55 protein-coding genes, 1 tRNA gene and 1 pseudogene (2 of these 57 running past the window's edge) are annotated in these 57671 nt (G+C 59.5%); 15 read left to right on the plus strand and 42 right to left on the minus strand.

What is annotated here, in order from left to right; all coding sequences use genetic code 11:
* On the minus strand, positions 1-2575 hold the 5' portion of the coding sequence (gene purL / locus AD668_RS22295; protein ID WP_053162281.1) for a phosphoribosylformylglycinamidine synthase. It extends 1322 nt beyond the left edge of the window; only the first 2575 of its 3897 coding nucleotides appear in the window; its start codon is at positions 2573-2575; the stop codon falls past the left edge of the window.
* 285 nt (positions 2576-2860) lie between these two features.
* Between purL and mltF the strand changes: the two genes are divergently transcribed.
* Positions 2861-4321: a membrane-bound lytic murein transglycosylase MltF gene (mltF, locus tag AD668_RS22300; RefSeq protein WP_082344546.1), complete on the plus strand. Its 1461-nt coding sequence runs from the start codon at positions 2861-2863 to the stop codon at positions 4319-4321.
* A gap of 90 nt (positions 4322-4411) precedes the next feature.
* Here mltF and pdxJ read toward each other — a convergent pair whose 3' ends face one another.
* From pdxJ to lptF, 8 genes are all read right to left on the minus strand, one after another.
* Positions 4412-5152: a pyridoxine 5'-phosphate synthase gene (pdxJ, locus tag AD668_RS22305; RefSeq protein WP_053162283.1), complete on the minus strand. Its 741-nt coding sequence runs from the start codon at positions 5150-5152 to the stop codon at positions 4412-4414.
* Positions 5153-5202: 50 nt separating this feature from the next.
* A complete protein-coding gene (recO, locus tag AD668_RS22310) occupies positions 5203-5892 on the minus strand; it encodes a DNA repair protein RecO (RefSeq protein WP_053162284.1) in 690 nt (229 codons plus the stop codon).
* 131 nt (positions 5893-6023) lie between these two features.
* On the minus strand, positions 6024-6926 hold the full coding sequence (era, locus tag AD668_RS22315; protein ID WP_053162286.1) for a GTPase Era: 903 nt from the start codon (positions 6924-6926) through the stop codon (positions 6024-6026).
* Entirely contained in the window at positions 6919-7608 is a 690-nt protein-coding gene (rnc, locus tag AD668_RS22320; RefSeq protein WP_053162288.1) for a ribonuclease III, read from the minus strand. Before rnc ends, era begins: the two co-directional genes overlap by 8 nt.
* A 185-nt stretch (positions 7609-7793) precedes the next feature.
* A complete protein-coding gene (gene lepB, locus AD668_RS22325; protein ID WP_053162290.1) occupies positions 7794-8648 on the minus strand; it encodes a signal peptidase I in 855 nt (284 codons plus the stop codon).
* 5 nt (positions 8649-8653) lie between these two features.
* On the minus strand, positions 8654-10453 hold the full coding sequence (gene lepA, locus AD668_RS22330; RefSeq protein ID WP_053162292.1) for a translation elongation factor 4: 1800 nt from the start codon (positions 10451-10453) through the stop codon (positions 8654-8656).
* 171 nt (positions 10454-10624) lie between these two features.
* On the minus strand, positions 10625-11686 hold the full coding sequence (lptG, locus tag AD668_RS22335) for an LPS export ABC transporter permease LptG (protein WP_053162294.1): 1062 nt from the start codon (positions 11684-11686) through the stop codon (positions 10625-10627).
* Entirely contained in the window at positions 11679-12797 is a 1119-nt protein-coding gene (gene lptF, locus AD668_RS22340) for an LPS export ABC transporter permease LptF (protein ID WP_053162296.1), read from the minus strand. Before lptF ends, lptG begins: the two co-directional genes overlap by 8 nt.
* A gap of 413 nt (positions 12798-13210) precedes the next feature.
* On the opposite strand from lptF, the gene AD668_RS22345 reads away from it, so the two are divergent.
* From AD668_RS22345 to AD668_RS22355, 3 genes are read left to right on the plus strand one after another with little or no spacing between them, the layout of a single operon-like run.
* Complete coding sequence (locus AD668_RS22345; protein ID WP_053162298.1) at positions 13211-14701, plus strand: leucyl aminopeptidase; 1491 nt, start codon at positions 13211-13213, stop codon at positions 14699-14701.
* Positions 14702-14761: 60 nt separating this feature from the next.
* Complete coding sequence (locus tag AD668_RS22350; protein ID WP_053162300.1) at positions 14762-15190, plus strand: DNA polymerase III subunit chi; 429 nt, start codon at positions 14762-14764, stop codon at positions 15188-15190.
* Between the two features lie 8 nt (positions 15191-15198).
* Positions 15199-15600 (plus strand): hypothetical protein, encoded by a 402-nt coding sequence (locus tag AD668_RS22355; RefSeq protein WP_053162302.1) that lies wholly within the window; start codon positions 15199-15201, stop codon positions 15598-15600.
* A 120-nt stretch (positions 15601-15720) separates the two neighbouring features.
* Here AD668_RS22355 and AD668_RS22360 read toward each other — a convergent pair whose 3' ends face one another.
* Complete coding sequence (locus AD668_RS22360) at positions 15721-16488, minus strand: sulfite exporter TauE/SafE family protein (protein WP_053162304.1); 768 nt, start codon at positions 16486-16488, stop codon at positions 15721-15723.
* A gap of 99 nt (positions 16489-16587) precedes the next feature.
* Here AD668_RS22360 and AD668_RS22365 point away from each other — a divergent pair, with 99 nt between their 5' ends.
* Genes AD668_RS22365 through AD668_RS22375 form a run of 3 tightly spaced genes read left to right on the plus strand, consistent with a single transcriptional unit; the run spans position 16588 to position 19725 of the window.
* Positions 16588-17478 (plus strand): LysR family transcriptional regulator, encoded by an 891-nt coding sequence (locus tag AD668_RS22365; RefSeq protein ID WP_053162305.1) that lies wholly within the window; start codon positions 16588-16590, stop codon positions 17476-17478.
* A gap of 42 nt (positions 17479-17520) precedes the next feature.
* On the plus strand, positions 17521-18900 hold the full coding sequence (xseA, locus tag AD668_RS22370; protein ID WP_053162306.1) for an exodeoxyribonuclease VII large subunit: 1380 nt from the start codon (positions 17521-17523) through the stop codon (positions 18898-18900).
* 3 nt (positions 18901-18903) lie between these two features.
* Entirely contained in the window at positions 18904-19725 is an 822-nt protein-coding gene (locus AD668_RS22375; RefSeq protein WP_053162308.1) for a M23 family metallopeptidase, read from the plus strand.
* Between the two features lie 81 nt (positions 19726-19806).
* Here AD668_RS22375 and AD668_RS22380 read toward each other — a convergent pair whose 3' ends face one another.
* Positions 19807-20163 (minus strand): hypothetical protein, encoded by a 357-nt coding sequence (locus tag AD668_RS22380; RefSeq protein WP_053162310.1) that lies wholly within the window; start codon positions 20161-20163, stop codon positions 19807-19809.
* Between the two features lie 387 nt (positions 20164-20550).
* Between AD668_RS22380 and leuA the strand changes: the two genes are divergently transcribed.
* A complete protein-coding gene (leuA, locus tag AD668_RS22385) occupies positions 20551-22230 on the plus strand; it encodes a 2-isopropylmalate synthase (RefSeq protein ID WP_053162311.1) in 1680 nt (559 codons plus the stop codon).
* Positions 22231-22375: 145 nt separating this feature from the next.
* On the opposite strand, the gene AD668_RS22390 is transcribed toward leuA, so the two are convergent.
* The 21 genes from AD668_RS22390 to trmJ form a co-directional block, all read right to left on the minus strand.
* Positions 22376-23167: an amidohydrolase gene (locus AD668_RS22390; protein ID WP_053162313.1), complete on the minus strand. Its 792-nt coding sequence runs from the start codon at positions 23165-23167 to the stop codon at positions 22376-22378.
* Entirely contained in the window at positions 23155-24303 is a 1149-nt protein-coding gene (locus tag AD668_RS22395) for a pyridoxal phosphate-dependent aminotransferase (RefSeq protein WP_053162315.1), read from the minus strand. Before AD668_RS22395 ends, AD668_RS22390 begins: the two co-directional genes overlap by 13 nt.
* A gap of 210 nt (positions 24304-24513) precedes the next feature.
* Entirely contained in the window at positions 24514-25983 is a 1470-nt protein-coding gene (gene der, locus AD668_RS22400; RefSeq protein ID WP_017340309.1) for a ribosome biogenesis GTPase Der, read from the minus strand.
* Positions 25984-26219: 236 nt separating this feature from the next.
* Positions 26220-27371, minus strand: a complete 1152-nt coding sequence (gene bamB / locus AD668_RS22405) for an outer membrane protein assembly factor BamB (protein WP_053162317.1) — start codon at positions 27369-27371, stop codon at positions 26220-26222.
* Complete coding sequence (locus AD668_RS22410; RefSeq protein ID WP_053162318.1) at positions 27364-28005, minus strand: tetratricopeptide repeat protein; 642 nt, start codon at positions 28003-28005, stop codon at positions 27364-27366. The genes bamB and AD668_RS22410 overlap by 8 nt, the downstream gene beginning before the upstream one ends.
* Before the next feature lie 42 nt (positions 28006-28047).
* Positions 28048-29337 carry a histidine--tRNA ligase gene (gene hisS / locus AD668_RS22415; protein ID WP_053162320.1) on the minus strand — a complete coding sequence of 430 codons (1290 nt, stop codon included), beginning with the start codon at positions 29335-29337 and terminating at the stop codon, positions 28048-28050.
* A 37-nt stretch (positions 29338-29374) separates the two neighbouring features.
* Positions 29375-30484: a flavodoxin-dependent (E)-4-hydroxy-3-methylbut-2-enyl-diphosphate synthase gene (ispG, locus tag AD668_RS22420; protein ID WP_007944259.1), complete on the minus strand. Its 1110-nt coding sequence runs from the start codon at positions 30482-30484 to the stop codon at positions 29375-29377.
* Between the two features lie 3 nt (positions 30485-30487).
* A complete protein-coding gene (locus AD668_RS22425; protein ID WP_053162322.1) occupies positions 30488-31510 on the minus strand; it encodes a RodZ domain-containing protein in 1023 nt (340 codons plus the stop codon).
* Positions 31510-32268: a type IV pilus biogenesis/stability protein PilW gene (gene pilW / locus AD668_RS22430; RefSeq protein ID WP_053162323.1), complete on the minus strand. Its 759-nt coding sequence runs from the start codon at positions 32266-32268 to the stop codon at positions 31510-31512. Before pilW ends, AD668_RS22425 begins: the two co-directional genes overlap by 1 nt.
* A 16-nt stretch (positions 32269-32284) precedes the next feature.
* Positions 32285-33430, minus strand: coding sequence for a 23S rRNA (adenine(2503)-C(2))-methyltransferase RlmN (rlmN, locus tag AD668_RS22435; protein WP_053162325.1), 1146 nt, complete (start codon positions 33428-33430; stop codon positions 32285-32287).
* Positions 33431-33458: 28 nt separating this feature from the next.
* Positions 33459-33884 (minus strand): nucleoside-diphosphate kinase, encoded by a 426-nt coding sequence (gene ndk / locus AD668_RS22440; RefSeq protein WP_007916882.1) that lies wholly within the window; start codon positions 33882-33884, stop codon positions 33459-33461.
* Between the two features lie 194 nt (positions 33885-34078).
* Positions 34079-34279 carry a Fe-S cluster assembly protein IscX gene (gene iscX, locus AD668_RS22445; RefSeq protein WP_053162327.1) on the minus strand — a complete coding sequence of 67 codons (201 nt, stop codon included), beginning with the start codon at positions 34277-34279 and terminating at the stop codon, positions 34079-34081.
* 14 nt (positions 34280-34293) lie between these two features.
* On the minus strand, positions 34294-34635 hold the full coding sequence (fdx, locus tag AD668_RS22450; RefSeq protein WP_007998670.1) for an ISC system 2Fe-2S type ferredoxin: 342 nt from the start codon (positions 34633-34635) through the stop codon (positions 34294-34296).
* On the minus strand, positions 34635-36500 hold the full coding sequence (gene hscA / locus AD668_RS22455; protein WP_053162329.1) for a Fe-S protein assembly chaperone HscA: 1866 nt from the start codon (positions 36498-36500) through the stop codon (positions 34635-34637). The genes fdx and hscA overlap by 1 nt, the downstream gene beginning before the upstream one ends.
* Before the next feature lie 51 nt (positions 36501-36551).
* Complete coding sequence (gene hscB, locus AD668_RS22460) at positions 36552-37073, minus strand: co-chaperone HscB (RefSeq protein ID WP_053162331.1); 522 nt, start codon at positions 37071-37073, stop codon at positions 36552-36554.
* 8 nt (positions 37074-37081) lie between these two features.
* Complete coding sequence (gene iscA, locus AD668_RS22465) at positions 37082-37405, minus strand: iron-sulfur cluster assembly protein IscA (RefSeq protein WP_003227904.1); 324 nt, start codon at positions 37403-37405, stop codon at positions 37082-37084.
* A 34-nt stretch (positions 37406-37439) separates the two neighbouring features.
* Complete coding sequence (gene iscU, locus AD668_RS22470; RefSeq protein WP_007974006.1) at positions 37440-37826, minus strand: Fe-S cluster assembly scaffold IscU; 387 nt, start codon at positions 37824-37826, stop codon at positions 37440-37442.
* 102 nt (positions 37827-37928) lie between these two features.
* Complete coding sequence (locus AD668_RS22475) at positions 37929-39143, minus strand: IscS subfamily cysteine desulfurase (RefSeq protein WP_053162334.1); 1215 nt, start codon at positions 39141-39143, stop codon at positions 37929-37931.
* Between the two features lie 50 nt (positions 39144-39193).
* Positions 39194-39685 (minus strand): Fe-S cluster assembly transcriptional regulator IscR, encoded by a 492-nt coding sequence (gene iscR / locus AD668_RS22480; protein ID WP_003227911.1) that lies wholly within the window; start codon positions 39683-39685, stop codon positions 39194-39196.
* A gap of 271 nt (positions 39686-39956) precedes the next feature.
* Positions 39957-40733 carry a serine O-acetyltransferase gene (cysE, locus tag AD668_RS22485; protein WP_053162336.1) on the minus strand — a complete coding sequence of 259 codons (777 nt, stop codon included), beginning with the start codon at positions 40731-40733 and terminating at the stop codon, positions 39957-39959.
* Between the two features lie 2 nt (positions 40734-40735).
* Complete coding sequence (gene trmJ, locus AD668_RS22490; protein WP_008025492.1) at positions 40736-41506, minus strand: tRNA (cytosine(32)/uridine(32)-2'-O)-methyltransferase TrmJ; 771 nt, start codon at positions 41504-41506, stop codon at positions 40736-40738.
* A 146-nt stretch (positions 41507-41652) separates the two neighbouring features.
* Here trmJ and suhB point away from each other — a divergent pair, with 146 nt between their 5' ends.
* Positions 41653-42471: an inositol-phosphate phosphatase gene (suhB, locus tag AD668_RS22495; protein WP_016984379.1), complete on the plus strand. Its 819-nt coding sequence runs from the start codon at positions 41653-41655 to the stop codon at positions 42469-42471.
* A gap of 304 nt (positions 42472-42775) precedes the next feature.
* On the opposite strand, the gene AD668_RS22500 is transcribed toward suhB, so the two are convergent.
* From AD668_RS22500 to queA, 6 genes are all read right to left on the minus strand, one after another.
* Positions 42776-43324, minus strand: a complete 549-nt coding sequence (locus AD668_RS22500) for a glycine zipper 2TM domain-containing protein (RefSeq protein ID WP_053162339.1) — start codon at positions 43322-43324, stop codon at positions 42776-42778.
* A gap of 119 nt (positions 43325-43443) precedes the next feature.
* Entirely contained in the window at positions 43444-44358 is a 915-nt protein-coding gene (gene secF / locus AD668_RS22505) for a protein translocase subunit SecF (protein ID WP_053162341.1), read from the minus strand.
* Between the two features lie 9 nt (positions 44359-44367).
* Complete coding sequence (gene secD, locus AD668_RS22510; RefSeq protein ID WP_053162343.1) at positions 44368-46236, minus strand: protein translocase subunit SecD; 1869 nt, start codon at positions 46234-46236, stop codon at positions 44368-44370.
* Between the two features lie 64 nt (positions 46237-46300).
* On the minus strand, positions 46301-46639 hold the full coding sequence (gene yajC / locus AD668_RS22515; protein ID WP_003185175.1) for a preprotein translocase subunit YajC: 339 nt from the start codon (positions 46637-46639) through the stop codon (positions 46301-46303).
* A 43-nt stretch (positions 46640-46682) separates the two neighbouring features.
* Positions 46683-47798, minus strand: a complete 1116-nt coding sequence (tgt, locus tag AD668_RS22520) for a tRNA guanosine(34) transglycosylase Tgt (RefSeq protein ID WP_162488928.1) — start codon at positions 47796-47798, stop codon at positions 46683-46685.
* Between the two features lie 14 nt (positions 47799-47812).
* A complete protein-coding gene (gene queA / locus AD668_RS22525; RefSeq protein WP_053162346.1) occupies positions 47813-48877 on the minus strand; it encodes a tRNA preQ1(34) S-adenosylmethionine ribosyltransferase-isomerase QueA in 1065 nt (354 codons plus the stop codon).
* A 105-nt stretch (positions 48878-48982) separates the two neighbouring features.
* On the opposite strand from queA, the gene AD668_RS22530 reads away from it, so the two are divergent.
* Both AD668_RS22530 and AD668_RS22535 read left to right on the plus strand, forming a co-directional pair.
* A tRNA-Leu gene (locus AD668_RS22530) sits at positions 48983-49067 on the plus strand.
* A 159-nt stretch (positions 49068-49226) separates the two neighbouring features.
* The gene (locus tag AD668_RS22535; protein WP_053162348.1) at positions 49227-49556 is read left to right on the plus strand and encodes a hypothetical protein; all 330 of its coding nucleotides are present in this window, start codon (positions 49227-49229) and stop codon (positions 49554-49556) included.
* A 246-nt stretch (positions 49557-49802) separates the two neighbouring features.
* Here the strand turns inward: AD668_RS22535 and AD668_RS30080 are convergent.
* The 4 genes and pseudogenes from AD668_RS30080 to AD668_RS22550 all read right to left on the minus strand — a co-directional run.
* Positions 49803-49892 (minus strand): annotated as a pseudogene (locus tag AD668_RS30080) (N-acetyltransferase); the annotation flags it as partial.
* A 91-nt stretch (positions 49893-49983) separates the two neighbouring features.
* Positions 49984-51711 (minus strand): diguanylate cyclase, encoded by a 1728-nt coding sequence (locus AD668_RS22540; protein WP_082344547.1) that lies wholly within the window; start codon positions 51709-51711, stop codon positions 49984-49986.
* Positions 51712-51928: 217 nt separating this feature from the next.
* Positions 51929-52258: an antibiotic biosynthesis monooxygenase gene (locus AD668_RS22545; RefSeq protein ID WP_053162352.1), complete on the minus strand. Its 330-nt coding sequence runs from the start codon at positions 52256-52258 to the stop codon at positions 51929-51931.
* Between the two features lie 386 nt (positions 52259-52644).
* Positions 52645-53460: an outer membrane protein OmpK gene (locus AD668_RS22550; protein WP_053162355.1), complete on the minus strand. Its 816-nt coding sequence runs from the start codon at positions 53458-53460 to the stop codon at positions 52645-52647.
* Positions 53461-54128: 668 nt separating this feature from the next.
* Between AD668_RS22550 and AD668_RS22555 the strand changes: the two genes are divergently transcribed.
* The 4 genes from AD668_RS22555 to AD668_RS22570 all read left to right on the plus strand — a co-directional run.
* Positions 54129-55151 (plus strand): ABC transporter substrate-binding protein, encoded by a 1023-nt coding sequence (locus tag AD668_RS22555; RefSeq protein ID WP_053162356.1) that lies wholly within the window; start codon positions 54129-54131, stop codon positions 55149-55151.
* Between the two features lie 75 nt (positions 55152-55226).
* Positions 55227-56252, plus strand: a complete 1026-nt coding sequence (locus AD668_RS22560) for an aromatic ring-hydroxylating dioxygenase subunit alpha (RefSeq protein WP_016774747.1) — start codon at positions 55227-55229, stop codon at positions 56250-56252.
* Between the two features lie 60 nt (positions 56253-56312).
* The gene (locus AD668_RS22565; RefSeq protein WP_053162358.1) at positions 56313-57155 is read left to right on the plus strand and encodes an ABC transporter ATP-binding protein; all 843 of its coding nucleotides are present in this window, start codon (positions 56313-56315) and stop codon (positions 57153-57155) included.
* Between the two features lie 96 nt (positions 57156-57251).
* Positions 57252-57671, plus strand: the 5' portion of a protein-coding gene (locus AD668_RS22570) for an ABC transporter permease (RefSeq protein ID WP_172681856.1). Its footprint extends 309 nt past the window's final position; the window shows 420 of its 729 coding nt (coding positions 1-420); its start codon is at positions 57252-57254; its stop codon lies off the right edge, out of view.

The following is a 57671-nucleotide window of genomic DNA, read 5'->3' on the forward strand; positions in this document are numbered from 1 at the left end:
CATCGACGTCCGGAGCCTGATTGCCGAGCTTGCCGTGAACCTGCGCGAGGATCGAGGCGCCCATGCGGTTCTGGCCATGGCCCAGGTCGATCAGGATCAGGTCGGTGGTGCCCTTGTCCATGCGCAGTTGCGGGGTCAGGGTCTGACGGATGTCCGTCACTGGCGCGAAGCCGGTCACGATCAGCGACATCGGCGAAGTCACGGACTTGTCCACGCCTTCATCGTTCCAGCGGGTGGCCATGGACATCGAGTCCTTGCCCACCGGAATGGTGATGCCCAGCTCAGGACACAGCTCCATGCCGACCGCTTTCACGGTGTCGTACAGACGTGCGTCTTCGCCCGGGTGACCGGCCGCCGACATCCAGTTCGCCGACAACTTGATATCGGAGATCTTGCCGATGCGCGAAGCCGCGATGTTGGTCAGGGTTTCGCCGATCGCCATGCGGCCCGACGCCGGAGCGTCCAGCAGTGCCAGCGGAGTACGCTCGCCCATGGCCATGGCTTCACCGGTGTAGACGTCGAAGCTGGTGGCGGTGACGGCAACGTCGGCTACTGGAACTTGCCACGGGCCGACCATTTGGTCACGGGCCACGAGGCCGGTGATGGTGCGGTCGCCGATGGTGATCAGGAAGCTCTTGCTCGCCACGGCCGGGTGATGCAGGACGCGCTCGACGCATTCGGCGATGTTCAGGGTCGACGGATCGAAATCGTCGCCCAGTTCGCTTTCACGAACCACCGAACGGTGCATGCGTGGAGCCTTGCCCAGCAAGACTTCCAGTGGCATGTCCACCGGGCTGTTACCGAAGTGGCTGTCGGTGACGGTCAACTGTGGTTCGGCAGTGGCTTCGCCGACCACGGCAAACGGGCAACGCTCGCGTTCGCAGATTGCCTTGAAGCGCTCGAAGTCAGCCGGGCCGACGGCCAGGACGTAGCGTTCCTGGGATTCGTTGGACCAGATTTCGTGCGGGGCCATGCCCGGCTCGTCGTTTGGAATATTGCGCAGTTCGAAACGGCCACCGCGGTCGCCGTCGTTGACCAGTTCCGGGAAGGCGTTGGACAGACCGCCCGCACCCACGTCGTGGATGAAGCTGATCGGGTTCTTGTCGCCCAGTTGCCAGCAACGGTCGATGACTTCCTGGCAGCGACGCTCCATCTCAGGGTTTTCGCGCTGTACCGAAGCGAAGTCCAGGTCTGCCGAGCTGGTGCCGGTGGCCATGGAGGAAGCCGCGCCGCCGCCCAGGCCGATCAGCATTGCCGGGCCGCCAAGCACGATCAGCTTGGAACCAACCAGAATCTCGCCTTTCTTGACGTGTTCTTCACGGATGTTGCCCATGCCGCCAGCCAGCATGATCGGCTTGTGGTAACCGCGAACTTCGTCACCGTGCGGGGTGGTGATCGACTGTTCGAAGGTACGGAAGTAGCCGGTCAGTGCCGGACGACCGAACTCGTTGTTGAACGCAGCGCCGCCCAGCGGGCCTTCGATCATGATATCCAGCGCAGTGACGATGCGCTCAGGCTTGCCGTACGGCACTTCCCACGGCTGTTCGAAGCCCGGGATCTGCAGGTTCGACACGGTGAAACCGGTCAGGCCAGCCTTCGGCTTGGCACCGCGACCGGTGGCGCCTTCGTCGCGGATTTCGCCACCGGAACCGGTGGACGCGCCCGGGAATGGGGCAATCGCGGTCGGGTGGTTGTGGGTTTCAACCTTCATCAGGATGTGTACCGGCTCCTGCACCGCGCCGTACTGGCGGGTTTCAGGGTCCGGGAAGAAACGCCCGGCCACGGAGCCGACGATCACCGAAGCGTTGTCCTTATAAGCCGACAGAACGCCTTCGCTGTGCATCACGTAGGTGTTCTTGATCATGCCGAACAGGCTTTTTTCCTGGCTCTGGCCGTCGATGTCCCAACTGGCGTTGAAGATCTTGTGACGGCAGTGCTCGGAGTTCGCCTGGGCGAACATCATCAGCTCGATGTCGTGCGGGTTGCGCTTCAAGCCGACGAAGGCGTTGACCAGGTAGTCGATCTCGTCTTCGGCCAGGGCCAGGCCCAGCTCGGTGTTGGCTTTTTCCAGCGCGGCGCGACCACCACCCAGCACGTCGATGGCGGTCAGTGGCTTGGGTTCGGCGTGGCTGAACAGGCCGGCAGCCTGTTCGAGGTTGCCCAGGACGATCTGGGTCATGCGGTCGTGCAGGCCATCAGCAATCAGCTGGGCTTCAGCGTCGCTGAACTGGCCGGCCACGTAGAACGCGATACCGCGCTCAAGCCGCTGGATTTTCGCCAGGCCGCAGTTGCGAGCGATGTCGCTGGCCTTGCTCGACCACGGCGAGATGGTGCCGAAACGCGGCAACACCAGGAACAGACGACCGGTCGGCTCTTGTACCGGAACGCTAGGGCCGTACTTCAGAAGGCGCGCAAGCACCTGCTGTTCGTCGCCGGTCAGGACGCCGGTGACTTCGGCGAAGTGAGCGAATTCAGCATACAAGCCACTGACAGCCGGAACCTTCTGGCTCAGTTGCTCAAGGAGTTTGCTGTGGCGAAAGGCAGAAAGGGCAGGAGCGCCGCGCAGGATCAACATCTTCGGGACAGCCTCGGGAAGGGGTGTGCTTTGAGGCCGTGCATTCTAGCCTAAACCGCCCGCGACATCACCCGAAACGCTACGCACGGTTGCACCCGGACGTCGATCTGTGTTTCTGCCTCGAAAGTCAGGTTAATTTCGGGTGTAACAACCGCTTATTTTTACAGTAACAAAATGCAGGAAAGGCCCATTCCTGCTGGGTTTTGCTCGGTTTTGTGATCTCTAGCAGACAACCCCTTCGCTGTCGAGATATGGCGCCCGTGGTCGTTTGCGTATACTGCGCAGATGTTTTCCCCAACGGCTTTGCGTCCGCGGTACGCCAAATGGCTGATCGCAACCGGACTCTTCCTGGTGCTCGGTGGCTGTGTTGATAAACCCAACACCCTAGAGCGCGTAAAGGAGGATGGTGTGCTGCGGGTGGTTACCCGAAACAGCCCCGCCACCTACTTTCAGGATCGCAACGGTGAAACCGGCTTCGAATACGAGCTGGTGAAGCGCTTTGCCGACGATCTGGGGGTCGAACTCAAGATCGAGACCGCCGACAACCTCGACGACCTGTTCAATCAGGTCGGCAAGCCCAACGGCCCGGTTCTCGCGGCGGCCGGCCTGGTCAGCAGCGAAGAACGCAAAAATCAGGTGCGGTTTTCCCACTCCTATCTGGAAGTGACCCCTCAGGTCATCTATCGCAACGGCCAATCGCGGCCGACTGACGCGAAGGATCTGGTGGGCAAGAAAATCATGGTGCTCAAGGGCAGCACCCACGCCGAGCAACTGGCGCGACTGAAACAGAAATTTCCCGGTATCGAATACGAAGAGTCTGACGCGGTCGAGGTCGTTGATCTCCTGCGCATGGTTGACGAAGGTCAAATCGACCTGACCCTGGTCGACTCCAACGAAGTCGCGATGAACCAGGTGTATTTCTCCAACATCCGGGTCGCCTTTGACCTCGGTGATGCCAGCAACCAGAGCTGGGCCGTCGCACTGGGCGATGACAACAGCCTGCTCAACGAAATCAACGATTACCTCGACAAGGTCAAGAAAAACGGCACGCTGCAACGCCTCAAGGACCGCTACTACGGGCACGTCGACGTCCTCGGCTACATGGGCGCCACCACTTTCGCCCAGCACTTGCAGCAGCGCCTGCCAAAGTACGAGCAGCACTTCAAGGCGTATGCCAAGAAAGAGAAAGTCGACTGGCGCCTGCTCGCGGCAGTCGGTTATCAGGAATCGTTGTGGCAGCCGGCAGTCACGTCCAAGACCGGCGTGCGCGGCCTGATGATGTTGACCCAGAACACCGCGCAGGCCATGGGCGTGTCCAACCGTCTCGACCCCAAGCAAAGCATCATGGGCGGCGCCAAGTACCTGGCGTACATGAAAGACCAGCTGGACGATTCGATCCAGGAGCCAGATCGCACCTGGTTTGCCCTGGCAGCCTATAACGTCGGCAGCGGGCACCTGGATGACGCGCGCAAACTGGCGGCCAAGGAAGGGTTGAACCCGGACAAATGGCTGGACGTGAAGAAGATCCTGCCGCGCTTGTCAGAAAAGAAGTGGTACAGCAAGACCCGTTACGGCTACGCCCGTGGCGGCGAGCCGGTGCACTTTGTGGCGAACATCCGTCGCTACTACGACATCCTGACGTGGGTCACGCAGCCGCAGCTTGAAGGCGACCAGGTCGCCGAGGGCAAACTGCTTGTTCCGGGGATCGACAAGAGCAAGCCGGCTCAAGAGCCAGCCCCGCTGTAGGAGCGAGCTTGCTCGCGATGGGCGTCAACGATAACGCGAAAAACCTGATGCCCCGCGGCGCCCTCAGGTTTTTCGCGAGCAAGCTCGCTCCTACCGGGCAGCCGCCAGAATCAGCGCCTTCATCTCCGAAACAGCCGACTTGAAGCCCACGAACAGCGCATGGGCCACCAGCGCATGGCCAATGTTCAGCTCGTTGATGCCCTTGATCGCCGCCACGGCTTCAACGTTGTGATAATGCAGGCCGTGACCGGCATTGACGATCAGCCCCTGGGCCAGACCAAACGCCACACCATCAGCCACACGCTTGAGTTCTTCGGCGACTTCAGTCGGGGTTTCGGCATCGGCATAACGCCCGGTGTGCAGTTCGATGGCCGGTGCGCCGACACGGCGCGAGGCTTCGATCTGGCGCTCATCGGCATCGATGAACAACGACACTTCAGAACCGATCTTCGACAAGCGCTCGACCGCTGCCTTGATGCGTGCTTCCTGCCCCGCCACGTCCAGCCCGCCTTCAGTGGTCAGTTCCTGACGAGTCTCCGGCACCAGACAGATGTGCGCCGGGCGAATACGCTCGGCGAACTGCATCATTTCTTCAGTGACGCCCATCTCGAAGTTCATGCGGGTTTGCAGCACATCCTTGAGCACCAGAACGTCGCGCTCCTGAATGTGCCTACGGTCTTCACGCAGGTGCACAGTGATGCCGTCGGCACCTGCCTCTTCCGCGTCCAGTGCTGCCTTGACCGGGTCCGGGTAACGAGTGCCCCGGGCCTGACGCAGGGTGGCGACGTGGTCGATGTTCACGCCAAGAAGAATGCGGGTGCTGGTGGTCACGGAAAGCGCTCCAGAAGAAGAGAAAGTTCGGTGCACAGCATACGGTGTGATCAGGGCTTGCGAAACAGCTCGCGACTGACAAGTGGACGGCCGCCCAGGTGAACGGCCAATGCCTGACGCATCAAGCGCTTGGCAGCCGACAAAGCGCCGAGGGTTGACCAGTCGGCTTCGGCCATGGCGAGCAGATCGGCACCGCTGAACAAACCCGGTTGCAGCAGGTAGACCCGCTCCAGCCCTGCATCTACTTGCAAACGGTAGAGACCGTCCGGGGCGATGGGCTGGTCGTGGATATCGGCACTCAGGGAAAAACCGTAGCCGAGGTCATCAAGCAATCGCCATTCGAAGGAGCGCAGCAACGGCTCCAGGGGCCGACCCTCGGCCAGCGCCAGCAAGGTCGCGGCGTAGTGGTCAAACACCGAGGGAAGCGGGTCTTCGGCGGGTAACAGGCGAATCAGCAGCTCATTGAGGTAAAGGCCACTGAACAGTGCCTCACCACTTAGCCAAGTGGAAACTCCGGCACTTTCCATGCGCCCGACGTTCTTCAACTCTCCCCTGCCCCGAAATTCGACTTCCAGCGGCACAAACGGCCGCGCCAGGGTTCCGGCCTTGCCCCGCGCACTGCGCAACACCGCCCGCAGCCGACCTTGCGGCGTGAGGAAGTCCACCAACGCACTGTTTTCGCGGTAGGCGCGGGAGTGCAGGACGTAGGCGGGTTGGGCGATGGGCGGAGTTGAGGACATCAAGTCTCACATACTGTAGGAGCGAGCTTGCTCGCGATGGTGGATAACGATAACGCGGGCTTTCTGAATGAACGCGGCGCTCTCAAGTCCATCGCGAGCAAGCTCGCTCCTACAGGGGGGCTTTCGGAGTATTACAGGTCGCCATAACCCAACGAACGCAAGGCGCGCTCGTCATCGGACCAGCCACCTTTCACCTTGACCCACAGGTTGAGCATGATCTTGGAGTCAAACAGCAGCTCCATGTCTTTGCGCGCCTCGGTGCCGATGCGCTTGATGCGCTCGCCCTTGTCGCCAATGATGATTTTCTTCTGGCCATCGCGCTCGACGAGGATCAAGGCATGAATGTGCAGGGTCTTGCCCTGCTGCTTGAACTCTTCGATTTCGACGGTGATCTGGTACGGCAGCTCGGCACCCATCTGGCGCATGATTTTCTCGCGCACAAGCTCAGCGGCGAGGAAACGGCTGCTGCGGTCGGTGATCTGGTCTTCCGGGAAGAAGTGATCGTTTTCCGGCAGGTGATCGGCGATCACACGCTCCAGTGCATCAAGGTTGTGCCCGTGCTGTGCGGAAATCGGGATGATCTGCGCATTGGGCAACTGCTCCTGCAACCAGCTCAGGTGCGGCATCAGCTCGGCTTTGTCTTCGATGCGATCGGTCTTGTTCAACGCCACGATCAGCGGGCCAGTCACGTACTGGACACGCTCGAGAACCATCTGGTCTTCTTCGGTCCATTTGGTGCGATCCACCACGAAAATCACCACGTCGACGTCTTTCAACGCTGCCGAAGCGGTCTTGTTCATGTAGCGGTTCAGGGCCTTTTCGCCGCCCTTGTGCATGCCCGGGGTGTCGACGTAGATCGCCTGCACATCACCTTCGGTCTTGATACCGAGCATGTTGTGACGGGTGGTTTGCGGTTTGCGCGAGGTGATCGCCAGCTTCTGACCCAGAATGTGGTTCAGCAGCGTGGACTTGCCCACGTTGGGACGGCCGACGATGGCAACATAGCCACAGCGAGTTGCGTTTGTATCAGTCATTGCCATTCTCCACACCCAGGGCAATCAGTGCTGCGGCGGCCGCTACCTGTTCGGCAATACGACGGCTCACACCCTGACCTCGGCTTTTTTCGTTCAGTAAGATGATTTCGCATTCGACGAAGAACGTCCGGCAATGCGGCTCACCCTGGATATCCACCACTTCGTAACGCGGCAGCTCACAACCACGGGACTGCAGGAATTCCTGCAGGCGGGTCTTTGGATCTTTGTTGGTGTCGACCAGCGTCAGGCCTTCGAACTCACCGGCCAGCCAGGCCAGCACGCGCTCGCGGGCCATTTCCATGCCGGCATCGAGGTAGATCGCACCGATCAGCGCTTCGAGGGCATCGGCCAGGATCGATTCGCGACGGAAACCGCCGCTTTTCAGCTCACCCGAACCCAGACGCAGGTAATCGCCCAAGTCGAAACCACGGGCCAGTACGGCCAGGGTCTCACCTTTCACCAAGCGTGCACGCAAACGCGACAACTGGCCTTCGCGGGCCAGCGGGAAGCGATCGAACAGCGCCTCGCCGGCTACGAAGTTAAGGATAGCGTCACCGAGGAACTCCAGGCGTTCGTTGTTACGCCCGGCGAAACTGCGGTGAGTCAGGGCCAGGACCATCAGTTCCTGATCCTTGAAGGTGTAGCCGAGCTGACGCTCGAGACGGCTTAAGGAGACGCTCACGGTTTACCCACGCTGAGTTCGTGGTTGGATTCCACCGCCACCGCCGGGATTCGGCGCAGGCCTGGGACAATTAACGCTGTGTTCAAAAATAACGTCCTGAATATCATTGGCTTCATGCTTTCCGCCCCCGATTGTCTCGGTTCCAGAAATGCATTCGGCGCTGTGTTCAACAGCGCCGTGTGTGATTACTTGATCAGGCCAACCCGCGAGAAGTTCGGCAGGTGACTGAGTTTTGGTTCCGGCCAGCTCATCCAGACCGCGAAGGCCTTGCCGACGATATTCTTGTCGGGAACCATGCCCAGCAGATCCTTGGGAATGTTCGGATCATCCCAGTAGCGACTGTCGTTCGAGTTGTCGCGGTTGTCGCCCATCATGAAGTAGTGCCCGGAAGGCACGGTCCACGAACGGTCCGGCGTGGCGCGATAGCGGCTCATTTCCTTGCGGATCATGTGCTCGGCAACACCGAGTTTTTCCTTGTACAGTTCCGCGCTGCCCAGCGTGCCCGGTTCTGAACCGACCAGTTGCTCGGCAATCGACTCACCGTTGACGAACAAGCGCTTGTCGGCGGTGTAACGAATTTTGTCACCCGGCAGGCCTACTACACGCTTGATGTAGTTGACGTTCGGATCACTTGGATAGCGGAACACCATCACATCGCCGCGCTGCGGATCACCGACTTCGATGACTTTCTTGTCGATCACTGGCAAGCGGATCCCGTAGGAGAACTTGCTCACCAGGATGAAGTCGCCGACATCCAGGGTCGGCTTCATCGAACCGGAAGGAATCTGGAACGGTTCCACCAGGAACGAACGCAGCACCAGCACGATGAACAACACCGGAAAGAACGACTTGCCGTATTCAACCAGCAGCGGTTCTTTGTTCAGTTTCTCGACCACAACCATATCCGGCTGGCTGACGCTGCCCTGATAGGAGGAGATGGCAGCACGCCGACGCGGCGCCAGGATCAACAGATCAAGCAACGCCAACAGGCCGCAGACGAACACGGCGATGACCAGCAACAGCGGGAAATTTAGTGACATAGGACCTAACTATCCAACCTGAGCACGGCAAGGAAGGCTTCTTGTGGAATTTCCACGTTGCCGACCTGCTTCATGCGTTTTTTACCGGCCTTTTGCTTTTCCAGCAGTTTCTTCTTACGGCTGACGTCACCACCGTAGCATTTGGCCAATACGTTCTTTCTGAGCGCCTTGACGGTTGTCCGCGCCACAATCTGCCCACCAATGGCGGCCTGGATTGCCACGTCGAACATCTGCCGCGGAATCAGTTCTTTCATCTTCTCGGTCAACTGGCGACCTTTGTAGTGCGAGTTGTCACGGTGCACGATCAGCGCCAGGGCGTCGACCTTGTCACCGTTGATCAGCACGTCCAGTTTCACCAGACTAGCCGATTGATAGCGATCGAAATGGTAGTCCAGCGAAGCATAGCCGCGGCTGGTGGACTTCAGGCGATCGAAGAAGTCGAGTACCACTTCGTTCATCGGCAGGTCATAGGTCACTTGTACCTGGGAGCCGAGGAACAGCATGTCGACCTGAACACCACGTTTTTCGATGCACAGGGTAATGACGTTGCCCAGGTGCTCTTGCGGCACAAGAATATTGGCGCGCACGATCGGCTCGCGCATGTCTTCGATGGAAGACAGGTCCGGCAGCTTGGACGGGTTATCGACGTAAATAGTCTCGCCGGTCTTGAGCAGCAGCTCGAAGATTACCGTCGGCGCGGTGGTGATCAGGTCCAGGTTGTATTCGCGCTCAAGGCGCTCCTGAATGATCTCCATGTGCAGCATGCCGAGGAAGCCGCAACGGAAGCCGAAGCCCAGGGCGTCGGAGCTTTCCGGCGTGTACTGCAGCGACGAGTCGTTGAGGGTGAGCTTTTGCAGCGCCTCGCGGAAGTCTTCGAAGTCGTCGGAGCTGACCGGGAACAGGCCGGCGTAGACCTGCGGCTGAATGCGCTTGAACCCAGGCAGCACGTCGACGTCCGGCGTCGAGCTCAAAGTCAGGGTGTCGCCCACTGGCGCACCGTGGATGTCCTTGATGCTGGCGATGATGAAGCCCACTTCACCGGCCTTGAGGTCAGCGGTTGGGGTGTGTTTCGGGTTGAATACACCGACGCTGTCCACCAGGTGGATCTTGCCGGTGGACTTGACCAGGATCTTGTCGCCCTTCTTCACACGGCCGTGGCGCACGCGCACCAGGGACACGACGCCCAGGTAGTTGTCGAACCAGGAGTCGATGATCAACGCTTGCAGCGGATCTTCGTAGTTGCCGGTCGGCGCAGGAATGGTGGCGACCAGACGCTCGAGCACCTGGTCGACGCCCAGGCCGGTCTTGGCCGAGCACTCGACTGCGTCGGTGGCATCGATGCCGATGATTTTTTCGATTTCTTCCTTGACGCGGTCAGGATCGGCCTGTGGCAGGTCGATCTTGTTCAGCACCGGCATCACTTCCAGGCCCTGCTCGATCGCCGTGTAGCAGTTGGCAACCGACTGCGCTTCAACGCCCTGACCTGCGTCAACCACCAGCAGCGCACCTTCACAGGCCGCCAGCGAACGGCTGACTTCGTAGGTGAAGTCAACGTGGCCGGGGGTGTCAATGAAGTTCAGTTGGTAGTTGATACCGTCCTGGGCTTTGTAATACAGGGTGACGCTGTGCGCCTTGATGGTGATCCCGCGTTCACGCTCCAGATCCATGGAGTCCAGGACCTGGGCTTCCATTTCGCGCTCGGCGAGGCCGCCACACATCTGGATGAAGCGGTCGGCCAGCGTCGACTTGCCATGGTCAATGTGGGCGATGATGGAGAAATTGCGGATATGACTCAAATCACTCACGGATCAACACTCAAAAAGGCTGCAGGCATAGCCCGCCGAAAAATAGCCGGGAATTGTACCTGATCCACGGCGCAAGCGTCACGTTTGCAGGTCAGACGGCACCTACAAAAAACGCCCCGGTCTTGCGACAGGGGCGTTTTTACTACCGAAAAGTCCGTAATTACCCGGCCATCAACCGGCGCGGCGCAACAACCAAAGCCCTGCCACGGCACAGACCCCGGCCGGGACCAGCACGGAAAACAGCGGCGAGAAACCGAATACCAGGCTCGAAGGGCCCAGCAAATCCTGAACGATGCGGAAGGTGAAACCCACCAGCACACCGGTGAACACCCGCTGACCGAGGGTCACCGAGCGTAACGGTCCGAAAATGAAGGAAATCGCCATCAGCACCAGTGCGGCGGTGACCAGCGGCTGCAACACCTTGACCCAAAATGCCAGCCAGTAGCGACCATTGTTAAGCCCTTGATCCGCCAGGTAATGGATATAACTCCACAGCCCACTGATCGACAGCGACTCCGGCGTCATCACCACGGTGTTCAGCAATTGCGGGCTCAACGCCACATCCCAACGCTCAACCGGAGCGGATACAACTTCGGTGTTCTTTTCGTGGAACAGCGTGGTCGTGACGTCCGACAACTGCCAGTGATCCTTGTCGAACTCCGCACGCTTGGCGAAGCTCGCCGACAGCATGTGCCGCTCGTTGTCGAAGCGATAACGGGTCACGCCGTAGAGGATGCCATTGGGTTGCACCGAGTTGACATGAATGAACTCGTCGCCCTGACGGTGCCACAGGCCATGCTTGGCGCTTTGCGAGTCACCGCTGCCCTGGGCCAGCGAGCGGTTGGCCTGAGCAACGCTTTCGGTGGCCGGGGCGACATACTCGCCGATCAGCACACCCACCAGCATCAACACCAGCATGGGCTTCATCACCGCCCAGACGATTCGACCAATCGACACGCCAGCGGCGCGCATGATGGTCAATTCGCTGTTGCTGGCCAGACTGCCGAGACCGATCAGGCAACCGATCAAGGCCGCCATCGGCAGCATGTCGTAGAGGCGACGCGGAGCCGTCAGCAACACATAGCTCAACACATCGAGCAGTGTGTAAGTATCGCTGGCATCGCCCATTTCATCGATGAACGCAAACAACGTCGCCAGGCCGAGGATGATCCCGAGCACGGCGAGGATCGCCATGAACACACTGCTACCGATGTAGCGATCCAGCTTAACCACGAGCCACCTCCAGCTTGCTGCGGCGACTCGCCATCTTCAGGCGCAACGGCTCCCAGTAAAGCAGGCCCAGGCCAATGATCAGGAATATCCCGTGCACCCACCACAAGCCCAGTGCCGGTGGAATCTTGCCCTTTTCGAGCGCACCACGAGCGGCAATCAGGATGGTCAGGTAAGCCATGTAAAGAAGAATCGCCGGCAGCAGCTTGAGGAACCGGCCCTGACGCGGGTTGACCCGCGACAGCGGTACCGCCATCAAGGTCACGATGAATACCAGCAAAGGCAGGGACAATCGCCATTGCAGCTCAGTGCGCGAGCGAATGTCATCGTTGCCCAGCAAGGTCGCCGTGGTCATGGCATCGCGGTCAGTGACTTCATCGCTGACATCGGGCTTGGGCAGCAAGACACCGTACTCGTCGTACTTGATGGCCCGGTAGTCGGCCTGCCCCGGGTTGCCATCGTAGCGATAACCGTTGTCGAGGATCAGGTAGCGGTTGCCGTCAGGGCGGATCTCCTGACGGCCCTTTTCAGCCACCAGTACCGAGATCCCACGGTCCTTCTTTTCTGAACTGATGTTTTTCTGGGAAATGAACACACCGCCCAGATTGACGCGATCATCCGATAGCTGCTCGGTGTACGTCACCCGGGTTCCGTCACGCAGGGCCTGGAAACGACCAGGTTCGAGGGTATCGAATTCGGTCAGGGCGTCCTGCTTGTTCAGCAACAACTGAAATTGATTGGCGCCTTGCGGGGCCAGGCTCAGGCTCAACCAGGCAACGACCAGCGCCACCAGCGTGGCCGGGAACAGGGTCATGCGAAACAGGCGTTGCTGGCTCATGCCCGTGGCCGAAAGCACGGTCATTTCGCTCTCGAGGTACAGGCGACCGTAGGACAGCAGAATCCCGAGAAACAGGCCCAGCGGCAGGATCAGTTGGAGAAAGCCCGGCAGACGAAACCCCATGATCAGGAACAACGAGCCCGGATCGAGTTGACCCGAAGCCGCCTGGGCAAGGTATTTGATGAAGCGGCCGCTCATGATGATGACCAGCAGCACGGCGCTGACGGCGCTCAAGGTCAAGAGGACTTCGCGGGACAGATAACGGAAGACAATCAAACCAGACACTCCAGGGTTGTCAGGCTAAGGCGGCCAAACAAGCAAACGTATCAGACAACCCGCAAGGCAGAGCTGCCGAAAAAGATGGCGCATTATCCTGTGATTGGGTGCGCCTGTCACTGCGCAATGCATGAACACGGGACGCCTGTACTGTAGGAGCGAGCACCCTCGCGAGAAACTCGAGACCGCTGCGGGGCTCCCTACCCGCGTTATCGTTGACGACCTTCGCGAGCATGCTCGCGCCTGCAGGGTCGATAATCCAATCGCACAACCGAGGGTTGTCAGGCGCCGGTAGCGAGGTTCAAACTGCGGCCTTTGTCGCCGATCGACCTGGCGCCTTTCTCTTTATAGGCAAGTGGCGCACATACGGTGTCGGGCACTTGCGAGATCACCATCAATTCAGGGAACCGGACATGGAACTGGTTGTAAAAAGCGTTAACCCGGAAACGTTGAAGACCGCCACCCTGGTGGTTGCCGTCAGCGAAGGCCGCAAGCTCGGTGCCGTGGCCAAACAACTCGATGAATTGAGCGGTGGCGCAATCAGCGCCGTACTCAAGCGCGGCGATCTGGCCGGGAAAGTTGGCCAGAGCCTGATGCTGCACAGCCTGCCGAACCTCAAGGCCGACCGCGTGCTGCTGGTGGGCGTGGGCAAGGACGACGAATTGGGTGACCGCCCATTCCGTAAAATCATCGCCGGCATTCTCAACACCCTCAAAGGCCTGGGTGGCAGCGACGCGGTATTGGCGCTCGACGAAGTCGTGGTCAAGGGCCGCGACAGCTACGGCAAGACCCGTCTGCTGGCTGAAACCCTGGTGGATGGCGAATACACCTTCGATCAGTTCAAAAGCCAGAAAGCCGAACCGCGCGCACTCAAGAAAATCACCCTGCTGACCATCAAGGCTGCTCAGGCTGAAGTGCAACGCGCCGTGACCCACGCCACCGCTATCGCCAATGGCATGGCTTTCACCCGCAACCTGGGTAACCTGCCGCCAAACATCTGCCACCCAACCTTCCTCGGTGAGCAGGCGAAAGACCTGGGCAAGGAATTCAAGGACCTTAAAGTCGAAGTCCTCGACGAGAAGAAGATCAAGGCCCTGGGCATGGGTTCGTTCTATGCCGTCGGCCAGGGCAGCGCCCAACCGCCGCGCCTGATCGTCATGCAATACAACGGTGGCAAGAAATCCGAGAAGCCGTACGCACTGGTCGGCAAAGGCATCACCTTCGACACCGGCGGCATCAGCCTCAAGCCGGGCGCCGGCATGGATGAAATGAAGTACGACATGGGTGGCGCCGCCAGCGTATTCGGCAGCTTGCGTGCCGTGCTTGAGCTGAAGCTGCCGATCAACCTGGTGTGCATCCTGGCTTGCGCCGAGAACATGCCAAGCGGCAACGCTGCGCGCCCTGGCGACATCGTCACCACCATGAGCGGCCAGACCGTGGAAATCCTCAACACCGACGCCGAAGGCCGTCTGGTGCTATGCGACGCCCTGACCTACGCCGAGCGCTTCAAGCCTCAAGCGGTGATCGACATCGCGACCCTGACCGGCGCCTGCATCGTTGCGCTGGGCTCCCACACCTCTGGCCTGCTGGGTAACAACGACGAACTGATCAGCCAACTGCTGAGCGCCGGCAAGACTGCCGACGACCGCGCCTGGCAACTGCCGCTGTTTGATGAGTACCAGGAGCAGCTGGACAGCCCGTTCGCCGACATCGCCAACATCGGCGGCCCGAAAGCCGGCACCATCACCGCTGCCTGCTTCCTGTCGCGCTTCACCAAGAACCTGAACTGGGCGCACCTGGACATCGCCGGCACCGCGTGGATCAGCGGCGGCAAGGACAAGGGCGCCACTGGCCGTCCGGTTCCCCTGCTGACCCAGTACCTGCTGGACCGTGCCAAAGCCTGAAACCAATGACCCTTGGCGGCGTTGCTCTCGGGCAACGCTGCCAAAGGCTCAGGAACCGCAATGACCAAAGTCGACTTTTACATCCTGCCCAGCGCCGATCCCTCGGCACGGCTGGACTTCGCCTGCAAGCTCACCGAAAAAGCCTGGCGCATGGGCCACCGCGTATATCTGCATTGCAGCGACGCCACACAGCGCGATGACCTGGATGCGCGCCTGTGGACCTTCAAGGGTGAAAGCTTCGTGCCCCACGGTCCCGCCGAACATGAACCGGACGGCTTGATCGTGCTGGGTTTTGGCGATGACTGTGGTGAGCATCAGGACTTGCTGATCAATCTCGACCTGAAAGTCCCTGCCTTCGCCCAGCGCTTTGCCCGCGTGGCGGAAGTGGTGGTGGAAGACCCGACGATTCGCCAGGCCGCGCGGGAGAGTTTCCGTTTCTACCGCGAACAGGGCTATCCTCTGCAAGATCACCGTTTACAGCGACTCTGAGCATTCCGATGGACACTCCAAAACCGCTGCAACAATCCTCGCACCTGCTGGACGACCTTGAATCGATCCGTCAGTTGCTCGGAGATGACAACCTGCAACCGCCGTTGCTGACCGAGACGGTCGAGGACGACGATCAGGAACAGATTCCCATGTTGTTCGACACCGTTAGCGCTCCCGCGCCGACCGTCGCACCACCCGCCCCTGCGCCCGCGGCCGAACCGGCACCGGCACCGGCGCCAACTGCCATCAAGAACCCCGACGACTTGCTGCACCTGGACAGCGAACTGCGCGCCGCTGCGCAGCTGATCATGCAGGACGTGATCGACGACTTCGCGCCGCACATCGAAACCGAAATCAAACGGCGCCTGAGTGCACGACTGGAGCGGTTGTTGAGCCAGTACAACGATTGAGCTGAAAGCCGGTCATCGTGAAGCCACGAACCGCTCTGTGCACGAGCCCGGCTTGCCGGCGATGGCGCCCTCAAGGGTGCCATCGCCGGCAAGCCGGGCTCCTACAAAAAGCGGATCCGGTCATGCACTGAGATAACGCCCGATCAGGGCAATTCCGCTAGCCAGCACCAACCAGGTGACCAACCGCACGAACGCTTCGCGTGACAAACGCAGGGTCAGCCGCCGACCGACCCAAAGCCCCAATGCCATGGCCGGCAGCAGACACAGTGCCAGCGCCAACAGTGGCAAATCCGCATAGACCCCGGCTATAGCAAACAGACTCAAACGCACCACCGTGCTGCAGCTGATCAATGCGCTTTGGGTGGCCCGGGCTGATTCCTTTGACAAACGGCTGTTCAGATAAATCGCGTACAAAAATCCACCACTGCCAAACAACGCGCCGAACATCCCGCCTACCGCACCCATTGGCACTGCCCACGCGGCCGATAACTGCGTCGGGCGAACCTTTACCCACAAGCTGTAGATTGCATAGGCGCTGATAAACAGCCCCATCAACAGCAGCAACAGATCGGATTTGAGGTTCAGCAGGAACACAACGCCCAAAGCGCAGCCAACCGCCATGCAGGGCAATAACCGCAGCAACTCCGGTTTCGCCACATCCCGCCGCGAGGGCAGCAGGTTGCCGAACGCTGCGACGAAATCCAGCAACACCAGCAACGGCACAATCTTCGACAGCGGCATGAACAAAATCAAAATCGGCGCCGCCACCAGCGCGGTGCCGAAACCGGCGATGCCGAACACGATGTAAGCCAGGGCGATGCCCCCACCAATCACCAGCCAGTCCATGGCGCCAAACGGCCATTGCCCCAGCAACGTCAATGCGCTCATTGCAGCGTTCCTCTATTTAAGTTCGCTGACTTTAGCCATTGCCGAGGGTTGCGACTAATATCGTCAAAGCCACCTACCAATCTCAAAAAGGCATGCCTTATGCTTTCAATCCGGCAACTGCGTTACTTCGTAGAAATCGCTGAGTGCGGCAGTTTTGGGGCTGCAGCCGAGCGCCTGTTCATCGCCCAGTCGGCGCTGAGTCGACAAATCAAGGACATGGAAGCGCACCTGAAAACCCCGCTCTTTGAACGTACTGCACGCAGGCCCCAGCTCACACCTGCGGGGGAAGCTTTTTTACCACGAGCCAAAAATCTGTTGAGCGAACTGATCAAGGCCAGCGAAATGGCCACCAAGATCGGTAGTGGCCAAACCGGTACCTTACGCCTGAGTCATTCCAGCACGGTGCCCATGAGCGGCCGACTGCTACGCAGTGTCAGCGATTATCTTGAACATCATCCCGGTGTATCCATGGACATCGCCCAGTTGTCTTCCGAAGCGCAGCTGCAAGAATTGGCAGACGGTCGACTGGATGTCGGTCTATTGCGTTTGCCAGTGCTCCGCCAGTGCGAAGGGATACAGATAGAGGTGCTTTACGATGAACCTTTGCTGGTGGCAGTTCCGCCCGATCACTGGTTGGCCGGGGACATACCCGGGCAGCCAATCAACCTGGGACAGTTGCGTGAAGAAGCGTTTATTTCCATCCCTCACCCCCAACGAGGAGGGCTTAGCTACCTGTCTGCGCAGTTGTGCATGCGCCAGGGCTTCTTTCCCAAAGCAGCTCGGGTGATGTCGCGTAAAACCACGCAACTGCAATTAATCCAGGCGGGATTTGGTATCGCCCTTTTGCCGGAATCGATGCAGGACATTGCGTCACCCGACGTCCATTTTCTGCCATTGGCAGACCCCGACAGCCATAGCAGCGTCGCCTTGGCATACCGCAAACACCCAACGACGCTGGTTCAACAGTTCATCGATCATTTGGTGATATAGGGATCGTGCATTCACTTGGAAAATGCCTTTAAACTGCGCCCCATGATTAAAGATCCCTTTGCAAGACTCGGCCTGGACCGCGAAGTCCTGACCGTCAGCCAGCTCAACGGCCGCGCACGGGTGTTGCTCGAAGACGTCTTCAGCAACATCTGGGTCGAAGGCGAAATTTCCAACCTCGCCCGCCCGGCGTCCGGCCACGTGTATTTCACCCTCAAGGACAGCGGCGCCCAGGTGCGTTGTGCACTGTTTCGGCAGAACGCCGCACGCGTGCGTCAGGCCTTGAAGGATGGCCTGGCGGTCAAGGTCCGAGGCAAAGTCTCGTTGTTCGAAGGACGCGGCGATTATCAGTTGATCCTCGACACCGTGGAGCCGGCCGGCGATGGCGCCTTGCGCCTGGCTTTCGATGCGCTCAAGGAAAAACTCAGCGCCGAAGGAATGTTCAGCGCCGAGCGCAAAGTGCCGCTGCCGGCGCATCCACAACGCATCGGCATCATCAGCTCGCCCACCGGCGCGGTGATCCGCGACATCATCAGCGTGTTCCGCCGCCGAGCACCGCAGATTCAGCTGACGCTGATCCCCACCGCCGTACAGGGCCGCGAAGCCACTGCGCAGATTGTCCGTGCGCTCAAGCTGGCGGACGCCCGTGGCTTCGATGCGTTGATCCTGGCCCGTGGCGGTGGCTCGCTGGAAGATCTCTGGTGTTTCAACGAAGAGGCGGTTGCCCGCGCCGTCGACGCCTGCGTGACGCCCATCGTCAGCGCCGTCGGCCATGAAACCGACGTATCGATCAGTGACTTCGTCGCCGACGTTCGCGCTCCGACGCCCTCCGCTGCCGCTGAACTGCTGGCACCGGATTCCAGTGATCTGGTGCGCCGGGTCGAAAGCCTGCACCGCCGCTTGGTGATGCGCATGCGCGATCGCCTGATGCGCGACCGGCTGCGACTGGAAGGCATCTCCCGTCGTCTACGTCATCCCGGCGAGCGTCTGCGCCAGCAAGCGCAACGCCTGGATGACCTGGACATGCGCATGCGCCGCGCGTTCGAGCGCAGCCTCAATACCCGTCGCGAGCGGTTGATCCGCCTGGAGACTCGTCTGGCCGGGCAACACCCCGGCCGGCAACTGGCGATGCTGCGCCAACGCCTCGACAGCCTCGCCGAACGCCTGCCCCGCGCCATCCGCGAAGGGCTGAAGAACCGGCGCCTGCAGTTGCACAGCCAGATGCAGACGCTGCATGTGGTCAGCCCACTGGCAACCCTCGGCCGTGGCTATAGCATTCTGCTGGATGAACGCGGCAAGGCGATCCGCAGCGCCGGGCAAACCCAAACCGGTCAGCGCCTGACAGCCAAACTGGGCGAAGGCGAACTGCGAGTCCGGGTCGAAGACAATCACCTGACGCCTGTCACCCTTTCTCTACTGGACTGATCCATGCCACGTTTTTTTGCTCCACTGCTGTTGCTGTGCCTGACCCTCGACGCCCATGCCGACAGTTACATCACCCGCCTGCTGAACAAACCGGTGCCGGGCGGTGTGGCCGTGGTCGACCTGGGCGCTTCGGCACAGGCGCCGAAAGCCAGCTATCAGGGCAAACCCGTATTGGTGGTCAAGGAACAGAACAACTGGCTGGCCATTGTCGGCGTGCCGCTGACGGTGAAACCGGGTGCCCAGTCCATTAGCAGTGGCGGTCGCAATCTGGGTTTCACCGTTGGCAACAAGAAGTACCCGGAGCAGCGCATCACGCTGAAGAACACGCAACAGGTCAATCCGGACCCGGAGAACCTCAAGCGAATCGAGCGTGAACTCGCCGAGCAAATCACCGCTTACCGTACGTTCAGCCCGAACACGCCGAGCAATCTTCTGCTGGATAAACCGGTCAACGGGCCGCTGTCGAGCAAGTTCGGTGTGCGCCGCTTCTTCAACGGTGAAGAGCGTAATCCTCACTCAGGCCTGGATTTCGCAGTGGGCGCCGGGACACCCATCAAGACGCCGGCCGCAGGCAAGGTGATTCTCATCGGCAATTACTTCTTCAACGGCAACACGGTGTTCGTCGACCACGGCCAGGGCTTCATCAGCATGTTCTGCCATATGTCGAAGATCGATGTGAAAGTCGGCCAGCAACTGGCTCGCGGCGGCGTGGTCGGCAAGGTCGGAGCGACTGGGCGGGCGACCGGGCCGCATATGCATTGGAATATCAGCTTGAATGATGCGCGGGTGGATCCGGCGATTTTTATTGGGGCATTCCAGCCTTAAGGAAGATCAAAAGATCGCAGCCTGCGCCAGCTCCTACAGGGATGGATGCATACCCTGCAGGAGCTGCGATCTTTTAGGGCCCTACTCAGCGTCCAGATCCTCAATCCCGTGAACCTCCCGGTCCGCCAGGCAGTGCCTGACCCATTCCTGGGTCTCCTGCGAGAAACCGCTCAACTCCTGCGCCGTGATCAACTCCCGCGCACACAGCCCAAGCAGATGCGAACGCGCTTCATGGCGTGAAAACCGAAAGACGCCAAACGCCCAATACAGCTCCTTCTGCCCGGCCTTCAACAGCTCTTCGCTGGTTTCGATCCGCTCGTAGGGCGCAATGCTCCTGTCCAGCACGATCTTTTCGACGTCGGTCATGATGCGGATGCACATCCGCTCATGGGCTACCGGTCGCAACTCGCAATATCGTTTCCAATCGGACTCGTTCATCAGCGACTCCTGCTTGCCACTCAGGCTTTAAGAATAGTCCCGGTATCAGTCCGCAGCGCCAAACCCTTCGATTGCGCATCGCTCGAAGCATGCGCAAACAAGTCAAATATTTATGCAAAAAACAGCAATAAAATCTCGGTAAATACACAACCAAGAGGATTCCTCTCAATTTTTTTCGACTGCTTGCCATCCTTCCCCCCCAAGGTTAGGGTTGAAGGCATGAAAACCTCGCACACCCTCATTCAGCTTCGCCAGCACCGCAGCCTGTGCCTCGTCAGCGCACGACTGCCGGGCTGAATCGTGGTGCCTCGTCCCAAGCAGTACTCCAAGAACTTTTGATCCACCGGCAGGCCGCCTTTTTTCGGCCCACACAATAAGGATTTCCAGATGAGCATGCTCAAAGACCCGTCTTCGAAATACCGCGCGTTCCCGACCATCGACATTCCGGACCGCACCTGGCCATCGAAAACCATCACTGCCGCGCCAATCTGGTGCAGTTCCGACCTGCGCGACGGCAACCAGTCGCTGATCGAACCGATGGACGCCGTCAAGAAGCTGCGCTTCTGGAAAACCCTGGTGCAGGTCGGCGTGAAGGAAATCGAAGCGTCGTTCCCGGCCGCATCGCAAACCGACTTCGACTTCGTTCGCACCCTGATCGAAGGCAACCACATCCCGGACGACACCACCATCCAGGTGCTGACCCAGGGCCGTGAAGACCTGATCGAGCGCACCTTTGAATCCTTGCGTGGCGCGAAGAAAGCCATCGTTCACCTCTACAACGCGACCTCTCCTTCGTTCCGCCGCATTGTCTTCAACCAGGACAAGGACGGGATCAAGGAAATCGCCGTCAGCGCGGCCAAGCTGTTCGTCAAGTACGCGGCCATGCAGCCGGACACCCAGTGGACTTTCGAATACTCGCCGGAAACCTTCAGCGCCACCGAACTGGAGTTCGCCAAGGAAGTCTGCGACGCGGTGATCGAAGTCTGGAACCCGACGCCCGAGCACAAGATGATCCTCAATCTGCCGGCCACCGTCGAATGCGCGACCCCGAACATCTATGCCGACCAGATCGAATGGTTCGGCCGTCACATCAACCGTCGTGACAGCGTGATCATCAGCCTGCACACCCACAACGACCGTGGTACTGGCGTTGCGGCCACCGAATTGGGCCTGATGGCCGGTGCCGACCGTGTCGAAGGCTGCCTGTTCGGCAACGGCGAGCGTACCGGTAACGTCGACCTCGTGACCGTGGCCCTGAACATGTACACCCAGGGCCTGGACCCTCAGTTGGACTTCTCCGACATCGACGGCGTGCGCAAAGTCGTCGAAGAGTGCAACCAGATTCAGGTACACCCGCGTCACCCGTATGTCGGCGACCTGGTGCACACCGCTTTCTCCGGCTCGCACCAGGATGCAATCCGCAAGGGCTTTGCCCAGCAGAAATCCGATGCATTGTGGGAAGTGCCGTACCTGCCGATCGACCCGGCCGACATCGGCCGCAGCTACGAGGCGGTCATCCGAGTCAACAGCCAGTCAGGCAAGGGGGGTATCGCCTACCTGCTGGAACAGGAATACGGCATCAGCTTGCCGCGTCGCATGCAGATCGAGTTCAGCCAGGTCGTGCAGCGTGAAACCGATCGCCTGGGCCTGGAGATGACCGCCAAGCAGATCCACTCGCTGTTGATCAGCGAGTACCTGCAAGCCAACACCCCGTACGCCCTGGTCAGCCATCGCCTGCAGGAAGAAAACGGCAACAGCGCCGTCGAAGTGGAAGTGGCCAGCAAAGGTCAGGGCGAAACCAACCTGCACTGGCGCGGCAAGGGCAACGGCGCCCTGGAAGCACTGGTGGCCGGTTTGCCGATCCCGGTCGAAATCATGGATTACAACGAACACGCCATCGGCGCAGGCACCAATGCCAAGGCAGCGGCCTACATTGAACTGCGTGTGAACGGTGAACGTGCGGTGCACGGCGTGGGGATCGATGAAAACATCACCACGGCCAGCTTCAAGGCGCTGTTCAGCGCGCTGAACCGTTCGCTGAGCCAGCCGGAAGCGAAAGCGGCGTAAGCCATCGCGAAAATGCAAAAGGCCCCAGGGTGCGAACCCTGGGGCCTTTTTTCATTCTGCTGTAGGAGCCGGCTTGCTGGCGATGCTGAGTTCTCGATGCATCTGTCAGGACGTAATCGCTGGCAAGCCAGCTCCTACAGAGTTATCAGGTGAACTCGAAGGTATCGGCATCCAGATTCGCCGGAAACCGCGTGCGATACGCCGCCAGTTGCGCCGCTTCCAGCGTCACCTTGAACACTCCATCCGCCTCCCCTGCACTGAGCAACGTCTCACCCTGGAAGTCCAGCACCTGACTGTCACCGGTATAGGCAAAACCTTTGCCATCGGTGCCGATGCGATTCACCGCCGCCACATAGCAGAGGTTCTCGATCGCTCGCGCCGGTAGCAAACGGTTCCAGTGCTGGCGACGCGCGCCCGGCCAATTGGCGGTGTACAGCAACAGGTCGGTGTCCTGGGCATCGCGACTCCACACAGGGAAACGCAAGTCGTAGCAAATCAACGGCCGTACCCGCCAGCCTTTCAGCTCGAACTGCACCTGACGTTCACCCGGCGTGAAATGGTTGTGCTCACCGGCCATGCGGAACAGATGGCGCTTGTCGTAGTGCAGCACCTCGCCATCGGGCCGAGCCCACAACAGACGATTGCGATGACTGCCATCAGCGGCCTGGACGATGACACTCCCGGTAATCACCGCATCCAGCTTCGCCGCCTGAGCACGCAACCATTTACTGGTCGGTCCGTGTTCCGACTCCGCGAGGGTTTCGGACTCCATGGAGAAGCCGGTGGTGAACATCTCCGGCAGGATGATCAGGTCTGCATCGCGGGCCTGTTCCAGCAGCGGTTCGAAATGTTCCAGATTCGCCTGTCGGTCATGCCAGGCCAGGGATGTCTGGATCAGCGCCACGTTCAGATCGGGCAATGCACTCAGATCACGCATAGTTTCTCCGCTGCTTCACGCAGGGTCTCCTCACGCTTGGCGAAGCACAGGCGCACCAAACGCTGGCCGACCGGCGGCGACTGGTAGAACACCGAAATCGGGATGCTTGCCACGCCGTGTTCGCGGGTCATCCATAGCGCCATCTCGACGTCATTGAGGTCCGGGCGGATCTGCGAGTAGTCGACCAACTGGAAGTAAGTGCCCGTGACTCGCGTAAAACTGAAGCGCGATGGTGCCAGCAAGTCGCAGAACAGATCGCGCTTGGCCTGATAGAAATCCGGTAACTCTTCCACATGTTCAGGGTGCGAGGCCATGAAATCGGCCAGCGCGAATTGCAACGGCGTTACACCGCAGAAGCTCACGTATTGGTGAACCTTGCGCAGCTCTGCCGTAAGCGCCGGCGGTGCGATCACGTAGCCGGTTTTCCAGCCCGTAACGTGATAGGTCTTGCCGAACGAGCTGACCACAAAGGCACGCTGATACAGCTCTTCATGATTCAGCACGCTGACATGAGGTACGCCGTCGTACACCAGGTGTTCGTAGACTTCGTCGCTGATCACATAGATATCGCGGTCACGGATCAAATCCGCCAACTGATCCAGCTCGGCACGGCTGATCAGCGCGCCACTCGGGTTGTGCGGGGTATTAAGGATGATCATCCGCGTACGCGGGCTCAACGCATCGGCGAGCCTCTGGAAGTCGATGCTGAAGTCATTCACACCCAGCTGCACATGCACGCAACGACCGCCAGCCAGTTCCACCGAAGGCTCGTAACTGTCGTAGGCCGGGTCAAACACGATGACTTCGTCACCGCTGTGGATAACCGCCTGAATGGCGCAGAAGATCGCCTGGGTCGCGCCGGGGGTGACCGTCACTTCATGGTCTGCATCGACATTCACGCCATAGCTGCGCGAAATCTTCGCCGCAATCTGCAGACGCAGGAGCGGCAGGCCCGTCATTGGAGAATACTGGTTGTGGCCATTGGCGATGTGCCGCCCGACCGCATCGCACAGGGCTTGCGGGGCATCGAAATCGGGAAACCCCTGGGACAAATTGAGCGCGCCGGTCTGAGCCGCGAGCTGAGACATCTGCGTGAAGATAGTGATGCCGACATTCGGCAGCTTACTGGTGATCATCGGTGATTCCCTGCTCTACACCCGGCTCTACGGCGGCACGGGAGAGCCCGAGGATAGCCCATCCGGCGCCCATAAAAAAAGGGCACTCTGGTGAGTACCCTTTTTACTGCCGCCCCCTGTAGGAGCCGGCTTGCTGGCGATCCTATCACTGCGGTACTTCAGATGAACCGCGATGGTGCCATCGCCAGCAAGCCGGCTCCTACACAAGCGTCAACGCTTGTCGCGGCGCTTCTTGTCGGCTTTCTTGTGGTGCGACATCAAACGACGCTTCTTGTTGACCTGACGGTCGGTGAGCGAGTTCTTGTTGCCTTCGTACGGGTTCTCGCCGCCCTTGAACTCGATGCGGATCGGTGTGCCGACCAGCTTCAGTACACGGCGGTAAGTGTTCTCCAGATAGCGTACGTACGACTTCGGCACTTTCTCGATCTGGTTACCGTGGATCACGATGATCGGCGGGTTCGCACCACCCAGGTGGGCGTAGCGCAGCTTGATCCGGCGGTTGTTGACCATCGGCGGCGCGTGCTCGCCTACCGCATCTTCCAGAATCTGGGTCAGGCGGTTGGTTGGCCAGCGAGTAACGGCGGACTTGAACGAGTTCTGTACGGAGGCGTAGAGGTTGCCCACGCCGGTGCCGTGCAGCGCCGAGATGAAGTGGATATCGGCGTAGTCAACGAAGAACAGTCGACGTTGCAACTCGACCTTCACGAAGTCGCGCTCGCTCGGCGTCATGCCGTCCCACTTGTTGATCGCGATAACCAGCGCGCGACCCGACTCAATGGCAAAGCCCAACAGGTTGAGGTCGTGATCCACCACGCCTTCGCGGGCGTCCATCACAAAGATCACCACGTTGGCGTCTTTGATCGCCTGCAAGGTTTTGACCACGGAGAATTTTTCGACTTCTTCGTGGATCTTGCCGCGCTTGCGCACACCGGCGGTGTCGATCAGTGTGTACTTCTCGTCGTTACGCTCAAACGGGATGTAGATACTGTCGCGGGTGGTGCCGGGCTGGTCATACACGATGACCCGGTCTTCACCGAGCATGCGGTTGACCAGGGTCGACTTGCCGACGTTCGGACGGCCGATGATGGCGATCTTGATCCCGTCTTTTTCGCTCGGGCCAGGAATGCGCTTGGCTTCCTCACCTTCGGCAACGATCTCTTCCTCGCCGTCTTCCGGCTCTTCTTCGTCTTTCGGGAAATCGCTGAGGGCGATTTCCAGCATCTGGGTGATGCCACGACCATGGGCACCGGCGATCGGGATCGCGTGGCCCATGCCCAACGGAGCGAATTCGGCGCGGGCCATTTCCGGGTCGATGTTGTCGACCTTGTTGGCAACCACGTAGGAACGTTTGTTACGTTTGCGCAAGTGCTCGGCGATCATCTGGTCGGCGGCGGTGAAACCGGCCTTGGCATCTACCAGGAACAGAACAACATCCGCTTCTTCGATGGCCAGCAGCGACTGCTCGGCCATCTTTTCGTCCATACCATGTTCGTCACCGGAGATACCACCGGTGTCGACCAGAATGTAGGAACGCCCTTGCCACTTGGCCTCACCGTATTGGCGATCACGGGTCAGACCGGACAAGTCGCCAACGATGGCATCACGAGTCCTGGTCAGGCGGTTGAACAAGGTGGACTTGCCGACGTTCGGTCGGCCCACCAGGGCGATTACGGGAACCATGCGGCTCTCCACTTCGTTATTTCAGAAAATACAAAAGCCGCTGCTAGGCAGCGGCTGGTGCTCGGGGCAACACTGTGTGCTTTCCTGCGGGAGCGAGCCTGCTCGCGAAAAACGCCGGGGCACCGCGTTTATTCAGGACGTAAACGTATTCGTTAACGTCCATCGCGAGCAGGCTCGCTCCCACATTCATACCCACAAGTGAAGCAGCCTGGGGCGGTTAACCCCAAGCATAGTTCTTACTTGATGGTCAGGGCTTCCAGTTTGCCGCTGTTGCCATACACATAAATCGTGTCACCCACCACCAGCGGACGGGCACGCAGGCCGTCGCTGTCGATGCGTTCGCGGCCGACAAAACGGCCGTCCACTTGACTCAGCAAGTGCAGGTAACCTTCCAGGTCACCGACTGCAACATAGCTGGAGAACACTTCCGGAGCCGACAGTTGACGGCGGGCCAGCGAATCGTTGCTCCACAGGGCTGTGGTGGAACGCTCGTCGACGCCTTCAACGGTGCCCGACGACAGGCTCACGTAGACAGTGCCAAATCCTTGGGCGACACCGGCGTAGCTGGACGCATCACGCTGCCAGAGCTGGCGGCCGCTTTGCAGATCCAGAGCGGCAACGCGCCCCTGATAGCTGGCGACATACAGCGTCTCGCCCGACAGCAGCAAGCCGCCGTCGATATCGACCACACGCTCCAGCTCCGAACGACCTTGCGGGATCGCTACACGCTGTTCCCACACCGGCACACCGTTGGAGATATCCACCGCAACCACTTTACCGGTCGACAGGCCAGCCACCGCGAGGCGGTTGGTCACGATCGGCGCACTGGTGCCACGCAGGGTCAGTACCGCAGGCGTGCTGTCATAGATCCAGCGACGGTTACCGGTAGCGGCGTCCAGGCCGATCAGGCGATCGTCCTGAGTCTGAACCACCACAACGTCACCGTTGTTGGCCGGCGGCGCAAGGACTTCGCTGGACACGCGAGCGCGCCATTTCTCTTCGCCGTTGATGGCGTCGAGGGCAACGATTTCACCCTTGATCGTACCGATCGTCAGCAGACCGTAAGCGACGCCAACGGCGCCGGAGACAGGCAGCTCGAGATCCTTCTTCCATTTCACGTCGCCGTTGCTGCGGTCCATGGCCATGACCACACCGGTAACGTCGGCGGCATAGATGGTATCGCCATCGATCGCCGGGACCAGCATGTTATACGACTCGCCCTGACCGTCACCGATCGAACGACTCCACTGCTTTTGCAGAACCACTTCTTCCTTGAAGTCGACCAGTTCGGCCGGTGGCAGTTCTTTTTTGCTGTTGCTGCTGCAACCCGCGGCCAATAGGGCCAGAGCCAGCAATGCTGCATGTTTCCAACGAATCACGTCACGCATCCCCTTTGGCCAGGTCGTCCAGCTTGATTTGCAGGCCACCGACCGCCGCTTCGTCCGACAGTGCCGCCTTGGCTTTTTGATACGCCGCGTTCGCTTCCTCGGTACGACCCAACTGCACCAGCAGGTCGCCCTTGAGTTCTTCGCGAGTGGCCAGGAACGCCTTGTCGGCATCGCCTTCCAGCAGTTTCAATGCCTCGTCGGCCTTGTTCTGCGCACCCAGCACCTGAGCCAGACGCTGACGGGCGATTTCGCCCAGTGCCGGGTTGGCCGGTTTGGCGACAATGGCTTTCAGTTCGGTGGACGCGTCATCCAGCTTGCCGCTGTCGACCGCAACCTTGGCCACGAACAGGCTGCCGTATTGCGCATAAGCGCTGCCGGCAAACTCAGTGTTGAGCTTGCCTGCCAGGTCCGCCACGCGGGCAGCATCAGGCTTGCCGTCGGGCGTCAGCGTGGTTTCCAGCAATTGCTGATAGAGGATCGAGGCGCCTTGCGACTGATTGCTCTGATACTTGTGGAACGCCTGCCAGCCGAACACGATGACCAGCGCCAACAGGCCGCCAGTAACCAGGGGCTTGCCGTTGCGCGACCACCAATCCTTCAAATCCGCCAAATTTTCGTCTTCGGTACTCGACACCCCAATACTCCTTAATCGCTAATTCGGCTGTTTAAGACAGCTTCAACCCTGCACGACGCAGGTGGCCAGGTGAGCGGCAAGCGCATCCCAGGCAATGCTTTGTTGTTCGCCCTGGCCACGCAGGGGTTTGAAACCTACCACTTGCTGGGCCATTTCGTCGTCACCGAGGATCAGTGCATACAACGCACCGCTCTTGTCGGCTTTCTTGAACTGGCTTTTGAAACTGCCGGCGCCGGCGTTCACTTGCAGACGCAGGTTGGGTAATTGATCACGCACACGTTCGGCCAGGGCCAGACCGGCCAACTCCGCTTCTTCCCCGAAGGCACAGAGATAGACATCGACCTGACGGGAGATCTCTTGCGGGATCTGCTCCAGGGTTTCCAGCAACAGCACCAGCCGCTCGATGCCCATGGCGAAACCCACGCCGGCAGTAGGCTTGCCGCCCATCTGCTCGACCAGGCCGTCGTAACGACCACCAGCACACACGGTGCCCTGGGCACCCAGTTTGTCGGTGACCCATTCGAAAACGGTCTTGCTGTAGTAATCCAGACCGCGCACCAGCTTCGGGTTGATCACATAAGGAATACCGGCAGCATCCAGGCGAGCCTTCAGGCCCTCGAAGTGCAGACGGGACTCTTCATCGAGGTAGTCAGCCATTTTAGGTGCGTCGACCAGGATCGCCTGTGTGTCGGCGTTCTTGGTGTCCAGGACCCGCAACGGATTGGTCTTGAGGCGGCGCTGGCTGTCTTCGTCCAGCTTGTCCAGGTGACCGGACAGGAACTCGACCAGCGCTTCGCGGTAACGACCACGGGATTCACTGGTGCCCAGGCTGTTCAGCTCGAGCTTGACCGCGTCACGAATACCCAGCTCGCCCCACAGGCGCCAGGTCAGCACGATCAGCTCGGCGTCGATGTCCGGACCGTCGAGGTTGAACACTTCGACACCGATCTGGTGGAACTGGCGATAACGACCTTTCTGCGGACGCTCGTGGCGGAACATCGGGCCGATGTACCACAACTTCTGTACCTGACCACCACCGGTGATGCCATGCTCAAGCACTGCTCGCACACAAGCCGCTGTGCCTTCCGGGCGCAGGGTCAGGGAATCACCGTTACGGTCGTCGAAGGTATACATCTCTTTTTCGACGATGTCCGTCACTTCACCGATCGAGCGCTTGAACAGCTCGGTGAACTCGACGATCGGCATGCGGATCTGCTTGTAACCATAGTTATCGAGCAGACGCGAAACGGTGCCTTCGAAATGACGCCACAGGGGAGTCTGCTCGGGCAGGATGTCGTTCATGCCACGAATGGCTTGCAATGACTTGCTCACTTTAAATCCTTAAATTCGTTCGGCTCTTCAGTCAGGTTCAGCCGCGCGCAATAACGGCAGCGTCAGCCTCGACCTTTTCGGCCGCTTTCTGGCGGATCAAGCGTTCAAGCTCATCCACCAGATTGTCATTCGTCAATTTCTGCGACGGCTTGCCGTCGATGTAAATCAGGTTCGGTGTGCCGCCGGTCAAGCCGATATGGGCTTCCTTGGCTTCACCCGGCCCGTTGACCACGCAACCGATGACCGCAACATCCAGCGGGACCAAAAGGTCTTCGAGGCGCCCTTCCAGCTCGTTCATGGTCTTGACCACATCGAAGTTCTGCCGCGAGCAACTCGGGCAGGCGATGAAGTTGATGCCACGGGAACGCAGGTGCAGGGACTTGAGAATGTCGTAGCCGACTTTCACTTCCTCGACCGGGTCGGCCGCCAACGAGATGCGGATAGTATCGCCAATCCCCTCGGCGAGCAGCATACCGAGGCCCACCGCAGATTTCACTGTACCTGAACGCAAACCACCGGCTTCGGTGATGCCAAGGTGCAGCGGCTGGACAATTTCTTTTGCCAGCAAGCGGTACGCTTCGACGGCCATGAACACGTCAGAGGCTTTAACGCTCACCTTGAAGTCCTGGAAGTTCAGGCGCTCCAGGTGTTCGACGTGACGCAGGGCCGATTCGACCAGTGCCGCCGGGGTCGGCTCGCCATATTTCTTTTGCAGGTCTTTTTCCAGGGAGCCGGCGTTAACGCCGATGCGGATAGGGATCCCGCGATCGCGGGCGGCATCGACCACCGCTCGCACACGGTCTTCGCGACCGATGTTGCCCGGGTTGATCCGCAGGCAGTCCACGCCCAGCTCGGCTACGCGCAAGGCGATGCGGTAGTCGAAGTGAATGTCGGCAACCAGCGGCACCTTGACCAGTTGCTTGATCTTGCCGAAGGCTTCAGCGGCGTCCATGTCCGGTACGGAAATCCGCACGATATCGACACCGGCCGCTTCCAGACGATTGATCTGGGCGACAGTGGCCGCGACATCGTTGGTGTCGCTGTTGGTCATGCTCTGCACAGCGATAGGCGCATCGCCGCCAACAGGCACGTTACCGACCCAGATCTTGCGCGATTCGCGACGTTTGATTGGAGATTCGCCGTGCATGACTTATTGACCCAACTTCAGGCGAGCAGTCTCGCCACTGGTGAACGGAGCAACATCAACCGCCTTGCCGTTGTAACTGACCTGTGCGCCACGGGCATAACCCAGACGCACAGCAAACGGCGGTTTGCCGCTGACGGAAACGTTTTCGCCTTTACGCTTGAGACCACTGAACAGCACTTTACCGCTGCCGTCGGCCACCTGCGTCCAGCAATCGGTGGTGTACTGAATTTGAACCTGACCCTGACCGGCAACCGGAGCAGTCGCAACAGGAGCGGGGGCGCTCGGCGCAACAGGAGCCGTCACAACAGGGGCCGGTACCGCAGGAACTGCCGGGGCTGGAGTTGCCGCAGCAACTGGTACTGGCGCAGTGCTATGCGCAGGTGCAACAGGTGCTGGAGCCGTAGGCGCAACGGGTGCGACTGCCGGGGTTTCAACCGGGGCTTCGTCCAAGGTCTCGGCCTGTGGCAGGGCCAGGGCTGTCTCGCCTTCCGCCTGACCTTGCGCGACAGCCTGGTCTTCCGGCTCGTCCAGCGGATGAATCTGTGTCGTACCGTCGGCACCTTCGACTTCAACGTGCTCGGGAGTCAGACCGATCAGGTCCTTGGTACGCATCGAGGTCTGATCCTGCCACCAGACGAAACCGCCACCGATGACCGCGACCAGCAACAGCAGGCTGACGATTCGCAAAATGGTGTGGGAAACCCGCACAGGCTCTTCAATACGACCCAGGCTGTGAACATTGCTGCCCTGGGAGTCGGTGCCGGTGGATTGATCGAATTGCTGGACCAGAACGGCCTGATCCATGCCGAGCAATTTGGCATAAGCGCGAATATAGCCACGCGCGAAGGTATGCCCAGGCAGCTTGTCGAAAGCGCCGGCTTCCAGATTGCTCAGGGAAGTAGTGGTGAGGTTGAGCTTGAGGGCCACTTCGGCCAGCGACCAGCCATTGCTCTCGCGGGCCTGGCGCAAAGTCTCACCGGGGTTTACGCGATTCGCTGCTACAACTTCGGGATGCGCCGCTTTCATCATTGCTCCGACAGGTATTGCTGATATTCCGGGGTACCGGGATAGAGTCTTTTTAGTTGCAGGCCTTGACTGGCGGCCTTGTCGCGATCTTCAAACACTTTTGCCAGCCGAATGCCGAGCAATAGACTACGTGCATTTTGCTCGGTGAGCTGGCTAAAACGGTCGTAATAATCACGCGCGGGCACATAATGCCTGTCTTCGTAAGACAACTCAGCCATTTCCAGCAATGCACGTGGTTGTTGCCGATTCAAACGCAGGGCTTTTTCCAGCTGTTGCTGGGCCAATTCACGCTGCCCCAGCATCGCCGCCGTCATGCCCAGATTCTCAAATACCCGCGAACGCTCAGGATACAGGGTATCGGCAGCGGCTTGTTCAAAGCGCTCGTAGGCTTCCTTGTAACGCTTTTGCTCGTACAGAAAACTGCCGTAGTTGTTGAGGATTCGCGCATCGGAGGGACGGGAAGACAGCGCCTTGCGAAAATGCTGGTCGGCAAGTGCAGGTTCCATCTCGGCCTGAAACACCAGCCCCAGCGCCGCGTTGGCGTCCGGGTCTGCATCGTCCAGATCCAGCGCCTTCTTCAAGGGTACTTTTGCACGCTCGGTCATGCCCTGTTGCAAGTAACCGATGCCCAACTGCACATAGGCCTCACGCGCTTCATCACGGCCCTTGCTGGTCTTCATCGGGTTGTAATCGCCCGAAAGCACGCAGCCAGCACACAGGCTGGCCAACAGCAAAAGCAGCGCAAAGCGCAGGGACATAGAGATCCTCTCTTGATTACTTGTTCGCGGCGTCTTGGGCCATATCGTTTTCGGCGTTCAATTCACGCACGGCGATATAACGTTCGCTGCGACGGGTGCGATCCAGCACCTGCCCTACCAGTTGACCACATGCCGCGTCGATGTCTTCACCACGGGTGGTGCGGACAGTGACGTTGAAACCTGCATGGTGTAGCTGATCCTGAAAACGACGAATCGCATTATTGCTCGGACGCTCGTAACCGGAATGCGGGAACGGGTTGAACGGGATCAGGTTGATCTTGCACGGGATGTTCTTGAGCAGCTCGATCATTTCCACCGCGTGCTCGACCTTGTCATTGATATCTTTGAGCAAGGTGTACTCAATGGTCAGCACGCGCTTCTCGCCGAGATTCGACATGTAGCGCTGGCACGACTCGAGCAGCATCTTAAGCGGATACTTCTTGTTGATCGGCACCAATTGGTTACGCAATGCGTCATTCGGTGCGTGCAGGGACAACGCCAGGGAGACGTCGATGTGCTTGGAGAGCTCATCGATCATCGGCACCACGCCGGAAGTCGACAGGGTCACACGGCGCTTGGAAATGCCGTAGCCCAGGTCGTCCATCATCAAATGCATGGCCGCGACGACGTTGTCGAAGTTCAGCAGCGGCTCACCCATGCCCATCATCACCACATTGGTGATGGCACGGTCGACGGTTGCCGGGACGCTGCCAAAGGATTTGTTGGCAATCCACACCTGGCCGATGACTTCGGCGGCGGTGAGGTTGCTGTTGAAGCCTTGCTTGCCGGTGGAGCAGAAACTGCAATCCAGGGCACAGCCTGCCTGGGACGAAACGCACAAGGTGCCGCGCTTGCCCTGGGGAATGTACACGGTCTCGACGCAGCTGCCGGACGCCACGCGCACCACCCATTTGCGGGTGCCGTCGCTGGAGATGTCCTCGCTGACCACTTCCGGACCACGGACCTCAGCAACAGCCTTGAGCTTTTCGCGCAAGACCTTGCTGACGTTCGTCATGGCGTCGAAATCATCGACACCAAAGTGGTGAATCCATTTCATTACCTGACCGGCACGGAAACGCTTCTCCCCGATTGAGTCGAAGAATTTTTCCATTTCCAGCTGAGTCAGACCCAGCAGGTTAGTTTTTACAGTCGATGTAGTCATGGATTCACCTTCACTCTTAAGCCAATGCTTAGCGAGTGGTTACTTCAGTAGCTGCGAAGAAGTACGAGATTTCGCGAGCGGCAGCGGCTTCGGAGTCCGAACCGTGTACAGCGTTGGCGTCGATGGAGTCAGCGAAGTCAGCACGGATGGTGCCGGCAGCAGCTTCTTTAGGGTTGGTAGCGCCCATCAGCTCACGGTTCAGAGCGATAGCGTTTTCGCCTTCCAGAACCTGAACGACAACCGGACCGGAGATCATGAAAGCAACCAGGTCGCCGAAGAAACCACGAGCGCTGTGCTCAGCGTAGAAGCCTTCAGCTTCAGCTTTGGACAGTTGCTTCAGCTTCGAAGCTACAACGCGCAGGCCAGCTTTTTCGAAACGAGTGGTGATCTCGCCGATAACGTTTTTTGCAACAGCGTCAGGCTTGATGATGGAGAAAGTACGTTGAACAGCCATGGTGTAACTCCAGAAACGGTAATTTACGAAAAATTAAACCCGCGAATTATACGCGGGTTCTCGGGTATTGCCTAACTGAGTGACGGGCGCGACGTCTGTAGGAGCTGCCGGAGGCTGCGATCCTTTGATCCCGATCCTGCGCTTGAAATTCAAGTGGATGGAAAAGATCGCAGCCTCGCTTCGCGAGTCAGCTCCTACTCGCGTTCTTCGATCCAGTGGGCCTGAATGGCCTCCAGGATCTTTTCGCCACAATGCTCAGGCAAGTCGTCGAACTCGGGCAGTTCCATCACCCATTTGCGCAGATCGACGAAGTTGACCGACATAGGGTCCACATCGGGCTTGCTATCAGCCAGCTGGATCGCGATTTCCAGCACATCAGTCCACTTGAGTTTCATGACAATTCCTTGAATCAGTGCGGTGCTTCGGCTGCGTGGTTGAGCGAGTACTTTGGAATCTCGACGGTCAGGTCTTCGGTACCGACCTTGGCCTGGCAGCCCAGACGGGACTCACGCTCAAGACCCCAAGCCTTATCAAGGTAGTCCTCTTCCAGCTCGTCAGCCTCTTCCAGCGAGTCGAAACCCTCGCGAATGATGCAGTGGCAAGTGGTGCAGGCACAGACGCCGCCACAGGCACTTTCCATCTCGATGTGGTGCTCGTGGGCCAGCTCGAGGATGGAAATACCCGTCTCAGCCTCCACGACCATGCCCTCAGGGCAAAATTTTTCGTGTGGCAGAAAAATGACCTGCGGCATCAGATATCCTCGATTTCATTCAGGTTGCGCCCCGACAGAGCGGCTTTCACCGTCAAATCCATACGGCGGGCAGCAAAAGCATCGGTCACTTGCGACAGACGCTTGGCCTGCTGCTCGATGGCGTAACCATCGGTACCTTTCATCAGTTCGGTCAGTTCCTGCACCTGCATGTCGATGACCAGTCGCTCTTCGGCGTCGAGCAAGCGCTCGCCGTCGACCTCCAGAGCCGCCTGCACCGCTTCGATCAAGCGCTGGGCGTCGACCTGCTGCTCACGCAATACACGAGCAACCTTGTCGTCATTGGCGTGCTGGAACGAATCCTTGAGCATTTTGGCGATTTCGCCGTCGGTCAGACCATAGGACGGTTTGACTTGAATGCTTGCCTCAACGCCCGAACCGAGTTCGCGGGCGGAAACACTGAGCAGACCATCGGCATCGACCTGGAACGTCACGCGAATCTTCGCCGCGCCCGCCACCATCGCCGGAATGCCGCGCAGCTCGAAGCGCGCCAGCGAGCGGCAGTCGCTGATCAGCTCGCGCTCGCCCTGCAACACATGGATCGCCATGGCCGACTGGCCGTCTTTATAAGTAGTGAAGTCCTGGGCGCGGGCGACGGGGATGGTGGTGTTGCGCGGAATCACCTTCTCCATCAGGCCGCCCATGGTTTCCAGGCCCAGAGACAACGGAATCACGTCGAGCAGCAGCAGTTCATCGCCGTCGCGCTTGTTGCCGGCCAGGGTATCGGCCTGGATCGCGGCACCGATGGCCACTACTTGATCCGGGTCGATTTCAGTCAGCGGCTGACGACCGAAGGCTTCTGCCACGGCTTCGCGAACACGCGGCACGCGGGTCGAACCGCCCACCATGACGACCGCATGCACGTCTTCCAGCTCGACGCCGGAATCGCGAACAGCGCGACGGCAGGCTTTCAGGCTGCGCGCGACCATCGGCTCGATCAACGCACCGAAGGCTTCGCGGGTCAGCTCGGCTTTCCAGTCGCCGTGGGCCACTTCGACCGACGGGGCATTGGTCAGCGCTTCCTTGGCCGCACAGGCGGTTTGCAGCAGTTGACGCTGCGCACCCGGATCGAGATCGGCGGACAGACCCGCGCTCTCGATGATCCAGCCAGCAATGGCGTGGTCGAAGTCATCGCCGCCCAGGGCACTGTCGCCGCCGGTAGCCAAAACCTCGAAGACACCGCCGGTCAGGCGCAGAATCGAAATATCGAAAGTACCGCCACCCAGGTCGTAAATCGCGACCAGGCCTTCCGCGTGTTGATCCAGACCATAAGCCACAGCGGCTGCGGTCGGCTCATTGAGCAAACGCAGCACGTTCAGACCGGCCAGCTTGGCCGCATCCTTGGTGGCTTGACGCTGAGCGTCGTCGAAATAGGCCGGAACCGTGATCACTGCGCCGACCAATTCGCCACCCAAGGTTGCTTCAGCGCGCTGGCGCAGGACCTTGAGGATATCGGCGGAGACTTCGACCGGGCTTTTCGGGCCCTGGATCGTCTCGATGAACGGCATGTGCGACTCGCCACCGACAAAGCGGTACGGCAACTGATCACCCAGCTGCTTGACGTCGGACAGACCACGACCCATCAAGCGCTTGACCGACAGCACGGTGTTCAAGGGATCGGTAGCGGCTGCCAGTTTGGCGGATTCGCCAACTTCGACGCGATCAGCGTGATAGCGCACGGCAGACGGCAGGATGACCCGCCCTTCTGCGTCGGCAAGCGGCTCGGAAAGACCACTGCGCAATGCAGCGACCAGCGAATTGGTAGTGCCCAAGTCGATCCCCACAGCCAGGCGACGCTGGTGCGGTTGAGGACTTTGGCCGGGTTCGGCGATCTGCAGTAGGGCCATCGTTATCAGGACTTATCTGTATATCAGGCGTGCGACCGGAGCGGCACTGGGTTAATCGTCGAGGCGCTCTTCTAACTGGCGCACTTCGTAGGTGAGCTTGTCGAGGAACTGCATGCGTCGCATCAGGCGTTCGGCCTTTTCGCGTTGCACGGCATCGTTCCAGCAAGCTGCGAAGCTTTGGTTCAGTTCATCCTGGGCAGCCTTCAGGCGACGCTTGAAGACAGCAACGCCCTTGAGGTCGGCGCTGTCCTGCAGGTCTTCGAGCTCTTCACGCAACTCCATCTGTTGCAGAAGAAACTCCGGATCATGCACCGTGACCTCCAGCGGCAGCTCGCCACCATTCAAGGCGAGCAGGTAACGCGCACGCTTGGGTGGGTTCTTGAGCGTCTGGTAGGCCTCGTTGAGGCTCGCGGATTGCTCTAGCGCCAGCCTCTGCTCACGCTCGGAAGCGTCGGCAAAGCGGTCCGGATGAACACTGCGCGCCAACTCACGGTAGCGCGTAGCCAGCTGATCGAGGTCCAGATCGAAACTCGGTTGCAGCTCAAATAAAGCGAAATGACAAGGAGTACCCACGACAAGCCTCAGATGTTGAAGCTTTCGCCGCAGCCACATTCACCGCGTACGTTGGGGTTGTTGAACTTGAAGCCTTCGTTCAACCCTTCCTTGACGAAATCGAGCTCGGTGCCGTCCAGGTAGGCCAGGCTCTTCGGGTCGATGATCACTTTTTCGCCGTGACTCTCGAACACCTGGTCCTCTGCAACCACCTCGTCGACAAACTCCAGCACGTAGGCAAGGCCGGAACAGCCTGTGGTGCGAACACCCAGACGAATCCCTTCACCTTTGCCGCGCCCGTCGAGGGAGCGCCGCACGTGTCGAGCAGCCGCTTCTGTCATGCTGATAGCCATCGGTGACTCCTTACTCGTCGCCAAAACTCGAAAATCAGATCAAGCCTTTCTTCTGCTTGTAATCGCGAACAGCCGCCTTGATGGCGTCTTCAGCGAGTACCGAGCAGTGAATTTTCACTGGCGGCAAGGCCAGTTCTTCAGCCAGCTGAGTGTTCTTGATGGTTTCAGCTTCGTCCAGGGTCTTGCCCTTCATCCACTCGGTGGCGAGGGAGCTGGAAGCGATAGCCGAACCGCAGCCGTAGGTCTTGAACTTGGCATCTTCGATGATGCCGGCGTCGTTGACCTTGATCTGCAGGCGCATCACGTCGCCGCACGCCGGAGCGCCGACCATGCCGGTGCCGACATCAGGATCTTCCGCGTCCATCTTGCCGACGTTACGCGGGTTTTCGTAGTGGTCGATGACCTTTTCGCTGTAAGCCATGATTCTCAATCCTCACTCATCAGGGCCGCTCTTGAGACCCTGTAGTTGCGCTGCGTGTATCGCCGCGCTGCTACAGGACCTGTATCCGGCGGCTTCTATTATTTAGTGTGCCGCCCACTCGATCTTCGAGATATCGACGCCGTCTTTGTACATGTCCCACAGCGGCGACAGAGCGCGCAGCTTGGTAACGGCCTCGCAGACTTTCTGCGCGGCGTAATCGATTTCTTCTTCGGTGGTGAAACGACCAAAGGTGAAGCGGATCGAGCTGTGTGCCAGTTCGTCGTTGCGGCCCAGGGCGCGCAGTACGTACGAAGGCTCCAGGGACGCCGAGGTGCAGGCCGAACCGGACGAAACCGCCAGATCCTTGAGCGCCATGATCAGCGACTCGCCTTCAACGTAGTTGAAGCTCAGGTTCAGGTTGTGCGGAACGCGGGCGGTCAGGCTGCCGTTGACGTACAGCTCTTCCAGGTGCTCGACCTGCTTGTAGAAACGGTCGCTCAACGCCTTGATGCGTACGTTCTCGGCAGCCATGTCTTCCTTGGCGACACGGAACGCTTCGCCCATGCCGACGATCTGGTGAGTAGCCAGAGTGCCGGAACGCATGCCGCGCTCGTGACCGCCGCCGTGCATGGTCGCTTCGATACGTACGCGCGGCTTGCGGCTGACGTACAGGGCGCCGATGCCTTTAGGACCATAGGTCTTGTGGGCAGAGAAGGACATCATGTCGACTTTCAACTTCGAAAGGTCGATCTCGACCTTGCCGGTGGACTGAGCGGCGTCGACGTGGAACAGGATGCCCTTGGAACGCAGCAGCTCGCCGATCGCAGCGATGTCGTTGACGGTGCCGATTTCGTTGTTCACGTGCATGACCGAAACCAGGATGGTGTCGTCGCGCAGTTCGGCTTCGATCATCTCCGGGGTCACCAGGCCATCGGTACGCGGCTCGATGTAGGTCACTTCGAAGCCTTCACGTTCCAGCTGGCGCATGGTGTCGAGGACAGCCTTGTGCTCAATCTTGGTGGTGATCAGGTGCTTGCCTTTGGTGGCATAGAAATGTGCCGCACCCTTGATTGCCAGGTTGTCGGATTCGGTGGCACCGGAGGTCCAGACGATTTCACGCGGGTCGGCGTTGACCAGGTCAGCGACCTGACGACGGGCGTTTTCAACGGACTCTTCAGCTTTCCAGCCGAACACGTGGGAACGGGACGCCGGGTTACCGAAGTTTCCGTCGACCAGCAGGCATTCACTCATCTTTTGCGCGACACGCGGATCAACCGGGGTAGTCGCAGAGTAATCAAGGTAAATCGGCAATTTCATGGACTATCTCCTAAATCAGGCTGGCTGGCGTGCCGCTAGCTCTCTGGCTGTCATTCGACGGCGGACGCTTCAATCTTGTCCAGGCGTGGCGCCTTGCTGTTGCAACGGCGTTGGTCCTGACGCTGGGCTACTTCTTGCACCTCACGGCGAGTCACAAGGTCAGCCAAGCTGATACCGCTCAGAAATTCGTGGATCTGCAGGCTCAGGTCGCACCACAAGTGGTGAGTCAGGCAAGTGTCACCGGAGTGGCAATCGCCCTGCCCCTGGCATTTGGTTGCATCGACCGATTCGTTCACTGCATCGATCACCTGGGCGACCTGGATACCTTGCATGTCGCGTGACAGCTGGTAGCCGCCGCCTGGACCACGGACGCTGGACACCAGATTACTGCGGCGCAATTTGGCGAAAAGCTGCTCGAGGTAGGACAGGGAAATGCCTTGGCGCTCGGAGATATCGGCCAGGGACACGGGCCCGTGCTGCGCGTGCAACGCCAGGTCGAGCATGGCGGTCACGGCGTATCGGCCTTTTGTAGTCAGTCGCATGGACAATTACCACGGAGTTCGGAATGGGGCGAGTATGCAATTCCCGAGTATTTAAGTCAACTATAAGACCTAGTACTTTAGTCAGGATTACCCGCAAAAGAGCGGGCGCATCATAGCAAAGGCTGACTATGGACGGCCAGCAATTCCCTGTAGGAGCGAGCATGCTCGCGATGGTCATCAACGATAACGCTGGGCGCCTGACACCCCGCAGTGCTCCCAGGTCCATCGCGAGCATGCTTGCTCCTACAGTGAGGGGCACGCTCGCAAAACGTCAGCTGGCCTGACTCTGATCCTTGTCCTTCACACAGGCGAAGTCTTCTTCGCGCAGCTCAGGCAGATCTTTCGCACAATAACTGCTACCCAGATCCTTCAACGCCCCACACATCCCCTCCAGACGACCATCGACCGCCTGCAAGTGATCGAGCAATTGATTGATGGCGCGAGCCACCGGATCAGGCATGTCCTCAGTCACGCCGTAGGCATCGAAGCCGATCTTCTCAGCCATGGCCTTGCGCTTGGCGTCCTGCTCTTCGTCGGGCTTGACGATGATCCGGCCCGGAATCCCCACCACCGTGGCACCCGGCGGCACCTCCTTGGTCACGACAGCATTGGAACCGACCTTAGCCCCAGCACCGACGGTGAATGGACCGAGCACCTTCGCGCCCGCCCCGACCACGACGCCATCACCCAGGGTCGGGTGACGCTTGCCTTTGTTCCAGCTGGTGCCGCCCAGGGTCACGCCCTGATAAATAGTGACGTCATCGCCAATCTCGGCGGTTTCACCGATAACGATACCCATACCATGGTCAATGAAGAAACGACGACCGACCTTGGCCCCCGGATGGATCTCGATCCCGGTCAACCAGCGACCGAAGTTCGACACCAGCCGCGCCAGCCATTTCAGGTCGGCGCGCCACAGCATTGCCGACAAACGGTGAATCCAGATGGCGTGCATGCCGGGGTAGCAGGTCAGTACTTCAAAAGCGTTACGCGCCGCCGGGTCTCGGTGGAATACGCTCTGGATATCTTCACGCAAACGCTCGAACATCATTAATCCTTCCGCTTAAGAAGCTCACCACGGGCCGCTTTTTGGGTTTCCGTGAGGATGCCACGCAATATATTCATTTCCGCCCGGCTGACCGAGCTGCGTCCGTACAACCGGCGCAGGCGCGCCATCAAGTGCCGCGGCTTTTCCGGATCGAGGAATTCGATGGCCACCAGGGTCTGCTCCAGGTGCTCATAGAATCGTTCCAGCTCGTCCATGGTCGCCAGCTCAGCGCTTTTGACCGAGGCCACTTCTTCCTTCTCGACCTTGCTCGGCTGGCCTTGGGCCGCGAGCCAGGACATGCGCACTTCATAACTCAACACCTGCACCGCCGCCCCAAGGTTCAGCGAGCTGAACTCAGGGTCTGATGGGATGTGCACGTGATAATGACATCGCTGCAGCTCTTCGTTGGTCAGGCCGGAGTCTTCGCGACCGAACACCAGAGCGATTTCCGCGCCCTGCCCGGCTTCCTCGACCACTTTCGTGCCGCATTCGCGGGGATCGAGCAACGGCCAGGGAATGCGGCGGTCGCGGGCACTGGTGCCGAGCACCAGATTGCAGCCGACCAAGGCATCTTCCAAAGTGGCGACGACTTGCGCGTTTTCAAGGATGTCACCGGCACCGGAGGCACGGGCATCAGCCTCGTGATGCGGGAACAGACGAGGCTCGACCAGCACCAGCCGCGACAGGCCCATGTTCTTCATGGCACGCGCAGCCCCGCCGATATTGCCCGGATGGCTGGTATTGACCAGGACGACACGAATGTTTTGCAGCAAGGGAGGCGCTCTCGAACACAATAATCGGGAGCAGAATCTTACAGCGCTCGCTACCGTTAAGCCATGAAAGCGAACGTCGTCCTTCTCCTGTAGAAACTTTCTGATAGAATGCTCGGCTTTCTTTAACAACCTTAGGTGACACATCCATGCAGCCCATGCTGAATATCGCGCTGCGCGCCGCCCGCAGCGCCAGTGAATTGATCTTCCGCTCCATCGAGCGCCTGGATACCATCAAGGTCGACGAAAAAGACGCCAAGGATTACGTATCCGAGGTGGATCGCGCCGCCGAACAGAAAATCATCGACGCCCTGCGCAAGGCTTACCCGAATCACTCGATCCGTGGTGAAGAGACCGGCCTGCACGCCGGCACCGGCATCGAAGGCGAAGAGTACCTGTGGATCATCGACCCGCTGGACGGCACCACCAACTTCCTGCGCGGCATCCCTCACTTCGCTGTCAGCATCGCCTGCAAATACCGCGGTCGTCTTGAGCACGCCGTTGTTCTGGACCCGGTTCGCCAGGAAGAATTCACCGCCAGCCGTGGTCGCGGCGCTCAACTGAACGGTCGTCGCCTGCGCGTCAGCGGTCGCACCAGCCTCGACGGCGCTCTGCTGGGTACAGGCTTCCCGTTCCGTGACGACCAGATGGACAACCTCGACAACTACCTGGGCATGTTCCGCGCCCTGGTTGGCCAGACCGCCGGCATCCGCCGCGCAGGTTCGGCGAGCCTGGACCTGGCTTACGTGGCTGCCGGCCGTTTCGACGCCTTCTGGGAGTCGGGCCTGTCCGAGTGGGACATGGCAGCAGGTGCCCTGCTGATTCAAGAAGCCGGCGGCCTGGTGAGCGACTTCACCGGTGGTCACGATTTCCTTGAAAAAGGCCACATCGTTGCCGGTAACACCAAGTGCTTCAAGGCAGTATTGACGGCCATCCAGCCGCACCTGCCGGCCTCGCTGAAGCGCTAAGCTTCGCGACAGAATAAAGCACCCTTCGGGGTGCTTTTTTATGCCTGGAATTTATTGACTGTTACTACGCTATCGCCAGCAAGCCGGCTCCTACGGAGATGGGTGTTGTTGCATAAATAGCGGGCACAAAAAATTACCCTTGTAGGAGCCGGCTTGCTGGCGATAGCGATCTGAGATTCAGCATTTATCTCGACTATTACACCGCCATCGCCGGCAAGCCGGCTCCTACAGGGTTTGGTGGTAAGCCATAAATTTTGGGCACAAAAAAGCACCCCGCAGGGTGCTTCTTTTTACGCTGAGCTACTTACTGAGCCGGCTCGTTCTGAGACAGGATCAACTTGCCTTCCTTGTCCACAGGAATCTGGTTCCCCGGATCACGATCCATCCGCACCTTGCCTTCCTTGCCATCCAGCGAATACCGCACGTCGTAACCCACTACCTTGTCACTGATGTCATTCACCGTATTACAACGGGTCTGAGTCGTGGTGTAGGTGTCACGCTCTTGCATGCCTTCCTGAACCTTGTTGCCGGCGTAACCACCACCGACCGCGCCCGCAACCGTGGCGATTTTCTTGCCGTTGCCGCCGCCAATCTGATTACCCAGCAGACCACCTGCCAGCGCACCGACCACCGTACCGGCGATCTGATGTTGATCTTTCACCGGCGCTTGCCGGGTGACAGTTACATCCTTGCACACTTCACGTGGAGTCTTGATTTGTGTCTTGACCGGCTCAACGGCGAGTACTTGTGCGTACTCTGGGCCGCTTTTAACCAGGCTGTAGGTGGCCACAGCACCCCCGGCAGTTACACCGACAGCACCCAGTACCGCACCAACCAGCATCGACTTGTTCACATGAACCTCCTGACCATCACATGCGGAACGTGTCCGCGCTTCTCCCAGCCTTGGAGCACAAAAAAAGGCGCGAGTTCAACTCGCGCCTTTTTGGATGACACCGTTTCAGGAAAAATCCTTCAAGGACGGTCGTCAACTTCCTTCTCGGTATTGGCCGGAGGAATCAGGTCTTCCGTGCTCAGATTCAGCCAGATCAGCACCACGTTCGCGATATAGATCGACGAGTAAGTACCCGCCAGAACACCGATGAACAGGGCAATGGAGAAACCGAACAGGTTGTCACCACCGAAGAACAGCAGAGCGGCAATCGCCAGCAAGGTGGAGATCGACGTCGCCATGGTCCGCAGCAGGGTTTGCGTGGTCGAGATGTTGATGTTCTCGATCAGGTTGGCCTTGCGCAGCACCCGGAAGTTCTCACGAACCCGGTCGAATACCACAATGGTGTCGTTGAGCGAGTAACCGATGATCGCCAGTACCGCCGCCAGCACCGTCAGATCGAAGGTGATCTGGAAGAACGACAGGATACCGATGGTCACGATCACGTCGTGGATCAGGGACACGATCGCACCGACCGCAAACTTCCACTGAAAGCGGAACGCCAGGTAGATCAGGATGCCGCCCAGCGCCATCAGCATGCCGAGGCCGCCCTGGTCGCGCAGCTCTTCACCCACCTGCGGGCCGACGAACTCGACACGCTTGACCGTTGCAGGGTTCTCGCCGCCGACCTTCTGCAAGGCCTCGGCCACCTGGTGACCCAGTTGCGGGTCTTCACCTGGCATACGCACCAGCAGGTCAGTGGTTGCACCGAAGTTCTGCACGATGGCTTCGTGATAACCCGATTTCACCAGCTGCTCACGCACCTGGGTGACGTCGGCCGGACGCTCGTAGGTCAGCTCGATGAGCGTACCGCCGGTGAAGTCCAGGCCCCAGTTCATGCCCTTGGTGAAGACGCTGAACAAGGCCAGCACCGTAAGGAACAATGTGACGCCGAACGCAAAGTTGCGAACGCCCATGAAGTTGATTGTACGTAACATGGCAGCCCCTTAAATCCACAACTTCTTGAAGTCACGACCGCCGAAGATCAGGTTGACCATCGCGCGGGTCACCATGATGGCCGTGAACATCGAGGTAAAGATCCCGAGGGACATGGTCACTGCGAAGCCTTTGACGGGGCCGGTGCCCATGGCAAAGAGGATCCCGCCGACCAACAGCGTGGTCAGGTTGGCGTCGAGAATCGCGGTGAATGCCCGGCCGAAGCCTTCGTTGATTGCACGCTGCACGGTCATGCCGGCGGCGATCTCTTCACGGATCCGCGAGAAGATCAGCACGTTGGCGTCGACCGCCATACCCATGGTCAATACGATACCGGCGATACCCGGCAAGGTCAGCGTTGCACCCAGCAGCGACATCAGGGCCAGCAGCAGCACCATGTTCACCGCCAGAGCGACGGTGGCGATGATGCCGAAGAAGCGGTAGATGGCGATGATGAAGAGCGAGACAAACAGCATGCCCCAAAGCGAAGCATCGATACCCTTGGTGATGTTGTCGGCACCCAGGCTTGGACCAATGGTGCGCTCTTCAGCGAAGTACATCGGTGCGGCCAGACCACCGGCACGCAGCAGCAGCGCCAGTTCGGACGATTCGCCCTGGCCGTTCAGGCCGGTGATGCGGAACTGAGCACCCAGCGGCGACTGAATGGTCGCCAGGCTGATGATCTTCTTCTCTTCCTTGAAGGTCTGCACCGCCACGTCTTTCTCGACGCCGTTGACCACTTGCTTGGTGTAAGTGGTGACCGGACGCTGCTCGATGAAGATCACCGCCATGCTGCGACCGACGTTGGAACGGGTCGCACGGTTCATCAGCTCGCCGCCGTGACCATCCAGACGGATGTTCACTTCCGGGGTGCCGTGCTCGCCGAAGCCAGCCTTGGCGTCAGTCACCTGGTCACCGGTGATGATCAGGCCGCGCTCGATCAATGCAGGAGGACGCTTGCCCTCACGGAACTCGAAGGATTCGGAAGTGGCCTTGGAAGCACCCGGCTCAGCAGCCAGACGGAACTCCAGGTTGGCCGTCTTGCCGAGGATACGCTTGGCTTCTGCGGTGTCCTGCACACCCGGCAGCTCAACCACGATGCGGTTGGCGCCCTGACGCTGAACGATCGGCTCGGCAACACCCAGCTCGTTGACGCGGTTACGTACCGTGGTCAAGTTCTGCTTGATGGAGTATTCACGGATTTCCGCCAGCTTGGCCGGGGTCATCGCCAGACGCAGCACCGGTTGACCATTGAGGTCGGCCGGAACAATGTCGAAATCGTTGAAGTTCTTGCGGATGATCGAACGGGCCTGTTCGCGGGTTGCTTCATCAGAGAAGCCCAACTGAATGGCACCGTCGAGTTGCGGCAGGCTGCGATAGCGCAGTTTCTCTTTACGCAACAGGCTCTTCACATCGCCTTCGTAGACTTTCAGGCGGGCGTCGAGGGCTTTGTCCATGTCCACTTCCAGCAGGAAGTGCACACCACCGGACAAGTCCAGGCCCAGCTTCATCGGGTGCGCGCCAAGGCTGCGCAGCCACTGCGGGGTGGTTTGTGCCAGGTTCAGCGCGACGACGTAGTCATCACCCAATGCCTTGCGCACGACGTCTTTGGCCGGCAGCTGGTCTTCAGCCTTGGTCAGGCGAATCAGCCCGCCCTTGCCGCCCGCAGCCAGCGTGGCCGCCTTGACGTTGATCCCGGATTCCTTGAGCGCAGCGCTCACGCGATCCAGATCAGCCTGATTGACTTGCAGCGCAGTGCTTGCACCGCTGACCTGAATGGCCGGGTCATCAGGGTAAAGATTGGGAGCGGAATAAATCAGACCGACCGCCAGCACCGCCAGGATCAGAATGTATTTCCACAGAGGATATTTGTTCAGCATCACGCCGCCCGTTTATGACGCGGGGCGCCTTGCGCGCCCCGTCGATTGAATATGAAGTTGAAACTTAGATCGCTTTGAGCGTGCCTTTTGGCAGCGTGGCAGCGATGGCGCCTTTCTGGAATTTCATTTCGACGGTGTCGGAAACTTCCAGAACAACGAAATCGTCTGCAACTTTAGTGATCTTGCCAGCGATGCCGCCGGTGGTCACAACTTCGTCGCCTTTTTGCAGGCTGCCCAGCAGGTTCTTCTGCTCTTTGGCGCGCTTGGCCTGTGGACGCCAGATCATCAGGTAGAAGATGACCAGGAAGCCGACCAGGAAAATCCACTCGAAACCGCCGCCCATTGGGCCGGCAGCAGCAGGTGCAGCGGCGTCAGCCATGGCGTTAGAGATAAAAAAGCTCATTTAGCACTCCAGTTGCAAATGTTGAATCTTGGGGTCAGAAAACTCAGTCCAAAGGCGGAACAGGTAACCCGCGTTTGGCGTAGAAGGCATCGACAAAGGCGGCCAATGTACCCTGTTGAATAGCCTCGCGCAAACCAGCCATAAGCACTTGATAATGACGCAAGTTATGGATGGTATTGAGCATGCTCCCCAGCATTTCGCCGCACTTGTCCAGGTGATGCAGATAAGCGCGGGAGAAGTTCTGGCAGGTATAGCAATCGCAGGTCGGATCGAGCGGCGAATCATCATGGCGATGGAACGCGTTTCGGATCTTCAGCACGCCGGTATCGATGAACAGATGCCCATTGCGGGCATTACGGGTTGGCATCACGCAATCGAACATGTCCACACCGCGGCGCACACCCTCAACCAAGTCTTCCGGTTTGCCAACGCCCATAAGGTAACGAGGTTTGTCAGCCGGCATCATCCCCGGCAGATAATCCAGCACCTTGATCATCTCGTGCTTGGGCTCGCCTACCGACAGACCACCGATGGCCAGGCCGTCGAAGCCGATCTTGTCGAGACCTTCCAGGGAGCGCATGCGCAGGTCCTGGTGCATGCCGCCCTGCACGATGCCGAACAGCGCCGCCGTGTTCTCGCCATGGGCTTCTTTCGAACGCTTGGCCCAACGCAGGGACAACTCCATGGAAATACGGGCGACGTCTTCGTCAGCCGGGTACGGCGTGCATTCGTCGAAAATCATCACGATGTCGGAGCCCAGGTCACGCTGGACCTGCATCGACTCTTCCGGCCCCATGAACACCTTGGCACCGTCGACGGGGGAAGCGAAGGTCACGCCCTCCTCCTTGATCTTGCGCATGGCGCCCAGACTGAACACCTGAAAACCGCCGGAGTCGGTCAGGATCGGGCCTTTCCACTGCATGAAATCGTGCAGGTCGCCGTGCTTCTTGATCACTTCCGTGCCCGGGCGAAGCCACAGGTGGAAGGTGTTGCCCAGAATGATTTCAGCGCCAGTCGCCTCGATATCCCGTGGCAGCATGCCCTTGACCGTGCCGTAGGTGCCCACCGGCATGAAAGCCGGGGTCTCGACGGTACCGCGCGGGAAGGTCAAACGACCGCGACGAGCCTTGCCATCAGTGGCCAGCAGCTCGAAAGACATACGACAGGTGCGACTCATACTGTTTCCTCTGGGCCCGATTCTTTAGGGGCAGTCGGCGCAGGATTACGTGTGATGAACATCGCATCACCGTAGCTGAAAAAGCGGTAACCGTTGTCCACGGCAGCCTTGTAGGCGGCCATGGTTTCGGGATAACCGGCGAACGCCGAAACCAGCATCAACAGCGTGGATTCGGGCAAATGGAAGTTGGTGACCAGGGCATCGACCACATGAAACGGCCGGCCCGGGAAAATGAAAATGTCGGTGTCGCCACTGAACGGCTTGAGCACGCCATCGCGGGCGGCGCTTTCCAGGGAACGCACGCTGGTGGTTCCCACAGCCACCACACGACCACCGCGAGCGCGGCAGGCAGCCACGGCGTCGACCACGTCCTGGCCGACTTCCAGCCATTCGCTGTGCATGTGGTGGTCTTCAAGCTTCTCGACCCGCACCGGCTGGAAGGTCCCAGCGCCGACGTGCAAGGTCACGAACGCAGTCTCGACGCCCTTGGCGGCAATCGCCTCCATCAGCACCTGATCGAAATGCAGCCCCGCCGTCGGCGCCGCCACCGCGCCCAAACGCCGGGCGTAGACGGTCTGGTAACGCTCGCGGTCGGCGCCTTCATCCGGGCGGTCTATATAAGGAGGCAGCGGCATGTGCCCGACGCGGTCGAGCAGCGGCAACACCTCTTCAGCAAACCCCAGCTCGAACAACGCATCGTGCCGCGCCAGCATCTCAGCCTCGCCACCGCCGTCGATGAGGATCTTCGACCCCGGCTTGGGCGACTTGCTGGACCGCACATGGGCCAGCACGCGATGACTGTCGAGCACCCGCTCCACCAGGATTTCCAGCTTGCCGCCGGAAGCCTTCTGGCCAAACAGCCGCGCCGGAATCACCCGGGTATTGTTGAACACCATCAAATCGCCAGGGCGCAAATGCTCCAGCAAATCAGTGAATTGACGGTGTGCCAGGGCGCCGCTGACCCCATCAAGGGTCAACAGGCGACTATTGCGACGCTCAGCCAAAGGGTGGCGAGCGATCAGCGAATCAGGGAGCTCGAAAGTAAAGTCAGCAACGCGCATGATGGGGTTCGTCTAGCAGGGCCGGGAAGTCTAGCGGAAATATCAAAAATTCTCCATGTACCTGATTGACCGACGGTTATCTCATCTCTATACTCCGCGGCCATTGCCCTGATGGCGGAATTGGTAGACGCGGCGGATTCAAAATCCGTTTTCGAAAGGAGTGGGAGTTCGAGTCTCCCTCGGGGCACCAAAATTAAGAAAGGTCTTGCTTAGCAAGGCCTTTTTTTTCGCCTGCGATAAAGCCCCTGACACCCCACACACCCTGTGGGAGCCAGCCTGCTGGCGATGCTTTTGCCCTTGTCCTTAAACACCACCCGCACCGCCGGAACATTTCACAAGGATTCCCCCCATGGAATTGCACCTGGAAACCGTCGCCCTCTTCTCCCTCAAACTGGCTTATGAGTCGGAAGGTTCAAGCCCGATTTTGCGGGATGATCTGATCATGAGTGATTACCAGCGGGATGTGTTTGAGTTGCTGGTGCGGCGGGGGGATGTAGAGGGGATTCAGGTGAAGGTGGATGAGTGTGTGGGGTTGGCGTTGGAGGCTGTTGGGGGTGTGGATAAGCCGTTGGGGCGGGAGTTGGGGAGGTTGGCGGGGGAATTTGCTGGGACTCGGGCGATGGAGGAGCTTGATGCGCCGCTCGTTGCGCTTAAGGACTATCTGAAAGACATTCAATGAATGAAGCTAGATGGCCTAATAAAGCGGGAACGTCCGATAGCGGACTGACACTGGCCCTCACGCCTTTTCCAATAATTAATCTTTTCCCACCACCCCTTTTCCCACGACAGCTATCGGCCAGAACCAGACATTCGTCGAATGACCGCTCTCAACCTAATGCGTATTGCGAGAATCACCGCGAAAGTCATTGGGCGAGCTCTGAAAATCAGCAAGTTTCGCTTGGGGAAATTCGAGGCTCCTGACAACTCAAATCGCCAATAACCAATAACCAACGTCATGCCACTTGCCGAGCTTGTAGCCAACCTCGGGGAATGTGCCAATCTGATTGAAGCCTAGACATCATGCCGTTGCTCAGCGCTTTCCTTGCGTTTGGAATAGCAATCCACAAGAAACTCCTGCCGATCGCGCAGCAACACGGTGAACTGGGTTAGTTTACGGTCAGCGGCAACAGGGTAAATACCTCGACGGCATTCCTGCCGCCCTTCTTGGCGCGGTACATGGCTTCGTCGCCAAAGCGCAGCAAATCGCGCACATTGTCCGCCTGGTCGGGGTACATCACCACGCCAATACTTGATGAAATGGAGAGTGTTACACCGTTATCCATGACAAAAGGTTGTTCAAGTACCAAGCGAATTTTCTCCGCGACCACAACGGCATCTTCTGCATTCCGGGCATCCGGCAGGAGGATGACGAATTCATCACCGCCTATTCGCGAGGCGGTATCAGACTCGCGCAGTACAGACCCCATACGGGATGCGACCTGGGCCAATAACCAATCTCCGGCCTCATGCCCGTGTTGGTCATTGACCGCCTTGAACTTGTCCAGGTCAATAAACAGTAATGCCAGCTTACGTTCTTCCCGTTTGCCGAGGGCGATCAGTTGTCCCAGCCGATCTTCCATCATTCGGCGGTTTGGCAAACCGGTCATTCGGTCGTAGAAAGCCAGTTTGCGGATGACTTCCTCTGCCGCCTTACGCACCGTGATATCCATGGCGATGCCAATCAGTGCGGGTTGCCCGTTAAGAGACATCCCCGATCCGTACACCGCCAGATCGAACAGCGATCCATCTTTCCTGCGGGCTTGGTATTCGCTGGCCAGGCCCTCGATCCTGCCATCTGGGTGCAATCGTTTTTGCACATTGGCATCGAGCAGATCGTGATCACCTTCCGCCACCAGGTCGAACACGCTCAGCGATTCAAGGAGCGTATGTTGCTCAACGCCGAACATCTCTGCGATTCGCGTATTCGCAAACACTAATTTTTGATCCTGGATTATGTAGATGCCGACTGCTGAAGTTTCCGCCACGCCGCGAAACATCGACTCCGCACGCATCAGGTTCAGGTGTTCCTGCTCGAGGTTGCCAACCAAGGTACCTATCCGCTGTGCGGAGTCATTAAACGCATCCGCCAACTGCCCAACCTCATCATTGGGCCAGTGCTCGATATGGACTTGAAAGTTGCCGTTTGCCAGTTCGCGACTGCCCTGCGCGAGCCTCAGCACCGGACGAACGAAGCCTCGCCGAACAATCAACCACGTCCCGCACAGGAACAGTATGTCTACCACCAACAACAGATAAGCGGTAGTTAGCTCGCTTTCCTGTTCGCGGTGCATCTCCTTTATCAGTGAGACCATCAACTGCTCGACATCGTCGAGCAAACTTTGTGAACTCTCGGCAAGAGCGCCTATCTGCCCTGCATCCGGACGGAATGTACCGTCGCGCAGCAGCGCCGACTCGATATCTTCGCGGTAGCGCTGCCAGGCGATTCTGATCTTTTCTAATTTGAGCTGCTGTGGCGGTGTCATTTGCCGTATCTGATCGCTATTTGTGTTTCCTCGGTGCATCAGCGTACTGACCGCATCCTCATAGCTCTTGATGTCTGACATCGCAGCCTCCTTGCCGGGAGACCATCCGTTCAAAAAGCTGCTGGTGTTGAGCGCCATCCGGTGACCGAGGTAACGCATTTTGCCCGCAACCCGCATCGTTTCGTCAAAACCGGTGAATTCCGCGAACATGGCGCGCACGACCAAGATATTGCCAAGCCCGAGCAGCAGCAGTGCCAGGAACACAATCCCGATCTTCTTGCTGAGTCCAAAACGGGGCACGGCGCATCGGCTAGAACGAGATGGCGGACTTGGCATAAGTTCTTCTGTCATGTTTTTTGACTCGGTTCGTCATGCGCTGATGGGCAATGGAGCAAGGTCTCACTCAGCTAGCAGGTCGGCCAAGGCGGCCGGAGTCCGTAATAACGGTGTAAGAACCTGTTTCTCTGACCTGCGGATCTCTACGGGAAGTGCTACTTCGTCCCCGACAACACGGTTGGCCAAGATCTGTGGTCGCTATCAGCCCCATTGCGGCCGCTCGAAGGAATGGTCAAGTAGCTGTTGCGATTGGCCATTTCTCGCCAAGCTTGGAGTCACCATAGGTTTTGATGACCTCCGAGATGATGACTTGATAACCGGCCAGCCAATTTTCCTGAGCAGCCTTTGCCTCAAGGTGACGGGGATGCTCAACCAATATCTGAAGTGCTTCGAGAGAGCTCCAGTAGTAAACATTGGAGAAGAGACCAGTCTGTGGATTCTCCCAAACCTCTTCGCCAAGGTAACCAGGGATCGATTTTGCGATTGCAGCGATTTCCTGATCGAGTCGGTGGAAGGCTTCATCAAACTGCTTTTTGGCAAAGATGAACGTTGAAGAGTACATAGGCTTTGCTCCTTTCGCGGCGTTTGGTTGCCGATGACTGCACTGACCGGACTTGGGTATGCCTCAAACCTATGCTAGCTGGTTGGCTTCCCAACTATGGTGTCAACGTCGACTTCATACAGAACACTGGCTGTGGTGAGACACATGCGGGTGGTGGCGGAGGTTGAGGGGTAGTGGCTTGCTTCAGCATTGATGTTGGCTGGGCGGGGGCTATCGCCAGCAGGCTGGCTCCCACAGTTTTTTTGTGGGGTGGCTGGGATTTGGGATTGGCCTCTAGGTTTTGGGGCTCCCACAAGCCCTTCAGAAAACAGCGACGGAAATTGTGACAGGGTAAAACCGGGGCACCACGCGCCCCGGCCAAACGCCCTACCCGTCACACTTTCCCGTCAGAAATGCACCTTCAGCAAGAGACTCAGCGCATTCTGGTCTGTTTCAAATCCTGAAGTGTCTTCAATCCCGTATTTATTCGACCAGTAATCCCACTCGATCCCCGCATAAAACTGCTTCTGCCGTTGCCCCAGCGCCTTGCCCACGTCGTATTTGATCTGCGGGTTGAAGTGCAAGCTCTTGGCCACGTAGTTGGAGGTGCCTTTGTTGCCGACGTCGTTGACGTACCACTCCAGGTAGCCGTCGAAGAGGATGTCGGAGCGGCCCAGCGGGAGGGTCATGGACCAGGTGGGGTTGATCTGCCATTGGCCGGAGGCTTTGCCGGTGACGCCGTCGGGTTTGCGGTAGTAGGTGTTCAGGGAGAAGCGATCGAAGCCTGGCAGGGTAAGGTCGACAGCGGGGCCGAGCAGATATTTGCGGTTGCGGTCTTTGCCGCGTTCGTAGGTGGCGGCGATGAGCACGTCCTTGACGATGCCGTAGCTCAGGGAGCGGTCGCTGATTTTGCCCAGGGACAGGCGCGGGGAGAATTCGCCGTAGTAGGAATGGCCGTCGTTACCCGAGAGGCCGTTGGACCATTTGTTGTCGACGAACATGAAGACGTCGCCCCAGGTCCAGCCACTGGCGTGTTCGAAGGTCACTGTTTGCTGAGTGTCGTCGCCGGTGCCGTCGACTTTGAAGTGCTGGCCGTAGAGGTAGCTCAGGCTGTTGTCGTTCCACAACAGCGGGCCGGCTTCGACGCTGGCGCTGGCCAGGGCGAACAGCGGCAGCAGGCTGCGGCGCAAAAGAGAAGCTGCACGTAATGGAGATGTTTTCATGGACTGCCCCTGGTAGGTGATTGGCGTATATCACCGGCAAGGCATGCCCGAGCTGCGGGTTAGCCACTGTTCTGGCCCTCAACGTGTGAGGGGCGCACCTTGCCGGGTACGCGGCGTAATGCCGCCAGAGCAATGCCCTGCACCCTGGGTCCTGTTGGAGCCGCTCAGTGCTGACCGCTTCTACTCGAACCGGAACTTAGCACGGGTTGTGCCAACTGATCGAATACAATCCAAAGACCCTATTCAGCACAATCCACACCTGAAACTGAACACCCGATCCGCGACTGCGATGCGCACCAACTTGAGGCCCGCCCCCAAAAATTCGCACCGTCACGCATCGTCCTCCCCCACCGCTACCCCTGCGCCTGACACGCTGAATCCCCTGACTACGCGACAGCAACGACTTGGCACACTTCTGGCTATGACTCCTCCCGAGTAGAAGCGGTCAGTGCCAGCCATGGCACCGGGCATTGCTCTTGCGCCCTTCCCTATGGGCGTACGTCCGATTGGATGCTTGAACGCGGCGCCAACGCCCCGGGCAAGAGAGAAGTGTTAGCCGCGTGTCTACACCTTGGCGCCCTCTCTCCTCCCACGTTCTCTCCAATCGGTCCCTCGCTGGCGTGCCGATTGGCGCGCGGCGGTTTTCGAATCGTTGTGGAGAACACATCATGAAAATTCGCTTTGCCTTGGGTCAACCGCTTCGCTCGTTGCTGGCCATGGCCCTCGTGCCCGCTGCCCTGACAACGTCTCCGCTGGCCCTGGCCAATGACAAGGTGGTGCTACTCACCTCCTGGTATGCCCAGGCCGAACAGGGTGGTTTCTACCAGGCCCTGGCCGATGGTTTGTACGAGAAAGAAGGCCTGGACGTGACCATTCGCATGGGTGGGCCGCAGGTCAATGGCATGCAGTTGCTAGTCAACAGGCAGGCCGACTTCATCGTCAACTACGACTTGCAGATCCTCAAGAGCGTGGAGCAAGGCCTGCCGGTGGTGGCCGTGGCCGCGCCGTTTCAGGGCGACCCACAAGGCTTGCTGACCCATGCGGACGTCAGCGGCCTGGACGCCTTGCAGAACAAGCAAGTGCTTGTGTCGACCTCCGGCCAGCAAACCTGGTGGCCGTGGCTCAAGGGCAAGTACCAACTCAAGGACAGCCAGGCCCGGCCCTACACCTTCAACCTGCAACCCTTCCTCGCCGACGCCAACACCACGCAGCAGGCCTATGCCAGTTCCGAGTTGTTCCAGGCGCTGAAGACCGGCGAGAAAGCCAACTTTTTCCTGTTTGCCGACGCCGGTTATCCGCCCTACGGCTCGACCCTGGCCACCCGCCAGGACGTTATCGATGAGCATCCTGACCGGGTCCAGCGCTTTGTCCGCGCCTCCATGGAGGGCTGGAAGCGCTACCTCGACAACCCGAGCGCCAACACGCTGATCAAGGCCGACAACCCGAACATGAGCGATGAGCTGCTCGCCTGGGGTTTGACGACCCTCAAGCAATACCGCCTGGTCACCGGCGGTGATGCCGCCACCCAGGGCATCGGTGTGATGAGCGATGCGCGCTGGCAGGCCACCCGCAATTTCATGGTCGAGGCCGGCCTGCTCGGTGCCGATGCGCCTTGGCAGAAGGCCTATACCACGCGCTTCGTCCAAGACCTGAAGGTGCTGCCGACCGCTGAACAGGCCGCCAGCCGCTAAGCCCGATTGCACCACCGCTGCACCCAAAGCCCGGGCCCAAGAGCCGGCTGAATGAATACCGTGAGGACACTTTTTATGTTGGTCACCAAACAACCCGTATTGCGCCGTTTCTGGTATGCCCTGCTGCCCATGACCGCGCTGGATGCCGGCCCTCAACCCTTCACCCTGCTGGGAGAAGCCCTGGTGCTGTGGAAGCGCCCCGACGGCACCCCGGTGGCCATGCGCGACCGTTGCTGCCACCGTACCGCCAAACTGTCCAAGGGCTTTGTCAGCGAGGACGGCAACATCGCCTGCGGCTATCACGGCTGGGAATACGACTGCACCGGCACCTGCGTGAAGATCCCGCAAAACCCCGCGGGCATGATCCCGCCGGGCGCCTCGGTCCAGGCCTTTCACTGCCAGGAAAAATACGGCTACGCCTGGGTCGCCCTCGACGATCCGCTGCAACCGATCCCTGAATTTCCCGAAGACGGCGCCCCGGGCTACCGGCGCATCTTCCAGTTTTATGAAGAGTGGAAAACCAGCCCGCTGCGGGTCATGGAAAACTCCTTCGACAACTCGCACTTTTCCTTCGTCCACAAGGCCAACTTCGGCCTGTTCGACCAGCCGGCGCCGGCCGGCTACGAGTTCCGCGAAACCGATTACGGCTTCGAGGCCGAAACCCGAGTGCCGATCCGCAACCCCGAGGAAAGCTATCGCATCACCGGCACCCGCGAGCCGATCACCCAGCGCCACCTGATCAACCGTTATTACCTGCCCTTCTCCCGGCGCTTTGGCTGCATGTACCCGGACAGCGGTATCCACCACATCATCTACAACTGCGCGACGCCCATGGAAGACGGGCGCCTGATGCTGGTCCAGTGGCTGTATCGCAACGACAGCGAGGAGCAATGCTCGACCCAGGAGCTGATCGACTGGGACGCGGCGATCACCGCCGAAGACCGAGACATTCTGGAAGCCACCGACTACGACGCCTGTGTCGACACTCGCCGCCGGGTGGAACTGCACATGCCGTCGGACAAGCCCGGCCTGGTGATTCGCCGGCAACTGCTGGGCCTGCTCGAAGCCCATGGCGAAAGCGAAGTGTTCCTCAGCCACTGAGTTCAGCGCCCCGGTGCGCCGGGGCTTATCCGGTCGCTCATGACCCCAGGGGAGAGCGCTATGTTGATGCAAACCATAACTTCGGCCAACGCCCGGCCACAGCCGTTGCCCGACACCGACAGCGTTAGTGTGCAAACACCGCTGTTCGCTAACCAGGTGGAAAAAACCTACAGCAATGGCACCCAGGCTTTGAGCCGGGTGAAGCTGGCGATTCAACGCGGCGAGTTCGTGTCGTTGCTCGGTCCTTCGGGCTGCGGCAAGAGCACCTTGCTGAAGATGTTCGCCGGCCTCGAACAACCCTCCGCCGGCCATGTGCGCTGGTGGGGCAAGGACAGCCCGGCCAGCCCGACCCAAGGGCAAAGCCTGGCCATGGTGTTCCAGGAGGCGACCCTGATGCCCTGGGCCCGGGTCAGCGATAACGTGCGCCTGCCCCTGGACCTGGCCGGTGTGCCCAAGGCCCAGAGCCAACCCAAGGTCGACGCGGCCCTGGCCCTGGTCGGCCTGGACCGCTTCAGCCAGGTGTACCCGCGGGAGCTGTCCGGCGGCATGCAAATGCGCGCGTCCATCGCCCGGGCCCTGGCCACCGAGCCCAATCTGCTGCTGATGGATGAACCCTTCGGCGCCCTCGACGAGTTCACCCGCAACAAGCTCGACAGTGACCTGCGCCAGCTGTGGGCCAGCCGCGACCTGACCGTGGTGTTCGTCACCCACAGCATCTTCGAGGCGGTGTACCTGTCGTCGCGGGTGGTGGTGATGGGCGCACGCCCGGGCCGGGTGATCGCCGACATCGAGATCGACGGCCCCCTGGAGCGGGACGAGGCCTACCGCACCTCCCCGGCCTTTATCGAGCAGTGCGCACGCCTGTCCCGACTGCTGGCCCAGGCCAATGGCGACCCTTGCTGATTTCACTTTGAGAGCCCGATCATGAGCCCATCCTTTACTCCCTGGTTGCGTCACCCCACGGTGTTGCGCATCGTCTCGCCGCTGCTGCTCGGCGCCGTGTTGCTGAGCCTGTGGCAACTGGCCTGCGTGGCCTGGAAAGTGCCGGTGTACCTGGTGCCCTCCCCGGCCGACATCGGCCGCACCCTGGTCAGCGATGGCCCGATGCTGCTCGGTGCGTTGTGGATGACCTTGAAGATCACCTTCTTCTCGTTCGCCCTGGCGGTACTGATCGGCACTTTGGCGGCCTTTGTCTTCGTGCAGAGCCGGGTGCTGGAAGCCAGCCTGTTTCCCTACGCCATCCTGTTGCAGGTCACGCCGGTAGTGGCCGTGGCGCCGCTGATCATCATCTGGTGCAGCAACACCACGCTGGCGTTGGTGATTTGCGCGACCCTGGTGGCGATTTTCCCGATCATCGCCAACACCGTACTCGGCCTGCGCAGCGTCAACCCCGGCCTGCTCAATCTGTTCCGCCTGAAC

Source organism: Pseudomonas sp. P1.8 (assembly GCF_001269805.1).
GTDB lineage: Bacteria > Pseudomonadota > Gammaproteobacteria > Pseudomonadales > Pseudomonadaceae > Aquipseudomonas.

What these genes read in the sequence shown, in the direction of transcription:
- mltF (WP_082344546.1), top strand. Translation starts at nt 2,861, where the DNA reads ATGTTTTCCCCAACGGCTTTGCGTCCGCGGTACGCCAAATGGCTGATC.
- recO (WP_053162284.1), bottom strand. Translation starts at nt 5,892, where the DNA reads ATGTCCTCAACTCCGCCCATCGCCCAACCCGCCTACGTCCTGCACTCC.
- era (WP_053162286.1), bottom strand. Translation starts at nt 6,926, where the DNA reads ATGACTGATACAAACGCAACTCGCTGTGGCTATGTTGCCATCGTCGGC.
- lepB (WP_053162290.1), bottom strand. Translation starts at nt 8,648, where the DNA reads ATGTCACTAAATTTCCCGCTGTTGCTGGTCATCGCCGTGTTCGTCTGC.
- AD668_RS22345 (WP_053162298.1), top strand. Translation starts at nt 13,211, where the DNA reads ATGGAACTGGTTGTAAAAAGCGTTAACCCGGAAACGTTGAAGACCGCC.
- AD668_RS22350 (WP_053162300.1), top strand. Translation starts at nt 14,762, where the DNA reads ATGACCAAAGTCGACTTTTACATCCTGCCCAGCGCCGATCCCTCGGCA.
- AD668_RS22355 (WP_053162302.1), top strand. Translation starts at nt 15,199, where the DNA reads ATGGACACTCCAAAACCGCTGCAACAATCCTCGCACCTGCTGGACGAC.
- AD668_RS22360 (WP_053162304.1), bottom strand. Translation starts at nt 16,488, where the DNA reads ATGAGCGCATTGACGTTGCTGGGGCAATGGCCGTTTGGCGCCATGGAC.
- AD668_RS22365 (WP_053162305.1), top strand. Translation starts at nt 16,588, where the DNA reads ATGCTTTCAATCCGGCAACTGCGTTACTTCGTAGAAATCGCTGAGTGC.
- xseA (WP_053162306.1), top strand. Translation starts at nt 17,521, where the DNA reads ATGATTAAAGATCCCTTTGCAAGACTCGGCCTGGACCGCGAAGTCCTG.
- AD668_RS22375 (WP_053162308.1), top strand. Translation starts at nt 18,904, where the DNA reads ATGCCACGTTTTTTTGCTCCACTGCTGTTGCTGTGCCTGACCCTCGAC.
- AD668_RS22380 (WP_053162310.1), bottom strand. Translation starts at nt 20,163, where the DNA reads ATGAACGAGTCCGATTGGAAACGATATTGCGAGTTGCGACCGGTAGCC.
- leuA (WP_053162311.1), top strand. Translation starts at nt 20,551, where the DNA reads ATGAGCATGCTCAAAGACCCGTCTTCGAAATACCGCGCGTTCCCGACC.
- AD668_RS22390 (WP_053162313.1), bottom strand. Translation starts at nt 23,167, where the DNA reads ATGCGTGATCTGAGTGCATTGCCCGATCTGAACGTGGCGCTGATCCAG.
- AD668_RS22395 (WP_053162315.1), bottom strand. Translation starts at nt 24,303, where the DNA reads ATGATCACCAGTAAGCTGCCGAATGTCGGCATCACTATCTTCACGCAG.
- der (WP_017340309.1), bottom strand. Translation starts at nt 25,983, where the DNA reads ATGGTTCCCGTAATCGCCCTGGTGGGCCGACCGAACGTCGGCAAGTCC.
- bamB (WP_053162317.1), bottom strand. Translation starts at nt 27,371, where the DNA reads ATGCGTGACGTGATTCGTTGGAAACATGCAGCATTGCTGGCTCTGGCC.
- ispG (WP_007944259.1), bottom strand. Translation starts at nt 30,484, where the DNA reads ATGCACGGCGAATCTCCAATCAAACGTCGCGAATCGCGCAAGATCTGG.
- AD668_RS22425 (WP_053162322.1), bottom strand. Translation starts at nt 31,510, where the DNA reads ATGAAAGCGGCGCATCCCGAAGTTGTAGCAGCGAATCGCGTAAACCCC.
- pilW (WP_053162323.1), bottom strand. Translation starts at nt 32,268, where the DNA reads ATGTCCCTGCGCTTTGCGCTGCTTTTGCTGTTGGCCAGCCTGTGTGCT.
- rlmN (WP_053162325.1), bottom strand. Translation starts at nt 33,430, where the DNA reads ATGACTACATCGACTGTAAAAACTAACCTGCTGGGTCTGACTCAGCTG.
- ndk (WP_007916882.1), bottom strand. Translation starts at nt 33,884, where the DNA reads ATGGCTGTTCAACGTACTTTCTCCATCATCAAGCCTGACGCTGTTGCA.
- iscX (WP_053162327.1), bottom strand. Translation starts at nt 34,279, where the DNA reads ATGAAACTCAAGTGGACTGATGTGCTGGAAATCGCGATCCAGCTGGCT.
- fdx (WP_007998670.1), bottom strand. Translation starts at nt 34,635, where the DNA reads ATGCCGCAGGTCATTTTTCTGCCACACGAAAAATTTTGCCCTGAGGGC.
- hscA (WP_053162329.1), bottom strand. Translation starts at nt 36,500, where the DNA reads ATGGCCCTACTGCAGATCGCCGAACCCGGCCAAAGTCCTCAACCGCAC.
- iscA (WP_003227904.1), bottom strand. Translation starts at nt 37,405, where the DNA reads ATGGCTATCAGCATGACAGAAGCGGCTGCTCGACACGTGCGGCGCTCC.
- iscU (WP_007974006.1), bottom strand. Translation starts at nt 37,826, where the DNA reads ATGGCTTACAGCGAAAAGGTCATCGACCACTACGAAAACCCGCGTAAC.
- AD668_RS22475 (WP_053162334.1), bottom strand. Translation starts at nt 39,143, where the DNA reads ATGAAATTGCCGATTTACCTTGATTACTCTGCGACTACCCCGGTTGAT.
- iscR (WP_003227911.1), bottom strand. Translation starts at nt 39,685, where the DNA reads ATGCGACTGACTACAAAAGGCCGATACGCCGTGACCGCCATGCTCGAC.
- cysE (WP_053162336.1), bottom strand. Translation starts at nt 40,733, where the DNA reads ATGTTCGAGCGTTTGCGTGAAGATATCCAGAGCGTATTCCACCGAGAC.
- suhB (WP_016984379.1), top strand. Translation starts at nt 41,653, where the DNA reads ATGCAGCCCATGCTGAATATCGCGCTGCGCGCCGCCCGCAGCGCCAGT.
- secF (WP_053162341.1), bottom strand. Translation starts at nt 44,358, where the DNA reads ATGTTACGTACAATCAACTTCATGGGCGTTCGCAACTTTGCGTTCGGC.
- secD (WP_053162343.1), bottom strand. Translation starts at nt 46,236, where the DNA reads ATGCTGAACAAATATCCTCTGTGGAAATACATTCTGATCCTGGCGGTG.
- yajC (WP_003185175.1), bottom strand. Translation starts at nt 46,639, where the DNA reads ATGAGCTTTTTTATCTCTAACGCCATGGCTGACGCCGCTGCACCTGCT.
- tgt (WP_162488928.1), bottom strand. Translation starts at nt 47,798, where the DNA reads ATGTCTTTCGAGCTGCTGGCCACTGATGGCAAGGCTCGTCGCGGTCGT.
- queA (WP_053162346.1), bottom strand. Translation starts at nt 48,877, where the DNA reads ATGCGCGTTGCTGACTTTACTTTCGAGCTCCCTGATTCGCTGATCGCT.
- AD668_RS22535 (WP_053162348.1), top strand. Translation starts at nt 49,227, where the DNA reads ATGGAATTGCACCTGGAAACCGTCGCCCTCTTCTCCCTCAAACTGGCT.
- AD668_RS22540 (WP_082344547.1), bottom strand. Translation starts at nt 51,711, where the DNA reads ATGACAGAAGAACTTATGCCAAGTCCGCCATCTCGTTCTAGCCGATGC.
- AD668_RS22545 (WP_053162352.1), bottom strand. Translation starts at nt 52,258, where the DNA reads ATGTACTCTTCAACGTTCATCTTTGCCAAAAAGCAGTTTGATGAAGCC.
- AD668_RS22550 (WP_053162355.1), bottom strand. Translation starts at nt 53,460, where the DNA reads ATGAAAACATCTCCATTACGTGCAGCTTCTCTTTTGCGCCGCAGCCTG.
- AD668_RS22555 (WP_053162356.1), top strand. Translation starts at nt 54,129, where the DNA reads ATGAAAATTCGCTTTGCCTTGGGTCAACCGCTTCGCTCGTTGCTGGCC.
- AD668_RS22560 (WP_016774747.1), top strand. Translation starts at nt 55,227, where the DNA reads ATGTTGGTCACCAAACAACCCGTATTGCGCCGTTTCTGGTATGCCCTG.
- AD668_RS22565 (WP_053162358.1), top strand. Translation starts at nt 56,313, where the DNA reads ATGTTGATGCAAACCATAACTTCGGCCAACGCCCGGCCACAGCCGTTG.